The organism is Verrucomicrobiota bacterium (assembly GCA_037139415.1).
GTDB lineage: Bacteria > Verrucomicrobiota > Verrucomicrobiia > Limisphaerales > Fontisphaeraceae > JBAXGN01.
Genome location: JBAXGN010000037.1, coordinates 1 through 47,526, shown reverse-complemented (window position 1 = coordinate 47,526; position 47,526 = coordinate 1). Strand labels below are relative to the sequence as shown.

Annotated in this window: 29 protein-coding genes; 14 read left to right on the top strand and 15 right to left on the bottom strand. The window is 57.8% G+C overall.

What is annotated here, in order from left to right; genetic code table 11:
• The first annotated feature begins 359 nt into the window (after positions 1–359).
• The 8 genes from WCO56_08680 (at position 360) to pap (ending at position 8,748) form a co-directional block, all read left to right on the top strand.
• Positions 360–614, top strand: a complete 255-nt coding sequence (locus WCO56_08680) for a hypothetical protein (GenBank protein ID MEI7729636.1) — start codon at positions 360–362, stop codon at positions 612–614.
• Complete coding sequence (locus WCO56_08675; GenBank protein ID MEI7729635.1) at positions 615–1,055, top strand: type II toxin-antitoxin system VapC family toxin; 441 nt, start codon at positions 615–617, stop codon at positions 1,053–1,055. It begins immediately after the preceding gene.
• 367 nt (positions 1,056–1,422) lie between these two features.
• A complete protein-coding gene (locus tag WCO56_08670) occupies positions 1,423–1,722 on the top strand; it encodes a hypothetical protein (protein MEI7729634.1) in 300 nt (99 codons plus the stop codon).
• A 113-nt stretch (positions 1,723–1,835) separates the two neighbouring features.
• Complete coding sequence (locus WCO56_08665) at positions 1,836–2,675, top strand: sugar phosphate nucleotidyltransferase (GenBank protein MEI7729633.1); 840 nt, start codon at positions 1,836–1,838, stop codon at positions 2,673–2,675.
• A gap of 80 nt (positions 2,676–2,755) precedes the next feature.
• Positions 2,756–3,706, top strand: a complete 951-nt coding sequence (locus tag WCO56_08660) for a MoxR family ATPase (protein MEI7729632.1) — start codon at positions 2,756–2,758, stop codon at positions 3,704–3,706.
• 33 nt (positions 3,707–3,739) lie between these two features.
• Positions 3,740–5,077, top strand: a complete 1,338-nt coding sequence (locus tag WCO56_08655) for a DUF58 domain-containing protein (protein MEI7729631.1) — start codon at positions 3,740–3,742, stop codon at positions 5,075–5,077.
• 2 nt (positions 5,078–5,079) lie between these two features.
• A complete protein-coding gene (locus WCO56_08650) occupies positions 5,080–7,152 on the top strand; it encodes a transglutaminase domain-containing protein (protein ID MEI7729630.1) in 2,073 nt (690 codons plus the stop codon).
• Between the two features lie 114 nt (positions 7,153–7,266).
• Positions 7,267–8,748 carry a polyphosphate:AMP phosphotransferase gene (gene pap / locus WCO56_08645; protein ID MEI7729629.1) on the top strand — a complete coding sequence of 494 codons (1,482 nt, stop codon included), beginning with the start codon at positions 7,267–7,269 and terminating at the stop codon, positions 8,746–8,748.
• A 17-nt stretch (positions 8,749–8,765) separates the two neighbouring features.
• Here the strand turns inward: pap and WCO56_08640 are convergent, their stop codons facing one another.
• The 5 genes from WCO56_08640 to WCO56_08620 form a co-directional block, all read right to left on the bottom strand.
• Positions 8,766–11,048, bottom strand: a complete 2,283-nt coding sequence (locus tag WCO56_08640; protein MEI7729628.1) for a YfhO family protein — start codon at positions 11,046–11,048, stop codon at positions 8,766–8,768.
• The gene (locus WCO56_08635; GenBank protein MEI7729627.1) at positions 11,032–13,353 is read right to left on the bottom strand and encodes a YfhO family protein; all 2,322 of its coding nucleotides are present in this window, start codon (positions 13,351–13,353) and stop codon (positions 11,032–11,034) included. Before WCO56_08635 ends, WCO56_08640 begins: the two co-directional genes overlap by 17 nt.
• 473 nt (positions 13,354–13,826) lie before the next feature.
• Positions 13,827–14,198, bottom strand: coding sequence for a pyridoxamine 5'-phosphate oxidase family protein (locus WCO56_08630; protein MEI7729626.1), 372 nt, complete (start codon positions 14,196–14,198; stop codon positions 13,827–13,829).
• Between the two features lie 222 nt (positions 14,199–14,420).
• Positions 14,421–15,275: a DUF559 domain-containing protein gene (locus WCO56_08625; protein MEI7729625.1), complete on the bottom strand. Its 855-nt coding sequence runs from the start codon at positions 15,273–15,275 to the stop codon at positions 14,421–14,423.
• Between the two features lie 170 nt (positions 15,276–15,445).
• Complete coding sequence (locus WCO56_08620; protein ID MEI7729624.1) at positions 15,446–16,981, bottom strand: hypothetical protein; 1,536 nt, start codon at positions 16,979–16,981, stop codon at positions 15,446–15,448.
• 164 nt (positions 16,982–17,145) lie between these two features.
• On the opposite strand from WCO56_08620, the gene WCO56_08615 reads away from it, so the two are divergent.
• Positions 17,146–18,990, top strand: coding sequence for a serine hydrolase (locus tag WCO56_08615; GenBank protein MEI7729623.1), 1,845 nt, complete (start codon positions 17,146–17,148; stop codon positions 18,988–18,990).
• 211 nt (positions 18,991–19,201) lie between these two features.
• Here WCO56_08615 and WCO56_08610 read toward each other — a convergent pair whose 3' ends face one another.
• From WCO56_08610 to WCO56_08585, 6 genes are all read right to left on the bottom strand, one after another.
• Positions 19,202–21,040, bottom strand: a complete 1,839-nt coding sequence (locus WCO56_08610; protein MEI7729622.1) for an alpha-L-arabinofuranosidase C-terminal domain-containing protein — start codon at positions 21,038–21,040, stop codon at positions 19,202–19,204.
• Between the two features lie 35 nt (positions 21,041–21,075).
• On the bottom strand, positions 21,076–23,394 hold the full coding sequence (locus WCO56_08605; protein ID MEI7729621.1) for a hypothetical protein: 2,319 nt from the start codon (positions 23,392–23,394) through the stop codon (positions 21,076–21,078).
• Between the two features lie 62 nt (positions 23,395–23,456).
• On the bottom strand, positions 23,457–25,556 hold the full coding sequence (locus WCO56_08600) for a hypothetical protein (GenBank protein ID MEI7729620.1): 2,100 nt from the start codon (positions 25,554–25,556) through the stop codon (positions 23,457–23,459).
• A 64-nt stretch (positions 25,557–25,620) separates the two neighbouring features.
• Positions 25,621–27,606: an alpha-L-arabinofuranosidase C-terminal domain-containing protein gene (locus WCO56_08595; protein MEI7729619.1), complete on the bottom strand. Its 1,986-nt coding sequence runs from the start codon at positions 27,604–27,606 to the stop codon at positions 25,621–25,623.
• 230 nt (positions 27,607–27,836) lie between these two features.
• The gene (locus WCO56_08590) at positions 27,837–30,167 is read right to left on the bottom strand and encodes a polysaccharide deacetylase family protein (GenBank protein MEI7729618.1); all 2,331 of its coding nucleotides are present in this window, start codon (positions 30,165–30,167) and stop codon (positions 27,837–27,839) included.
• A gap of 155 nt (positions 30,168–30,322) precedes the next feature.
• Complete coding sequence (locus WCO56_08585; GenBank protein ID MEI7729617.1) at positions 30,323–31,342, bottom strand: galactose oxidase; 1,020 nt, start codon at positions 31,340–31,342, stop codon at positions 30,323–30,325.
• 342 nt (positions 31,343–31,684) lie between these two features.
• Between WCO56_08585 and WCO56_08580 the strand changes: the two genes are divergently transcribed.
• Positions 31,685–32,455, top strand: coding sequence for an RraA family protein (locus WCO56_08580; protein ID MEI7729616.1), 771 nt, complete (start codon positions 31,685–31,687; stop codon positions 32,453–32,455).
• Positions 32,456–32,493: 38 nt separating this feature from the next.
• On the opposite strand, the gene WCO56_08575 is transcribed toward WCO56_08580, so the two are convergent.
• Both WCO56_08575 and WCO56_08570 read right to left on the bottom strand, forming a co-directional pair.
• Positions 32,494–36,411, bottom strand: a complete 3,918-nt coding sequence (locus WCO56_08575) for a glycosyl hydrolase family 28-related protein (protein ID MEI7729615.1) — start codon at positions 36,409–36,411, stop codon at positions 32,494–32,496.
• Positions 36,412–36,994: 583 nt separating this feature from the next.
• Complete coding sequence (locus WCO56_08570) at positions 36,995–38,233, bottom strand: KamA family radical SAM protein (protein ID MEI7729614.1); 1,239 nt, start codon at positions 38,231–38,233, stop codon at positions 36,995–36,997.
• Positions 38,234–38,407: 174 nt separating this feature from the next.
• On the opposite strand from WCO56_08570, the gene WCO56_08565 reads away from it, so the two are divergent.
• Together WCO56_08565 and WCO56_08560 are read left to right on the top strand one after the other, a co-directional pair.
• Entirely contained in the window at positions 38,408–41,245 is a 2,838-nt protein-coding gene (locus tag WCO56_08565; protein MEI7729613.1) for a HEAT repeat domain-containing protein, read from the top strand.
• Between the two features lie 12 nt (positions 41,246–41,257).
• Positions 41,258–42,544: a Gfo/Idh/MocA family oxidoreductase gene (locus WCO56_08560; protein ID MEI7729612.1), complete on the top strand. Its 1,287-nt coding sequence runs from the start codon at positions 41,258–41,260 to the stop codon at positions 42,542–42,544.
• 16 nt (positions 42,545–42,560) lie between these two features.
• Here the strand turns inward: WCO56_08560 and WCO56_08555 are convergent, their stop codons facing one another.
• Complete coding sequence (locus tag WCO56_08555) at positions 42,561–43,520, bottom strand: J domain-containing protein (GenBank protein MEI7729611.1); 960 nt, start codon at positions 43,518–43,520, stop codon at positions 42,561–42,563.
• A 241-nt stretch (positions 43,521–43,761) separates the two neighbouring features.
• A complete protein-coding gene (locus tag WCO56_08550; GenBank protein ID MEI7729610.1) occupies positions 43,762–44,235 on the bottom strand; it encodes an Hsp20/alpha crystallin family protein in 474 nt (157 codons plus the stop codon).
• A 430-nt stretch (positions 44,236–44,665) separates the two neighbouring features.
• Here WCO56_08550 and WCO56_08545 point away from each other — a divergent pair, with 430 nt between their 5' ends.
• Both WCO56_08545 and WCO56_08540 read left to right on the top strand, forming a co-directional pair.
• Positions 44,666–44,932: a hypothetical protein gene (locus tag WCO56_08545; GenBank protein ID MEI7729609.1), complete on the top strand. Its 267-nt coding sequence runs from the start codon at positions 44,666–44,668 to the stop codon at positions 44,930–44,932.
• Positions 44,933–44,997: 65 nt separating this feature from the next.
• Positions 44,998–47,076, top strand: a complete 2,079-nt coding sequence (locus WCO56_08540) for a heparinase II/III family protein (GenBank protein MEI7729608.1) — start codon at positions 44,998–45,000, stop codon at positions 47,074–47,076.
• The last annotated feature ends 450 nt before the right edge of the window (positions 47,077–47,526 follow it).

Sequence of the window (47,526 nt, the reverse complement as noted above, 5' to 3'; positions counted from 1 at the left end):
CTAAAAAAATGCGGTAAAATGCAGTTAATACATTCATCCCTTCAGGATGCATTGGATTTATTGGACGCCTTTCCGGAGGTCAAAAACAGGGTTCGACTATAACAACACACAATCTGTAATTCGCGCCGTCACCGATTTTGGAGTGCGTGCGGCAAGGAGGGGCCAATAATTGCGGAATGCGGAATGCGGAATGCGGAATATCCAAAGCGGTGTCGCCTGTCGCCCCTTTTTCCTCGGCAGTTGCCACCGCACTCCATAATTATCCCCGGTGCCCTTGCCGCAACCACTTTCATGGTTGCCTGGTCAGAGGGCAATTTCTATCGGTTTGACATTTTTCCGTCTGATGATTTAATAAAAGCATGACGGCAACGTTGGAACAAACTCAGGCTGATCTGCTTAAGCTCATCGGCTTGGCTCAGCAAGGCGAAGAGGTGGTTATTATTGACCATGGGCGTCCGCTCGCACGGTTAACGGCTCTTCCCCCGGCCGCTCCCGCTCCAAACCGCCAAGCCTGGCTCGCCAAGCTGGCGCGATTACGTGCGACCACTGCCACCGGCAAGCAGACTCCCACCACCGAACAAATTCTTGACGATCTGCGTTCCGAGCGAGGTTGAATGAGCTATTGGGACACATCCACGCTGGTAAAACTTTACGCGCAGGAGATGGATTCTCCGGCGTTTGAAGCGTACACCCTGAATTCTTCGAGCGGATTGGTTACCTCGCGAATTACCATTTACGAAGCGCTGGCCACCTTTCGTCGCAAGGAAGCCGAAGGCACGCTGCAACCGGGCACCGCGCCAACCCTGTACAGCGAATTGCTGCACGATGTGGCGGCGGGTGAAGTCAGGATCATCGAACTGGGCGCGGATTTGGAAAATGAATACGGGCAGGTTTTGCGGCTCTGTTATCAGCAAATGCCACTCATACCACTCCGCACGCTTGACGCCCTCCACCTGGCATCAGCGCGAGCCGCAGGCGAAACCGAAGTTGTGGCGACCGACAAGCGAATGCGCGCCGCCGCCAAAATGCTCGGGTTTTCCCTTTTCCCCGCTTGAAAGTATTCACGAGATTGCGGGCGAATTCTGCCACTGTATTTCATCGTTAGCGCCGTTACCGATTTTGGAGTACGTGCGACCCATAATTTCGGAATGCGGAACCCTCCATTGCGGAATTCGGAATGCGGAGTGCGGAATTCGGAATTCGGAATTCGGAATATCCAAAGCGGTGTCGTCTGCCGCCCCCTTTTCCCCCGGCAGTTGCCACCGCACTCCATAATTATCCCCGGTGCCCTTGACGCAACCACTTTCAGGGTTGTCCCGTCACGGTGGATGGTCAACCCAAAGTAGAATCGGCCCTTTTATCCCTGACCGATTCAACCGTTGGGCTTCGATGGCGCAATCCTTTCAGGATTGACCGAAGCATATGGCTAGTGTACTATTAACCCAGATGCGATTGTTGCGACAAATGGCCCGGTGGGCGGTGCGCGGGTGGCAATGCCTGGTGGTGGTGCTGATGATTGTTGGCTCCGTGGTTTGCGCCTTTGGCCTGTACACTGTCCTGATCATCAAAGCGCCGTTTCGCTGGATGGACGAAATTTTTCACCGTCCGGCGGATTGGATGTTTCTGGGTTTCATGCTGCTGGCCATGATTTCGTTTGGTATTTTTATGTTCAAGTTAGGCGAGCACATCTTGCATGCCTTAGCGGACGATAAAACCTCTTAACTGCGGATAAGTGGAATCGGCGTGCGGACGAATAACGCACAGTACTCAAAATGTGTTGGGACTGCGGTTGACTTGGCGGCCGGATTGTGACTAAGGTTCCACCCACAACGATTATGGAAATTAAACACGCAATCATCACCGCCGCGAGCAAAACGCAACGCACCCTCCCATTGCACACGCTCGTGGATAGCGATGGCCACTCCAAGACGGCGCTGGCGATCATCATCGAGGAAATCCTCCGGGCTGGGGTTGAGGATATTGGGGTGGTGATTTGTCCGGGGGATCAGGCCGCTTATGCCGCCGCTGCCGGACCGCACGCCAAGCGGTTGCATTTTATCGAGCAATCGCAGCCACTTGGTTATGGTCACGCGGTGCATTGCGCCCAGGCGTTGATCGGTAACGAGTCGTTTCTGCTGCTGGTCGGCGATCATCTCTATGTCAGCGGCACTCAAAAAGGTTGCGCCCAGCAATTGGTGGAAGTAGCCCGATCTGAAAAGTGTGCGGTGTCGGCCGTGCAGGCAACCCATGAAAGCAAACTGCCCTACTATGGCGCAGTCGGTGGTAAACGGGTCCAGGCCCAACAGCGTCTTTACCAGGTGGACAACGTGCTGGAGAAACCCACTCCGACCGAAGCCGAGCAGAAACTCATCATCCCGGGTTTGCGCGCCGGCCATTACTTGTGTTTTTTTGGCATGCATGTGTTGACGCCGGCCGTCATGGAAATTCTCGGAACGGCGGTCAAGAGCCAGTCGGGCGCGGTGCAATTAAGCGCTGCCCTCGCGCAATTGGCCGGGCGTGAACGCTATCTGGCTTATGAAGTGCAGGGGCGACGGTACGACATTGGCGCGAAATACGGTTTATTGACTGGCCAGTTGGCGTTGTCCCTGGAAGGCAAGGACCGTGAGGAAGTGCTGACCAGCATCGTGGAGTTACTGGCGCAAAAAGCGCGGTAACGATCGGAGACTCCCTCAAGTTGCCGATGGGGGAAAGATTCCGAATACTGGGCTACCCATGGCAAACGTATCGTAACTGCATGACAACTCAGGTTTTGGTAAACGCGCGAGGAACACTCCAAAAAATCGCGGACAATATCGGGCACGTGATGCGCGGACAAACCGCTGCCATTCGCAAGTTGCTTGCTTCCATGGCTGGCGGCGGCCATGTCTTGCTGGAGGATTACCCTGGCACTGGCAAAACCACCCTGGCCAAGGCCTTGGCACGCTCCATGGATGCTGACTTCAAACGGGTGCAGTTTACGCCCGACCTGCTGCCTTCGGACATTCTTGGGGTTTCCATCTACAATCAAAAAGACCAGTCATTTCGCTTCCATGAGGGCCCGGTATTCACCCACATCCTGCTGGCGGATGAAATCAACCGGGCCTCGCCCCGCACCCAATCGGCTTTGCTGGAAGCCATGGCGGAGGCGCAGGTGAGCGTGGAAGGGTTGCAGAAGAAATTGCCGGAGATGTTCTTTGTGATTGCCACGCAGAATCCCGTTGAATTTCGCGGCACCTATCCGTTGCCTGAGGCGCAAATGGATCGGTTTGCCACCAAGTTTTCCCTGGGGTACGTGAGCGCCGTGGAAGAGGCGCAGATTTTGTCCGATCAAACCCGCACGCATCCCATGGACTCATTGAAACCGTGCGCGACCCTGGCCGATGTGCTGGCTTTGCGTGAAGCAGTGAAGACGGTGCGGCTCAGCGATGAATTGCGCAAATACATCGTGGATCTGGTGGCGGCCACCCGGAGCGTGTCCGGAGTGCAACTGGGGGCCAGCCCGCGCGCCTCGCTGGCACTGATGAAAGTGACCCAGGCGCTGGCGCTGTTTGATGGCATGGAATTTGTCGGTCCGGAACAAATTCAGGAAATGGCCATACCGGTGATTGCCCATCGGTTGGTGATGGATCCCCAGGCCCGCTTTTCCGGTCAAACCACGCGCGGCGTCGTCGAAGAGGTGCTGAAAAAAATTCCCGTGCCGAAGTAAGCTGGCCGGGCTTGGTCAACGGAATGGAATACCATGTATCGCTTGCTCTACCGAGCCAACCGAGCGTTATCGTCCCTGATGTACTGGGCGCGCCGTCGGTTCACCCTGGCAGGTTGGGCCATGATGGGCTGTTTGGTGGTGACGGCGATCATGGGTATGAACGTCGAGCGTTCAGTGGCGTACCAAGCGTTTACCCTGTTACTCTCCTTGATGGTGCTGGCCATGGCGGCTGCCTTTTGGTTTCGCGTGCGTTTCACCGCTGAGCGGGTCTTGCCGCGGTTTGGGAGTGTGGGACAACCCTTCCCGTATCGGGTGGTGGTGCGCAACGAGTCCGGACAATTGCAGTCGGGACTATGGTTACTGGAGGAACTGGCCGATCCGCGACCGAACTTCGACGAGTTTGTCGCCCAAAGCAAAGCGCGGGATCGGGAAACCAAATCGTTCCGCATTGTGTTCAAGCGCGCTGGCAAACCGCCTGTGCAACTGGCCAAAATCCGCGAGCAGCCTTTGCCGAACGTGCCCCCCAGCGGTGTGGTTGAGGTCGCCATGGAACTGATGCCGTTGCGGCGCGGGGTGATCCGGTTCACGGGGCTCACGCTGGGACGGCCTGATCCCCTTGGTTTGTTTCGTGCCTTGGTCACGCAACCGCTGCCCAACATGGTGCTGATACTTCCCAAACGCTACCTGCTGCCGCCCATTCCCCTGCCGGGTTCGATGAAATATCAGCAGGGGGGAGTGGCGTTGGCCTCGTCGGTGGGGGAATCGGAAGAGTTTATTTCCCTGCGTGATTACCGTCCGGGTGATCCGCTACGGCATATTCATTGGCGCAGTTGGGCCAAAACCGGCGAACCGATTGTGAAGGAGTTTCAAGATGAATTTTTTGTGCGCCACGCGTTGATTCTCGATACGTTTCTGGATCGTCCCAACAGCCTGGCGTTTGAAGAGGCGGTTTCGGTGGCCGCCTCCTTTGCCTGCACGGTGTTAACCCAGGAATCCCTGCTGGACTTGCTCTTTGTGGGAACGGAGGCGTACTGCTTTACGGCCGGCCGTGGCTTGGCGCATACCGAGCAAATTCTGGAAATCCTGGCGGCGGTGCAAGCCTGCCGCACGCAACCGTTCACCGCGCTCGAAACGCTGGTGCTGGAACACGCCCCGGTGGTGAGCGGTTGTATTGCGGTGCTGCTGGTATGGGATGAAGGCCGGCGGCGGCTGTTGGAGCGGTTGCAGAATCTGGGAGTACCAGTGTTGGTGATGCTGGTGATCGAAGCCGGTGGAACCAAGCCGGACAGCGCGGCTTTGGGATCGCTGGTGGGCCACGTTCAAATACTGGAAGCCGGTCACGTCGCAGAAGGTTTGGCGCGAATGAACTGAATATGCTGAACACCCCCCCATTATTACTTAGCGCGACGCTGATCTTCTGGGGGTGGCAAACCGGTCTTTTGTGGGTGGGACTATTGTTGGGGGCGGTGCTGGAAGGTTCGCGGCTGGTGAAGCACCGATGGGAGTTTGCCAACGAGGAATTCAATCAGTTATGGACCTTGACCACTCTGGCGTTCGTTGCGGTGGCGGCGTATGCCTTGGCCACCAATGAGGGTGTCTCCGCGTTTAACACCTTCTTTAACGCCAATTCATTCGCCGAACGTAACACCGCAATAAACAAGGCCGCCAAGGCCGTCCTCAACTTGATCCAATGGATGCCGATGCTTTTTTTTCCGTTCACCGCCGCGCAAGCCTTTAGCCAGCGGGAGAAGATTGATTTCAAAACCTTTTCCTGGGTGCTACGGCGGCGGGCCGCGAAAATAGGAGCTACTGCCAGCGTCAGTCCGGGCGGGCTCAATACGGCCTATCCGTATTTTGGCATCACTCTGGTTTCGGCTAGTACGACCGCCCAAGCCTCACCGGGGTATTACCTGGGCTTGTGCGCGCTGATGGGCTGGGCGCTTTGGCCCATGCGGTCGCGTCGTGCTCCGGTTTGGGCTTGGCTGTTAGCCGTGGTTTTGGCCAGCGGTCTCGGGTTTGCCGGGCACAAGGGAATTTACCAACTGTACTTTATCGTCAACAACCTTCAGGCGCAGTGGCTTCAAGGATTTGGCGCAAAGGGGTTTGATCCCAAGGAAAGCCGCACCGCCATGGGGCAGATTGGCCGCCTAAAAGGCTCAGGGCGCATCGTTCTGAGAGTGGAGGCTCCGGCGGGAGAACGGACCCCCACGCTCTTGCGCCAGGCGATTTATCAGTATTACCAAGCACCGTATTGGCGGGCCTCTTCAAAGAATTTTGACGCGCTCTACGCGGAGACGAACGAGACGTCCTGGGTGTTTCACCGGGCACCCGCGAGCAATACCGTGCAGATTGCCACCTATTTGGACGACGGAAAGGGATTGCTGTCACTTCCCACCGGCACTCACCGGCTCGAACGTCTGCCGGTGTTCCAGATGGAAACCAATTCGCTAGGTACGGTGAGGGTGGGCGCGGGGCCAGGCTTGGTGATTTTTAATGCCAAATACCAAGCCGATGCCACCTTTGATGGCAACCCGACAACCGAGGATTATGGCGTGCCGGAAAAAGAACTGCCAGCCATTCGACAACTGGTCGCCGAATTGAAACTGGCGGAAGGCGATGACACGCAAAAAGTGCGCAAACTGGAGCGTTTCTTTGCCAGGTATTTTGACTACGGATTTTGGGAAGAACGGGATCTGCCAGTCAAAACCAACCAGACCATCCTGACCCGATTTTTACTGGATACCCGCAAAGGACATTGCGAATTCTTTGCCAGCGCCACGGTGCTGCTCTTGCGGCAGGCCGGGGTGGCGGCGCGTTATACCGCTGGTTACAGCGTGCAAGAAGGAGCGGGGGGCAACCGGTTTGTGGTGCGAGATCGTCATGCCCATGCGTGGTGCCTCTATTATGATCGCGCCGCTCATGTTTGGCGTGATCTGGATACCACCCCCGGCACTTGGGTGCAGGCTGAAGCCGAACGGCGTTCCTTATGGGAGCCAATCAAAGATGGCTGGGATCGTTTGGTATTTGAATTCTCCAAAGTCCGCTGGGGACAATCGGCGCTGCAACAATATCTCAGTCTGGCGTTGATCCCGGTGGTTATTCTGCTCGCGGCGCGGTTCTTGCTGAAGAAACGCTGGCGGCGTCAAAAGTCCAACGTCTTACCGGAAGCCGAACTGACACGGCAGGGATTGGATTCCGAGTTTTACCGGGTCGAAGAAAGACTCGCCGCTCGGGGACTCAATCTGCTGCCAGGGGAAACGCTCAGTGCCTGGCTTGGCAGGGTGGATAAGAACTTGCCGCCGGAGGGACACCTTGATGCCGCTCTGCTGCAACTGCATTACCGATTGCGATTCGACCCGGTGGGGTTGTCCACGCGGGAGCGCGATCAGTTGCGGCAAGGCGTGATGGAATGGTTAAAGCGCATGGACCGCAACCCAAAAACATAACCGGAGCAGACCAGGTTTTCGGAGCGCGCGTTTTCGCGGCTGGATTTTGTCTCACTTTTTTATCGCCAATCGGCCTCGCAATTGCTATATTGATGCTCGAAACAAAGGCCACTTATGTTTAAATCTGTCGAACTCGGACTTAAAGTATTCCAAGAGGAGTATCAAAAAGCATTACCTAAACTGCGCGCCGACTTGTTGGCCGCCCAGTTGGCGCTGAAAACCACTCCGGTCTCAGTTATTGTCCTGGTGGCGGGCGTGGAAGGGGCGGGCAAGGCGCAGGTGGTGAATACCCTTACGGAATGGCTGGACCCGCGCGGGGTGGAGACCAACGCGTTCTGGCCAAAGTCTGACGAAGAACGTGCGCGGCCACGGTACTGGCGGTTCTGGCGCACGCTTCCCGGCCGCGGCAAGATCGGCATTTTCTTTGGTTCCTGGTACACCGACCCGATTGTGCTGCGAGTGAGTGGCAAGACGGAGGAAGGCGATTATGAACGCGAACTTCAGCAAATCGCCGCATTTGAGAAGATGCTGGCGGCGGACGGCGCTCTCATTGTGAAATTATGGTATCATTTGTCCAAGAAAGATCAGAAAAAGCGGCTGAAGAAATTGGAGAATGATCCGTTGACCCGTTGGCGGGTAACCAAGCAGGACTGGAAGTTCCACAAAATGTATGACGACTTCGCAGTGGTCAGCGAGCGGGCGATTCAATTGACGGATACCGGTGAGGCCCCGTGGCATGTGATTGACGCCTCGGACCGGCACTATCGGGAACTGGAAACCGGACGGGTTTTACTGGAGGCCATCCAGCAACGGCTGGACAAACTCGCCAGCGCGCCCGCCCGCTCGCGTACCGCACCTCCGGTGCCCAAGCGTTTGGATACAGCGACGGTGCTGGACCGGCTGCCCATGGATCGGGTGTTGAGTGACAAAGAGTACAAAAACAAGCTGGAAAAATATCAAGGCCAGTTGAATCAACTCACGTGGGCCGCCCAAAATAAGGACGTGGCCACAGTGGTGGTTTTTGAGGGTTCCGATGCCGCTGGTAAGGGCGGGGCCATCCGCCGCGTGACCAGCGCGATTGACGCCAAACTTTATCGCGTGGTGCCCATTGCCGCGCCAACCGACGAAGAGCGGGCGCATCATTACCTGTGGCGCTTCTGGCGGCATCTGCCGCACGCGGGCCGCATTGCCATTTTTGACCGTTCCTGGTACGGGCGGGTGCTGGTGGAGCGGGTGGAAGGATTTGCCACCAGCGAAGAGTGGATGCGCGCGTTCAATGAAATTAATGATTTTGAAGCGCAGATGGTGGAGCACGGCATGGTGGTGGTTAAATTCTGGGTACATATCAGCCCGGAGGAGCAACTTAAACGTTTCAAAGAACGCCAGCAAATCGCCTATAAGCAGCACAAGATTACGGATGAAGATTGGCGTAATCGTGAAAAGACCAATGCCTATAAACTGGCCGCGAATGATATGGTCACTCGCACAAGCACAGAATCCGCACCGTGGACACTGGTACCCGGTAATAACAAGCAATACGCGCGCATTGAAATTCTGAAAACCCTCTGCAAACGCTTGGAGGAAGCGGTCGGGTAGGGGATGGGCTGGTTGGCTCAGGTCGTCGCGCCGGGGATGCGCCGTCTGGAGAACTTGGCGTACCAAATGCTGAGGATCAGCAGAGAGACGATGCTCACAACCATGCCTCCAAGGAAGGCTCGATCCACATAGCGTAAGGTAACCCGGTGTTTTCCCGCCGGCACCTCCAGTGCTTGGAACGCGTAATTGGCTTTCCACAGCCGTGTTTCCCGGCCATCCACCCAGGCGTGCCATGCGGGGTAATGGCTTTGCGCGATGGCGACCAGCGCTGGCTGCGCGGCGCTGACTTCAAACTCAATCTGATGATGGGTGTAGGTGATCAGCTTTGCCGTGGCCTTGGTGGCATTGGTCACCGTGATAATTCCTTTGGCCTCCAGAGGCAACACGATTTCCCGGCGTGGATCGAATTGGTTATCGGAAAAGACCTTTTCCGAGGCGTTGGAAGCGGCGAGAAATACCGGTGCTTGTCCCGCCGTAATCAATGGCAGCCAGTTGGTGCGCACCAAGAAACTGTATTGTTTGCCTGGCTCGGGCGCGCTGGCGACGGACAGAAAATCCGCCAGCGGATCAGGCAGACGGCTCTGGGTAAAGTGAGCAGCCAGGATGAGCTGGTAGATTTCCCGTTGGTGCAGCGAGAATGTTCCATTCAGTTTTGCCGTGCCGTCCAAGAGGTTTAGATTCCCGTAATAACCAAGCAATTTGGATGTCACATCACTCACGGGATCGTGACGCACGGATTCCCAGGAATGAAATTCAGTGGTCATCCTGCCAAACAGGCGCGTCAATTCGCGGTCGTATTTTTCCGTGGGCGTGTCCAAGGTGTACACCCAGGGTGCCACCGTCGGGTTCTGGTTGGGAACATGGGTCATGGCATCCGCCCAGACCAGTACCACCAAGCCCAGACCACAGGGAACAGCCCATGCACTTTGACGGCAGAGTTGCCACAACAACAGCAATCCAATGATCAGGATGACTCCCCGTTCGATGCTGTTATGCAAACAGTGGCTGTCCGGCCATGGAAACGCCATCGCAAACCAAGTCAACACGGCGATAAGGGTCAGCAGAAACCCCGCCATTAGGATCATTTGATTGGTGGCTTTGCGCCGCTCGTTCGGCAGTATTTTGAGCAGCGCCCAGGTGCCGATTCCGGCCAGCAATGGCAGCGCGAACATGGCTGGCACAACGAACTTTATCGGGAACCGGAGAAATCCCAGCGCGGGAAAAACGCGGTGTAACTTCGGATACAGCCAGCCATCATCGCCCAGCGCAAGGATCAGAGTGGTAAAAATCAATAGTCCCAACAAACGAAGGTGAATACCCTTCAATCGCAACAAGGCAATCCCGGCCAGCAGCCAGGTCAGAATCCCCAGATAATACGAGGATGTCCAGTATTGGCCGGGTTGAATCATCACGCCGAAATTCCACGGGCTCAGGTAGAATTGCGGCACGAGGAAATTGGCCCAACCCCAGCCCGGCATGGCCCACGAAGTGTCGCCGTAATTCGTACCCCGCTGGGCGTGCTGGAGCAGTTCGAGGAAGGGAAGCAATTGTGCCATCGCCAGGCCGCCTGCCAGACCGCCCGCCAGCGTCAGCCGCACCAGCATGGTTCTGGCTGTCACTTTGCGAGAAAACAGGTCGGCCCCAAATAACGTGCCGATGATCAGCCAGGTAAAGAGAATGAATTCGGGAGCGCCCGTGAGCAGTTGCAGGCCGCCCAGCAGCGCCGCGAGCGGGATGATCCGTCCGCCGTCCCGCCAAGCGCGAACGGTGAGATGAATCACCCAAGGCATCCAGCCCAGGGCGGCAATATTGTTCGGCCACATGAGGCAATTCAAGGAGAGCCCATTAAAGGCGAAGAGCACGCCGGACACCGAGGCGGCCAGGTTCACCGGGAATCCGTCGGCATCGCCATCACCGAAAACCTGAGTGAGCAGATACCGCGTGCATGCGTGCATACCCACTGCCGCCAGCCAGAGATGCAGCAGGCAGAAGAACCCCACGCCCCATTCCGCGGGAATGACATAATAGACCAGGTTGAGCGGGTAGAGCACCATGGTGTTCCATTGTGCCAGATACGGCATGCCGCAATCATTGTAGGGATTCCATAACGGCAGTTCGCCGCGCCAGAAACAAATGCGGTCATAATGCGCCAAGGGATACCCAAACAGGGCGTAATCACGAAAGAAGAACGTATCCCCACTGATCAAAACTTGCGGGAAAGCCGCTAGAATTAAAAGCGCTGCCAGCCCAGCGAAACCGCGTGGAGTCAACCAGAACTCCAGATTACGGACCGGCGTCATGCGGGGATGGTTTCGACGTTTGATTCCGCAGGTTCGCCACGGGTTTGCGGGTGCGCCCCTGGAAAAACAACGCCACGCCAACCAATGCCAGCGTAATCAGGCTGATGGCGAATCCGACATGAAACCAGATATCCACATAGCGCAGTTGGATCTGGTGTTTGCCAATGGGAATCTGGATGGCTTGAAACGCATAGTTGGCGCACAACAGCGGCGTGGTTTTTCCATCCAAGTACGCTTTCCAGCAGGGATACCACGATTGCGCGATCACCAGCAGGCTGGGAGCCGACGCTTCCACCGTGATTTGCCCTTGGTGAAACCCAAGCGTGGCATCGTGGATGATGACGTTGGCCTCGTTGGTGGCCCGAATGTCCGCCCGCAGCGATTCCGGAAAGTAAACCACCCGGCGCGGGTTGAAATTGGTGGCAAACAAAAGGTTGGGGATTTGCTCCTGCGGGGCGAAGACCGCCTTTTGCCCCGCCGTGATCAGTGGCATGGCGTCGTTGTGCCAGGTCCATTCGATGACCGTGTGTTTTTTGGTGAGATACCGCACGGCCAGGAAATCAATCAAGCCATCGGAAGGTGGAATACGCTGCTTGTAAATCAAATCCTCAATCTTCTTCTGTTCGCGAATTTGCAGCGTGCTGGATCCGTTGACCTTCGGCGTCTGTTCCAGCAGGTTGAGATGCGACCAGAGCGATAATCGTTTACCGATCCAGTTTTGGGTCTGATCAGACACCGTGCTGTGATTCAGGGTGTCATCGGCCACCGGCGAAATCATCGCCCGCCCCTCGGGGAATGGCAGCGGCGGCGCTCCAAATGCCTGCGCCCACATTCCGGGATAAAACTTATCCACGGGCAGGGACGGGTTTTGGCGGGGGACATGCACCAACACATCCAGGAACAGCAGCGCCAGCAGCGCAAATTGCGGCAGGAATTTCCGCACGGGATCACTGGCGTATCGCAGCGCGACCAAGATGGCGATGCCGAAGACCAACACCCAGCGCCGGGTGGCGCCATTGGCCTTCATCACATCCGGTTGGTCAAAGGTGAATGGGTGCGCATACGCAAACTGGACGAGGAACACCGACAGGAGGAATACCGTGACCAAGGAGATGCCCGCAATGATCCACGCCTGGCGGTTTTCTTCCGGCGGCAGTTCGGTCCACCACTGAATGGCAAACGCCGCCAGCAGCGGAACGGTAAAGGTGGCCAGCAGCAGGAACTTGACGGGATACCGCGCCAATCCAAGGCTGGGCACCACGTGCTTCAACCAGCCATACACGTAACCATTCTCGCCCATGGCAAACACCAAGGCCAGCACGGTGAGCACTGCTAGCAGGCGCGCCTGCCCGGTGCGCCGAAACAGCCCGCCCCAGATGGCCAGCACCAACGCCAGGATGCCCAGGTAGCACGAGGAGAAGAAGCCCTGGTCGGTTTGGAAGAAAATTCCCTGCGGACTTTGGAGGCAATGAAACAGCGGCACGATCAGGTTGGCCCAACCCCAGCCCGGCAACGCCCATTTCTCGAGGGCAAAGCCGGGATCACGTTGCGAATAACTGAGTAATTCAAAGAACGGCAACAATTGCGCGGCGGTAAGTGCGGTGGCCAGCCCGATGCTCGCGGCCAGGCGGGTGACGGTGCTCCGGATCGTCGCCGTTCGGTTAATCAGGTTGACGGTCGCCAGACCGATCACAACCATCCAGGTCAGCACGGCCAGTTCTGGCACCCCGGCTAACAATTGCAGCGCCGCCACCACCCCGGCCCACAGGATGCGCCGTCCGCCCGTCTTGAGCGCCTCCTCGGCGGTCAGCACCACCCAGGGCATCCAGCCCAACGCCACAAGATAATTCGGCCAGAGCAGGCAGGAAAAGGTGACGCCGTTAAAGACAAACGCGCACCCGGCGAGGCCGGCGGCATACGTGTGCTTGGTCCAACGGCGGGCCAGCAGGAACATGCCAACGCCGCCCAACACCAAGTGCAGGAAACAGAAAAAACTCAACGACCAAGGCAGGGGGAGCAGCAGGTAGATTAGCGATCCGGGATACAGGCTCATGGTGCCCCATTGGGCCAGCAACGGCGCGCCGCAGTTGCTCAGCGGATTCCACAGCGGCCACTCGCCGCGCCAGAAACTCTCATGCTGATGATGGATCAGGGGATACCCCATCACCCCATAATCCCGGAAAAAGAACGACTCCGTCCCGCACATGACGGCCGGGAAGGCAGCGGTCAACCCCGCCCAGAGCAGCAAGGCCATGCGCCAGGGAGTAAGCCACTCCTCGGTCACGTAATGACGACTGGACGACATGTTGCTGAATCGGTTCACGTTCCATGAGAGTTACGCTTTTGCGGCCCGACGGCAATGCAAAAATCACCGCAGGCGCAATCAATGGGATAGGTGAAACTCTTTTATGATCACGTTATCCTTCGCCGAATCGGACATACTTTGAACTCGCTCGCAGCCCACAGTCCGGGCAGACAAGATAGAGGAAGCCGTCGGTTCGTTTAAATCGGGCAGCAGAACCACCGCATTGCGGGCAAATATAGGCGCGGGCCATGATTCGCCGCATAATGAACCATCACAAAATCAGGCTCACGAGCATCCATGCAATAATAATCGGATACGATGGCGAATTCGGAACCGCGAGAACCATGATGGTTGCTGGACCAACCGGCAAGGCAATGAGGAGAATCGCGCATACAGCGACACGAGCCAGCCACTTCCTTGTTTGCTGTGTCGTTGCAGTCATTCGGCATGGATCTCAAACCGTGCAATTGCGCTCACCAAGTTTGCGTAGCCGTTTCGATGGTAACGGCCAAGGTGGCACGAAGCCAACCGAACTTTTCTTTCATAAAATCAAAATCCGGGCCGGACATCACGAACCTCGCCTTGCCCTTGATCAGGAAACCGGCCCCCATCCCATGCAGGCCCTCAACCTTACTGCTCCCCAAGGTAATCAAGACATTCGGATTGTGAGCAATGTTGGCCTCCGTCTTGTGCATATACCCTGCGGGGATAAACAGCCGTCCATCTTGTGCTATTTTGAGATAGCTATTCCAAGTGTTGACCATGTGAGGCCCATCAGGCCCCAGGGTGGCGATTGCAACCACTCCGTCCTGCTTCATGATTTTCTGTAGTTTCTCCGGGATCATTCTGTATTCCTTCTTTGGTTGGTGGTGTGAATGTGGTCTAACAGTATTGTTGAACGAACGTTTCGTTCATGGTTTCCGGTGGCCAGTTGGTTTTCATGGTGCCGACCATCCCTAAAAAGGCCCCTCGGGTCAATGCGAAACGAACTTCATTTGCACCCATTATACCCTCATTTCCCAGCAAAGGAACAATTACTCTAATTGGTACCCCTAAACCTAAACGGGTTAGAGCGGTTGGTCGTCGAAGAGGCTCATTTGTGAGGGAGCGGAAGGATCGGGAGCGATGTCTCGAGGGACCAAGCGGTCTTCGGAGATGCCGCGAAGCTTGTTGATGTTCTGCACGATGGTTGGGAGGCAGTACTGGGTCATCTGCTCATTTAGCTGAAAAGAGTTGAAACGAAGGAGTTTCCAGCCGCTGGTTTCGAGATCGTTGTCACGCAGATTGTCCTGAGATATCTGCTTGGTATCTGAATGCCATGTGTCGCCATCGGCTTCAACGCCAATTTTGCCGTCATTACAGTAAAGAGCAAAATCGAGGGCGTAATCGGAACCATTAGCGGTTATGAATTCCTGACGTTCGGCGGAAATGTTCAGGCGTTTTAATTGAGTCCAGAGTTTGTCTTCCAGCGGGCTTTCATCGTAGAGATCGTTGATTTCGGCGGCCTGGACAAACTTGGCCCAGGTGGTAGAGATAAAGACGATGCGACGCCAGCGTTTGCTTGGGATTGGGGTAGGTAGTTTTTGGAGCTGGCCAAGGATGAGCTGGAGATAGCACTGGCGTGATTTGGGGCCGGGCGGTTCGTTGGGGAAGAGTTGTTTGCGGGAAGCGGTCTGGACGCCAATTACACGGGCATAATAGTTGATTGCGAAGGATTCAGGTCCGAAAACTTTTGTCTGGTAGAACGCCAGCCAACGCGGCGGCCAACGACGGGCCAGCCATTTTTCGGCGCTTTGGACGGGAATCCGATACCAATGTTGCTCACGAGCGATAGCAAGGTCGCCCGGATGATTTACGATGGCGACCAATAGACGGTCATCGCAATGGTCATCCAGCGGAACGGCTTGGGCGCGCTCAAGCATGAAAGCACGGTAACGCCAACGGGAGCGGGCTGGCAATGATAAAACAGGCCATGTGGTTGGGGTGCAGAGTTTGAAAGTGTGAGAACGCAGAGCAAACGGGAGAACGACTGCAAAGACGCCAATGACAACAAGGACTGGGACAGCGCGAGCAGCAAAGCGATCCTTGATGCTCACTTGGTGATTGGGCGTCCATTCCAAGCCCCGAGGTGGGGCGCGGATTTAGCGGAAACGGGATTCCCCCAGTAATCCATGCCGCCGTTGCCGGTGATCGGCACACCGGCGTTGAGCGCGGCGGAACCGATGAGCAACTTGTATCCTGCGACCGAATCCAGCCCCGCCTGTCCACTGCCGGGAGCCACCAAGAGTGGATCGGCGAGGATGCTTTTGACATCGTTGGTGAGCTGGCCGGAACCGAAGTAGAGGTTGCGCTCGAACTGGCAGCCTTTGGGCGCTTTATATTTCCCTGTGCCAGCGTTGATGAAGATGTTGTTTTGAAAAAGGATTGAGCTGCCGCTACTATCTGCGCCCTGTTCGAACATCACGGGGTTGCCGTTTCTGGCATAAATGGTGTTGTTGTAAACCTGATAGCCGTGGTTGCCGTGGCCATGCACGAGAAAGACACGGCTGCCGGCCAGACAGCCGTCGTTCTGGCTGATATTGTAGCGGGCGATGTTTCCGTTGGCGTTGCCGTCGCAACACATGTTCAGAAAGCCGCCCTCGTTATCGTGGCTGTAGTTGTATTGGTAGATACAACGCTGATTGCTGTTGTCGAAGTCGAAGGCCATGCCGTCGTATTTCGTTTTGGTCTCGCACACCTCATTGTATTGGAAAAGCACGTCCTCGCAGAAATACGGCCAGATGGCGGCGTGGCCTTGCTTCACGGAATTGTTGTTCGACTGACGGACAAAATTGCGCTCGATCACCGCGCCTTTCACGCACCAAGGGATAATCCCATCGCCGCCAATGCGTTCGAGGCGGTTACTGGCAATGATGATGTTGCTGGAGGTGGTGTAAACACCGTGACCGCGCCAGCTTGAGTTCGGATCGTTCGTTTTGTTGATCCACTGCGACTGCATCAGGATGCCGTTGCGAGTGACATCGTGAATGGTGTTGTTCTCAATACGAATGTCATCCCACCGGGACGGGACCGACAGGTTTGCGACGTTAATATAGAAGACGATGGCGCCGCTTTCCTTGCCATCGCGATAGTCGGTCAAATCACCCACGACATCGTGGATATGGCAGTTCTTCACCTCGATTCCGGACAGCGTGCCGACCGAGTTGTTGCGGATCAGGATGCCCACCTTTTTGGCAGCCGGAGAGCCCTGATTGGAGACTTCAAGGTTGCGAATGCTCCAGTACTGCTGATTTTGGAGGAAGACAGCTCCGCTGGCGATCCCACCGCCGTGAATGATCGGCTGCGGGCCTTCGCCGTAACTGTCGAGGATGATCCGCTGCGTGGCGCTGCCGGAACCCAACGGGTGAAGTTGCCCGGTCCAGACCGAGCCGCACTTAAGCAACAGCCGATCCCCGGGTTGAAAGGTGGTGGCGTTAGCATTGGTCAGCGAGCGCCAGGCGGCGGCGGGACTGCGGCCATCGTTGGTATCGGTGCCGGAGATGGAATCCACGTGGTAGGTGGCAGCAGACAACACCGCCGCCGAAGCGGGCGCCAGAACACAGAGAATTAGCAGGACAGTTCTTTTCATTCGATGTATTTTACTTTGGTGATAAAGCATAAACGAGTGTCACAGCAAGTTCAACCTGGTAAAGTGTTAAATATACCCTCTCCTTCTGCGCGTCGTCTGCTTATCGTCGCTTGACGGCCCCTGGCTGCTATGAGCATGATCCCACCATGAAATGCTATTTGCGTTTGAATACCGTTAAAGCCGCCACAGTTCCCCTGACTTTGGCCTGGATTCTCCTCCTGTTCATCTCTGTCACGCGCACATTTGCCGAGGAGTGGATGTCCCTCTTCAACGGCAAGGACCTTACCGGCTGGACGGTCCAGTGCCAGCCAAAGGATCGCGGTTCCGTTTTCTGGTCGGTGGAGAGCGGCGCCATTCTCTGTGACAGCATCGGACGCAAGAATCACAACTATGTCTGGCTGGTCAGCGAACAGGAGTTTGCGGATTTCGAGATGCGTCTGAAATTCCAGGCCTACGCGGACTCGCCGGGAAACAGCGGGCTGCAATTCCGCAGCCGCTTCGACGACACGGTCAGCGGTGGCTGGATGAACGGTCCCCAGGTGGACATTCACCCGCCCAAGGCCATGTCCTGGCGTACAGGGCTGATCTACGACGAAACTCGGGAGGAACGCCGCTGGATTTTTCCCAGTCTGCCGGACTCCCGCATGAGGCCTGAACTCGAACCCCAGCGCCACCTCTTCAAATACGCTGACGACGGTTGGAATGAACTCACCCTGATTTGCCGGGGCACCCGGGTCACCACGCTGGTCAACGGCATCGTGCGTACCGACTGGCAGGGCGCGGGCGTGCTCGATAACCTGGCCCATCAGAAACACAACGTCGGACGCTCCGGCCATTTTGCCCTGCAACTACACAGCGGCGATGAACTGAAAATCCGCTTCCAGGACATTCAGGTAAAAAAGCTCCCGTTCGTGGCGACATCGAAAATCCCGGCGGTCTCCGCAGCGATGCAGGCAAGCATTGCGCGCCACGAAATCGCCGGTGCCGTGACGCTCGTCGCCACGCCGGAGGAAATTCTCCACTTTGATGCCGCCGGTCTGGCCGACATCGCCGACGCAAAACCGATGGCGACTGACGCGATATTCTGGATTGCCTCCATGACCAAGCCCCTGACTGCCACCGCGATCCTGATGCTGCAGGACGAGGGCAAGCTGTCCGTGGATGATCCGGTCGCGAAGTATCTTCCCGAACTCGGCACCCTCAAGACCCCCGATGGCCAGTCCGCCCGGATCACCTTGCGCCATCTGCTAACCCACACTTCCGGCCTGCCTGAAGCCACCCGGGACCAATACAAGACGGCGCGCTCGTTGGCGGACGTGATTCCTTTCTACGCGGGCCGCCCGCTCTCGTTTGTACCCGGTTCCAAGTGGCAGTATTGCCAATCCGGCATCAACTCCCTCGGCCGAATCGTGGAAGTCGTCTCCGGCCAATCCTTCCCTGAATTTCTCCAGAAGCGGCTGCTGGATCCGCTGGGGATGAAAGACACCGGCTTCTATCTGACCGAAGCCCAACTCCCGCGCCTGGCCAAATCCTATGCGTTAACCAACGACACGCTTACGGAAGTGCCCGTCGCTTTTCTCAACGGTTATTCGCCGGCTTTCCGCGACCGCTACCCGGCGCCGAATGGCGGGCTGTTCTCCACCGCGTCGGATTACGCCCGGTTTTGCCGGATGCTGTTAAAGCAGGGTACGTTGGACGGTCGCCAACTCCTTAAGCCGGAGACGGTCACGCTGATGTCCAGCATCCACACTGGCGACCTCAAGACCGGTTTCACCGATGGCAATGGCTGGGGCTTGGGTGTCTGCGTGGTGCGGCAACCACAGGGGGTTACGGCGGTGCATTCCCCCGGAACGTTCGGTCACGGCGGTGCGTACGGGACGCAGGCCTGGATTGATCCGGTTAAGCAGACGGTCTATGTGTTGATGATCCAGCGCTCCAATTTGAAGAACTCCGATGCCTCAGACGTGCGCCGGACTTTTCAAGAAGCCGTGCCACCAGCCCGTCAGTGACAGGCTCAGCGCCCATCGTGTACCGCCGGCTTCAACGTATCGTCCGGCGTTGCGGATAACCGCCGTGCGCGCGATTGTTACAGGCCAGCACCACATCGCCCGCGAGATTCAAGAACTCCGCCTCATTCGACTGCCGCCTCGCGATATTCCTCCTTCGTCGTGCCCCAAGTCAGCGGCGAGAGCACCAAGGCGGCGAGGGCGATTGATGTAATCAGTTTAATTTGCTTCTTTCTTTCAGCGTGATGACTCCCGCAGACAATGGCGGCATCGTGAAGCGCACGGTCTGACCATCCAGTTTCACATCGGCGGGTGCGGGATGAATCTGGTTTGGCTCAGTCAATGAGTTGCGGGCTTCGAGGCTGCCCGGATTGACCAGCATGAACTCCGCCTTGCCGATGGTGAAACCGGGTTTGACGATCAGTGCCACTGGCACGGCATTGGTGCCGGGATTGACCGCTTTCAGCGTGAGGCCGTCGCCCTTGGCGGCAATGACGTTGAGCGGCCCGGGGGCGCCTTCGAGCGCGAGCCGGTTCGGCGCGCGGTGGTCATGCCAGAGTTTCACGACGACATAGTTCGGTGCGGGGAACCAACCGCTGGCATCGAAGTTGATAAAGGCGTTGTCCCAATTCGGCGCGCTGACATGCCGGAGCCAGAGGGCCGGGCAGGCCATCGTAATGATTTCGTTGCGTTCGAGGGCGTTCAGGATGCCGCCGGCATAGAGGCCGTTGCGCCAGTCAATACTGCTCCGCGTGTTCCACTCCGAGAAGTAGATTTTCAATTTCGGGTTCTTCGACTGGGTGATGCGCGCGGCCAGCGTCTGCCAGAACTGTTCGGCGGCAGCCGGGCCGTCGGCAAAGTTTTCTGGTTTTTCGTAGTGGTGAACGCTGAGGTAATCCACCAGTTCCGCGCATTGCTCGATCACCGCGATATCGCCCTCGCGCCAATGTCCGCCGAGCTGTCCGCTGCCGCAGGCAATGAGCTGGATCGCCGGGTCTGCTTGCTTCATAGCCGGGGCGAACTGTTTGACGACGCCGACGTACTCCTCGGGCTTCAGACGCCAGACTTCGTTGCCGATCTCCCAGTACTTCACGCGATACGGCGCGGCGTGGCTGTTGGCGGCACGGACGGCACCCCACTTCGAGGTCGTCGGCCCATTGCAGTACTCAATGAAGTCGCACGCATCCTGCACCAGCTCCGGTTTGTCCACGCCCATGTCCACGCAGATGACCGGCTCCGCGCCGAGTTTGCGGCAGAGCGCCATGAACTCATCAACCCCGAAACTGAGCGGATCGAGTTCGTCCCAGCCTTTCTTGCTGACGCGTTGGTGTTGCGGGCCGATGCCGTTCTTCCATTTGTAGCCTCCCACGAAGCTGCCGCCGGGCCAACGAATCGTCGGCGGACGTAATGCCGCAACAGCATCGAGCAAATCGGGACGAAACCCGCCGGTCGCCCGCGCGGCGTCGGGCATGAGGCTCACCTGATCAATGCAGACGCTGCCGCGCGCGCTGATTTGGAGCGTGTCACCGGATTTCGGCGAGAGTGTGAGCGGGTATTCCTTCCATTCGGCGGTCACTGACGGAATGGTTTGTTCCGCATCGCCGAGTTTAACCGTGAGCGCACCATCACCACGCGCCCAGAGCGAGCCGCGAAACGTATCGCCACCACGCAAATTATAGTTTTTCTGGACCACGCCGGCCACTGCGTCGGCAGTGGTAATTCTCACGCTTTTCAAGCCGTTCAACGGCTGGTTCGTGTCGAGCCGTACCTGGCCAGCCCCAATGATCTCCCAATGTCGGGCAAACGCATCCGGACGACGTTTCTCGCCCTTCTTCACCGGTGGCAGTTCCTCGAAGCTACGGTTCCAGACGACCTCGCCCCACAGACCGCCGTTACAGGAATGGTAAATGTGTTCGAGAAACTGACCGTAGAGCCGTTCGTCAATGTGGCCGACGACCCTGTCGGGATCAACGGTCAATGAAACCGGCGCGGCGCAAACACTGCCGGCGACCAAAAGCATCGCGGTGAGGATCAGGGTTTTAATCTGCTTCATTTGTTTTATCCTTCGATTTTTGAAAATGGTTCATCTCAATGCTTGCGTGAAACTTCCCAGCGACCATCACGGAACAACCCAATCCGAACGGGAGCAGCGGCAGCGGTTTGGTTGAGCACAACTTCGACACCATCAGGCGTTGAATTGAAACGGATTGCGCCCGCGAGGGACTTCGCGTTCTGGTCGGGATCGTGCGGAACAACGACAAGGGTGAAAGATGCCTCCTCGCCGGAGGAAACAATGCGTCGGCTACCGGTCGTAAAAAATTTATCTTGCGGACGGTTTTTTGGATTCGGAGCCAGATAGGACTGATTGACCTGCTCGACAAAGGTGTCGGCGTTCGGCCCCATCGCAAACTTCACCAGCATCCGGCGCGTGACGGACTTCGTGCCGCCATGCCCATCCGGCACCGTGAATGCCCCGTCATCGTCTCCGCAGAACCAATCCGCCCCGTGATCCTTCAACGCGTAGAACTGCCAGAGCTGGCCGACGGTCCACTTCGGCTGCGATTTTCCAGAAGACCAGCGGTCGTGGATGATCAGGCAGCCTTCCGCAGTGAGCACGATCCGGCGCGTGAGTTGGGCATCGGCGACGATATAGCGGCTGAAGACCACTTCCCCGAAAGCATCGCGTTCGCGTTGTTCGGTGCGGGCGGAGCCGACGTGATAAGGCAGCGCATGGTCGCCGAGATCAATCTGCTGGCAAAGGTCGCGCAAGTGCAGATAGGGGCGGATGCCATCGTATTTCACATCTATTTTCAGCGTGTTAAACTCACCGGGCTTGAAGGTGAAGCTGCGGGCATCGGCCAACATGCGGGCGTAGGCGCCAGACTTGAGCACACCCCAGTTCAGGCTTTGGGAGGCGGCGCCCTGAGTGTGTTCGGGTGAGGTTACTACCTTGAGCCCTGGAGCCGAGGCGAGGTTGCGATGCCATGTCTTCTCACTTTCAAACCCATCCAGCAACTTCACGCCCACTGTGCCGTCCAGCCGCAGATTATCGAACCAAAGTTGTTTGGTTCCGCGATTCTCGAAATTGCGTAGGGTGACGCGGTCGCCCACTTGCAATGCGCCCGCCGCGTCTTGGAGCATCAATTCTGCCGGAATGGACATCGTAAACCACTCGCCGGGTTTCCAGACCCCGGGAAAAGCGCGAGGCGTTTCAAGCGCCCAGAAGCTATTGCCCGTGATCGCAGAACGGGTGCGATGACGACCGAGATTGTGAAAAAGCGGCACGCCATCCACCTCATAGTAGGCCACTGATGGCCCCTTGGAAGGATGCGCATGACTGCCTGCGGCATAGAGATCCAGCAACACCATGGCACTGCCGGGCTCGGTGCCGGTGCGAAGAATAAGCTTGTCCACCACCGGCTGCGGACTAACCCGGTTGGCCCGGTAGTTGACCAGCGAAGCGGCGGGAAGTGGCTCCGGCAGACGCCGGGAAAGTTCCAGCCCGAGAAGGGAAATAGCGCGGCACCATTCGTCTGGCACCGCTTTTGCAAACGTCACCGGGTCGTAGAGACGGCGCACAACCGTGAGATAAGTGGGGTCGTCGAAAACCTTTGCGGCATATTCACACAAATACACGAAGTCGAAGGCATCGCGGTCCAGGTGGAAAAAACCGTCGCCAAACTCGGGCAATAGCCCGGTGGTCGAGATCGTATCGCGCTGCCTTGCAAACATGCGGCGAAAGCCGGGTGCACGAAGATCCTCCTCATGCCCGAGCATTTGCGCCAACTCAATGCAGTGGACAATTCCTAGGCCAGTATAGTTACTCGCATCTTCATCCAGATCACCGGTTGCCTTGATCTTGCTCCAATAGTGGTCAAGTCGGGTTCGGATGGGCGCTGAGTCCATCGTCTTGTCGTCCTTGAAAAAATTGGCGAATGCCGCGCAGCTTAGGGCTTGGGCGAGACGGATGTTATGGTCAACATCACCTTGCTCGGAACCCTCGGGAGCAGCGAGAAACTCCTTCCAGGTTTTCGATGCGATGATCCGCAGCGTCTGCTCCGTGTCCGGTTTAATCAGGCCCGATTGCCGTAGTGGCAAGAGGGCGAGCGCGATGGTACGTTGGGTATGAAAGTCGCTGGGCTTGCTGACAACCTCCGGCAGAGCTGATTCAAAAAGCGCAGCGGCTTTGGTGCGGTACTCGGTTCGTCCGGTTCGTTGTGCCAGGCGCATCCCGACATTTGCGAGACACAACTTCTCGAAAGCAGAGCGTTTCGCCACCGCCGGTTCATTGCGGGTGAAGATTTGCTCGAAGAGCGGCACATAGGGGTTCGACGACAATGGCGCGTCAGCAGCCAAGAGCGGTGCCACAAGCAGAACGATGAAGGTGACCAAGGTAATTTGCTTCATCTGTTTTTGCCTTCAGTTACGATGCATGGAATTTCATCGCTTTAAATTTGCAGGTGCTGATCTCATTTCTCGTTCGGGAACGCATAGGTGAAGGCTCCGCGTGTTATCGAGGCATGACCAGCTTCGACGCTGAACTTCAGATCATTCGGGGGCGCGGTCGTTCCTTCAGGCAGTGGAACGAACACCGTCAGAAATGCGACCTTCTGGCCGACGGTGACTTTCCCTCGCCACTCAGCGGTAAGGTGCCGCTCTTGCGGTAGTTCGCTGTGTCCATGGCGGGCGGTAAATTTCCAAAACACGGAATTCAACTGGGTACCGGCGGGACCGGCCATGGCAATCCAAACCGGTCGCGGTTTGGTGGCGTCCGTTTTGCCATCTTGCCGGCTTTGGAAGTCTGTCTGGCAAAGGAAGCCCTGGGCGTTCTTTGCCAGCACATGCTGAATATGCCAAACCGGGCCGAACGCAGCCTCAAAATCATCTTTGCTCTCCACGGTATCGAACACGCAGAGCAGGCCGGATTGCTTGTCGAGTGCCAGCTCACGGGTGTGCAGGAAGGCGTGTCCATTAAACGTTTTCTTGGGCTGCCAGGCGGTAAGGTAGTCGCAAACAACCCGGCCATAGGCGACGTTCTGACTATCGCGCACCGCGGCACTGCGCACTTCGCGGTCATCGGAGATGATCTTGGAAGTCAGGCGCTGGCCATCGGGCATGATTTTTCCCAGCAGCGTGCCTTTGGGATCGCCAAAGAAGTTGAGAAATGGCTCGTCGGGCGGACGCAAAATAAAGCTTTGGTGCAGCGGCGTGGCAGTAGCATCATAACCGAGGGTATGCAGCAACACGGCACCGCCCGCACAATAGGCGCTGATGGAGCCCGCATGAGGATGCGAGTGGCCGAGACTCTCCGTGGCCTGCATCATCACGTATGGCTGGGTGGCACTGTCATTCGCCTCGCTGCCGCGCAAAACCACCTTGTCCGGGATACGTTCACCGCGACCGCTCACCCGCTGGAGGAGAACTGAGCTGCGGGAGGCGGGTGAGACGCCTGGAGTACGAGGAACACCGGCGGGGACGCCGGTGCTACGAGGGGTAGGCTCGGGCTTGAGCGTTTCATCCGCGTATTCCACCGCTTCGCTCAAGTCCCCAATCACCAGTCCGCGCTCCTGATGGTAGCGGAAGATGGCATCCGCAGCGGCACGATATTTAGGCTGGCGAAACGTGGTCCCGGCCCATTCAAAAATGCTGATCCACAGAGCGGGCGAGCCATTCCACTCGGCGTCACCATAGGCCGGCAGAATGCCAATCGGCATCAACTGCTGATAAAAGCGATCAATGAAAGCCTCAACGGTCGGCGTCTTGATTTCGGCCTCGCGTCCGATCAACCGCGCGATGCCCATCCAAGACACGATGGTTGACGCCTGATACGCGCTGGAATCCTCGGAGATATCCACGGTCTGAATCTTCTCAAACGCTTTGGTATCCTCCACAAACTTCCAGCGCGTACCCTGTTTTTCCAAAACGCGGCGTTTTGAACCCGGCAGGCCTTCCGCATCAGGAAAGTGCAACAGGTGCAAGAAAGGTATCGCCGCCCACGCCCTCCATTGTGGCACCCGTGGATCGCCGGGAAACATGGTACAAACCGTGGCCAGGCCCAAGGCGTAGCGTTGCGCAATATTCCCGTCGCCCGGTTTGGGCATATACCTCGGCAGAAAATCTGCGGCTTTCTTCAGGGTTTCGTCGGCACGCTGGCCATCGCGTTCCGTCAACAGCTTCAATTCCTTGAGCTGCGGCACCGCCAGGGCCAGTTCGCGCAGGGAAAAACCAATTTGCTCCAGACTGTTCAACTGGGGCGTATCGTAACCATCGAGCGCGGCCTTGTTGCAGGCAAGAACGAGGTCGCGCGCCAGACCAAGCAGTTCCGCATCATTCGTCGGTCGCCCCGCGAGAAGCAGTTGCGAGATCAGCATGATCTCTCCGCGCCCGATAACGGCAATCTTGCCGTCCTTTGTGCTCGTCAGGACCTTTTTGGTCGTACTCTTGGCCCGGCCAAACGACACGGTCTCGCGCATCCCGTTCACCGTGGCAGCACGGTATTCGTCCTTCGTTGCCGCCCAAGTGCGCGGGACGATCAGGCAACATACAAAGATGATAAAAAGACGTTGCATGGTATTGATTTTTACCTCAGCCAACCTGCATCTGCCCGTTAGTCGTTATGATCACGCGCATGGCTTACCGTGTGTTCAGTTCCAGCACCGTGATGGACAACGCAGGAAACGTGTAAACAAAGTCGGACGCGACGTCTTTCAACGGTGCCGTGACCGGCACGATTTTTGTCGGTTCGGTGATGGAATTGGTGTCTTTTGAATCGCTGGCGCTCAGCGTAATGGCTTCACCCTCTTTGCTCACTTTGCCCAGTCCATTGAGCATGATTTTCACGGATTGGGGAGCAGCCCCAGGGTTCACGACCTTCAGGAATACCTTGCCGGTGGCGGTTTGCCGGGTTACCGAGTAGGGCAGAAACACGCTGGCATCGGCCTTCAGTTCGGACTTCGGTGTCGCATCACCGATGTGGCTGGCGAACATTACCTGCGCGTAATAAGCAGGCGAACCGTAACTCTCCAGGTTGTTGTATCCGATCAAGTCGGTCTTCCACTGCATGCCGCCGGGATTGACGTTGACGAAGAGCGGTGCATAACAGTGCATCACGATCAGGTCCGAATTGCGTTCCATGCTGGTCATCCAGGCAGCGTCCCCGAGTGCGCCATTGAAATTCGGCGTGGGATCGCCTTCCCGCGTGGCCCATTCGCCCACAAAAACTTTCGGTCCCTTGCGGTCCATCTTGTCGTAATGGCTAAGGTCTTTGTAAAAGCTCTGGGCGTTGCGATAGTAATGATCGTCATACAGGTCGGGCGTGCGGGTTTTGGCGGCACGATCCGTGGCAATGAGTTGAAGTTGCGGATACTTCGCTTTAAAGGCGTCGTGGAACTGCGTATAGCGCGCGTCATAACTGCCGGATTTATCAAAGTAATCCTCATTGCCAATCTCCACATAGGTGAGCTGGAACGGCTCGGGATGCCCGTCCCGGGCGCGTTGCGCGCCCCAATAGGTGGTTTTGGCGTCGCCAATCAGGTATTCGACTTCCTCCAGGGCCTCTCGCACGTAAGGCTCCAGCAACGGGCCAGGCTCCACGGGTTGCTGACGGAGGGAGTACCCGGCGAATACGGCCAGCACCGGCTGCGCGTTAAGATCCTCGCACCAGTGCATGAATTCCAACAGCCCCATGCCGTCCGTTGAACGGTAATTCCAGCAACTGGGATGTCCCGCACGGAACGGCAATGGCCCCAACGTGGCTTTCCAGTCAAACCGTTCCCATAGGGTATTTCCCTCGACATAATTGCCGCCGGGGAACCGGATGAACTTCGGTTTCATGGCCGCCAGTTTTTCCATGATATCCACCCGGAAACCGTTGGGACGGTTGTGGTACGTGGGCGGAAACAGGGAGACTAGGCTGAGCCAAAACTTGCCCGTGTCTTGGGCGGATATGACCACACGATTGTCTGCCGAAGGCGCCACATCCGCCCCGGTGGTCAGCGTGAGTTCAAACTTCTGCCATTGTTTGTTGACCGCCGGCGTCTGTGCCTGGGCAAACACTTTGGAGCCGTCGGCATTTTCCAGGCTGACCCTCAACGGACCAGTAAAGGGATTCCTTTCCGGTTTGCCGGTTTTTCGATTCTTGCTGATCATGTCGCCTTTGACGTAAAAGGCCGCGCGATAGGTGGTGTTCGGCTTGACAGGTATGCCCCAGTAGCCGTCATTGACCACCCCAAAGCGTTGCTCTGCCGTGGCAGCTTTGATTTCCACCTCCAGGCTGTTGGGCAACGCATGCGTGAGCGGATGTGTGGTCACCACGCGGATGGCCCCATCCGCGCCGGTCTGCTTGATCACGGTCCAATGAGGCGGCTGGTTGGTGGGGAGTGAATCTAAAAATGCACGATTGCGAACCAATTCTGCGTAAAGGCCACCATCATAGGAATAATTGATTTCTTCGGTCATCAGGCCATGAAGGATCGGGCTCACCGGAGTGGTGGGAGCCTTGAAGTCGATCTCCAGCACTGGCGTGGCAGAAGCTGTTGCCTCGGGGGCTGCGGCATTTAGCCGGGCCAGCGGAACCAGTAGCAGGGCCGCAAGAACTGATAGCGTGATTTTCATATTCATAATCTCCGATTATTTCATTTAGCGGGCGCACGTGCAAACCGCGTTAGCCAATATAGTCCGTCGTTACGTTTTCCAGCGTATCACTGTTGGAAGCCATGGACAAAGTCGCATATCCATGCGACCAACGGAACGGACCCCCCCCCCATATTGGCTGTTCTTTGACGTTTCCAGACCGGTGGCGTTTCATATTTTCATGAAGGAAAGCGCTGTATTCCAGGCACTCCACAAAATCACTCACCGGGCTTCCCGCCATACATGCGCTGGTACAACTTTTTGTGAATCTCCGCGTAGCGCTGTACCGTCCGGGCGTATGGGCGTCCGTCCTGCTGAATCAACCCCTGCTTCAGCACCTTCTCGCGGGGCAGGTCAATGTATTCGCAGCGATGAATACCAACCATATACGGACGCCCGAACGCATCATCCAGATATCGGGACCAGACATCCGCCGCTTGGTCTTCCGTCGGCCATGACCCCCACATTCCATTTGGATATTTAGGCGCGGAAAAATTCACCGCGAAATCGCAGAACAATATCGGTTTGCCGGTGATTGCAGCAATCTTATCATACAACTCTGTGTTATACCGGTCCCGGTCGAAGGGCTGAATCGCCACTCCATCGAGATACGGTGCCGCTTCCGTGAGGACTGATTCAAGCAGCAGTAAATCCGTCCCTGCATAGCGGTCGCCAAAAATCAGGTGATGCGGATCAAGCTTGCGAATCTCATCGTGGCAAAGCTGGTAATACTTTCGTGCGACAATCACCACGAAGGCTTTGTCATCTTCCATGACCGTCGGTGCGTCTGGTTTAACATTGGCCCAAGCGGTTTCCGCCAGGAGCCCCGCACGATCCGTTGCACTCGTGCCATACGCCTGGTTGATTGCCGCTATCACCTTGTGCCGCGTCAGCAGAAAATCCACGTACTGCACCTTGCCCGGCGCTGTGGCCGTCAGTTTGCGATAGGCAATTGCCCAATCGTTCTCTTTCTTTCGCGCCGCTTGGTTCCACCACAGGGGCAGGTCCACGTAGAAATACCCGATCAGTTTTTTCGCGTTTTTGACCGGATTAACGTGTTGCGCAATCCGATTGGCAAGTGTCTCGCGCACGGATTCATCAAACAAATCGAGCCGCTCAGGAGTTTTCGAAAACCTTGAAATGCCAAGCAGGTCTTCCAACGAAACCATCAGTGGCAACTCGCTCATCATCGCCTGATCTCTGCTTTTCCAAACCGCCCCATAGCCTGCGCTATTGAATCCCCAACGCCGCAGGTTGTCCGCCACATCCTTCGTCAAGGCGGTTTGATCACTATGATACGCCGCCTCGTAGATCGGAAGCGTAGCGGTAGCCATAATATGCACCACGCCCAAGGAGATCATCCCATGGCCCTCCGGCGTAACCAACCACCAGCGGCCCTTGAGTTGCTGCAAGGCAAACCACTCGGTGGCCTGGCCTGGGATGCTTTTTGAGCCGCCATAGGCATCCAAGTCGAGCCGCACCTTCACGGTCAGCGGGAAGTCGAACAAGGTATCATCCATCTCGTCGGTCAGGGTGAATACAATTTTGTCGGGTGCAACGCTCTTCACTTCCAACCTGGACGTGTCACGTTCCTGACCGTACATGGCGACCTCGCGGAATAGCCCCAACCACAATTCGCCGCTCTGGACTTTCCCTTGAATATAGGTGAACCGCTTTTCACAGCTCGCTATTTGGGCCGCGTCATCAGTCTTGATCCAGTGGAAGAACCCGACCCACCAACCACGCCAATACACGTTCTTAGGCGACTTCTCAAACACGGTCACCAGATTGCCACCGGGAAATTTGGCCTCAGAGATATTGAAAGCGCTCGTGGCATGGACCTGAAGATAGTCGATGGCATTCGCTGGGTTGATCGTTGCGACACCGGTGCGTCCCGCAATATAATACTTCGCCGCCAGAGCCGGATCATTCAGGGCCTGATTTTTACCGCCGGGATAGGCGAGGGTGAGGCATCGGGCACCCGGCACGTTCGCGTTAACGGTCTTTTGCGAATCGGCGTATTCGGTTTCCATGTTCTTCCATGTTGGCGACTCGGTGTGCAAATGGTTAACGGTGTGGGACTGCACGTCGCAGCCTGCCGCCAGGACCTTCTTCCAGGCGTCCCAAGTGCCGCCGTTTGCGTTCTTGCCGTTGACGTTGCCGGTGATAAGCCACCAGGTGGGCCGTAAACCGTATTTTTTGCACATATCCAGCCACCACGGCAGGTTGGCGGCACAGTTGTCATCAACACCCGTGGATGCGGCCGCAACGGCATCGTCTTTCCACAGGCAAATACTGGCATCGCCTACCTTGACCGGCCAGTCCCGGTCTCGCAGTTCAAAGCGCGGCTTGGTGGCTTTCCCAAAAAGATTGCGCCGCTGAAATGGGTTCGGTGCCACCATCGCGATGCCTGAGGCTGCCGGTGTGGATGTGACAGCAAGATTGCCAGCCACGCCCACAACAGCCGGTGTGGTTTCGGCAGCGCGCAGCGCGGGCAGCGGTGCCAGCAGCGAAACAGTAACTGCGAAAATGGTGTAAAATCGGCTCATATTACGCAATATTTTGACGGCAAGGGAGATCGTTCATTCGACGCATCCGCAAGGTGGCGAGCGGACTTTGTGGATCGGGCGCAATTTCTTATCCATTGTACCCCGACGATCAGCCACATGCGTCTTTTGAAATTGCTGGATTTGTTCATGGCAGGTTATGGCTCGGCCCCCAATTTCAATGACCAGACTTCCGGCGACCGGACACCGGGACGAATTTCACCGTTGGGCATGACAAACTGGTTTTGCCAAAACGCCACCGGCAGCACGGCGCGCGGGGCAGGCACTGGTCCCGCCACCTGCCAGGCATCGGTGATCGTGTCGTAAACGAGAATGTCCCTGGCAAACCCGGGATGTTTATCCGGCGGAGTGAACCCCACATGGGAACCATCATCCCCGCCCACCAGGTAAAAGCGGTTACCACAAACGGGCGCCGGGGAAGGTCCGGCCACGCAAGGCCTGGGCAAATCAGCAAGGCGTTTCCAGCCCTTGGCAGGTTGATAGCACCAAGCATCGGTAAGATATACGCGGGTCATTTTGTTGGTGCTATTTTGCAATGTGGCGCCACCGGCAACATAGCACGTCCCCGCCAGCGATGCCGCTACTGGCAGCAGACGTGCTTTGCCAGGACAGGGTTCAAGCTCTTTCCACGCCGCAGGCGCAGAGAGGTCCAAAGCAAACAACCGGTTAAACACCGAAACCTCGCCAGGAACATCTGAGCCGCCAAAAACGTAAAGGACCGAGCCCACCACCGCCCCCGCTCCATTAGCCATGGGTACTGGCAACGACGGGAGTAGCCTGATTTTCACGCTACTACCCGACAGGGTTACCATAAAAGCATCCGCGTAATGGCGCTCTAGGTCGCTGCCCCCAACACAAACCATGCCCTCGGCTGTCGTTACCGAGACACCGTAACCCAAGGGGCGCGGCAGTTTACCCACTTTTTTCCATTCACCGGTGGGAGTGGCAAGGGCAAAAATGCCGTCGTACCAAATCTTTTTGCCACCTTCCCAAGGCTTTTTCCCCGGGAAGTTGGCTCCGCCTGCCACTAGCAGAGACCCTTGACTGACTCCCGCAAAAGCACCGGCAAACCCTTCACGATCCGGGATGGGTGGCAACTGTTTCCACAAGAATGAAGGACTATCTCCAGCGACCTGGGCCATTAAAGCAAGATTCATAATCAACATGGACAGCAACCAACTCTCGGAAAAAACACTTATTCCGCAACCACGGGCATTCCGTGCTCGCTCATCCAAGCTGTTTTTGCTGCCAGACATGGCGGCAGCATAAGCGTTCCGCCGGAATTTTCCATGAGAAACTTGGGAGATGATCTGAAGATCAACGGCATCATTTCCGTAGTCGAGCGGATGGTTTTGCGCTAGTTTAGGGCGCGCATGAGAGATTTGAGTGGCCCACCCATTCGTTTGTTTGCGGCAAAATTTGCCGGGCGGTTGGCTTTTGCGCAGGCGCTCCTCATTCATCAGCGTTCTCATTTTGAACGACGGTAGATTGATAGAATTATGACCAAATCCAAAATCAAACCCCATCCACTAACTCACGCTGACTTACTGCAGCTTAAACGGTGGAATACGCCTACCATTTACAATGGCTGGGAGCAAATTACCAAGCATGACGCCACGACGGACGCCTTTAACCGCGAGGAAACCCGTGATTTCATGCCGCACATGGGACCAATGGTGGGCTATGCGGTGACGGTGATCATCCAGCCTAGCAATCGCAAGTATGCAGTAAAACATCCCAAAGCTTGGAGCGAATACCGCCAGTATATTGCCAGCGTGTCCGGCCCCAAGATCGTAGTGGTGCAAGACCTGGACAAGCCGAACCATGTGGGCGCTTTTTGGGGAGAGGTCAACAGCAACATCCACCGTGCGCTGGGCTGCGTGGGCAGCATCATTGACGGTTGCATCCGTGACGTGGACGAAATGAACAACGCCGGATTCAAAGCGCTGGCGCGCCGTCTCTGCGTAGGCCATGCGTGTGTGGCACCCATGCGCTGGGGGGGCGAAGTCGAAGTATTTGGCCGCAAAATCCGGCCGGGCCAATTGATCCACGCTGATAAGCACGGTTTCCTGGCACTGCCGTTCGGTGAGGAGCGAGATTTACTGGAAGCGGCCCGTTTTATGGATGCCAACGAATGCAACACGCTCATTCCTGCGGCGCGCAGTGCCAGCGGCAAACCGAGCGCCGAAATTCTGCAGGCGATTGATGAGGCAGCGTCGGCGTTTGGCCAGGCAGTGCGTGGCAAGTTTCAGCGGCACGGGGAGTGGTGAGGAGGGTGTATTTCAGGTTGCTATCAGTTCAGTGAACTTCATTGGTCGGGACCCGAATAAATACGCACATTCCTGAATTGACTGCCGCCCCAGGTCCACAAACCGGGGAAAGCAGGCCGCGCAGTCTTGGGATCACTGCGCGCGGTCAACAGTTCCTTGCCATCAATGAGGAGTTGCACCTTGCCGTTGGGCAACACCTGAGCAATGACGTGATACCACTGATTGGGCGCGCCCTTGGCCAGCGACGAATCGGAACTTGCCACTTTGTTTCCAGCGATCAGGATGCGGCTGCCCATATCGCCGGAGGCAAACGCGAAGAGGTAACCGCTTCCCATTTTCGCCGGGTCCGGCAACCAGAAGCAGGATAGATCGGCAGGCGATTCGCTGCGCGCGTCATATTCGATGCGCACGGGTGGGGAAATTTTCTTCGTGAACGCAAGGAAGGAAGGTTCTTTGCCGACCAGCGCACCGTCCTGAATGAACCATTGACCGGAGACGACTTTCCATGAGTTGCCGAGGAGACGACCATCGAAGTCGTCGGCATGGACCTGCCGCCACGCAACCCCGCCGCTCTCTTGCAGCGCGCCGGCGCGCGGCGGTTTCGGAGAAGGTGGAGCGAGCGCCTTCAGCGCCTTCAGCTCAGCCAACGGTACTTGCCGCACATGGGTTTGCTCGTCCAAAGAAAGTTCCTTGAACTCGGCCGTGACTTCCCATGGGCCGCTCTCCACCGACGATTTGCAAAGTAAAATATTGTCACCTTCCTGCAAATCGAGCCGCAGCGTCTTGAAACCGTGGGGTGCCATGCTGACCACGAGACGTTCTTTGAGCCATAGTTGCAAACCGCCCCGGCACGTCACGCTGAGTTCGATGGGAATCGCTTGGTCGGCACGCAGACAAGTCACCGCGAATGCGGTGACGGATTCGGCTGTTCCGAAAAGTTTGCTCAAAGTCAGATACTTGTTGGGCAACTCGACCGGCTGCCATTTGACCTGGCCGGTGAGTCCGGCATACTCTGCGCCCAAGTCGAGCCGTCGTTCCGGAGGATGTATGCTGGTGTCGGGGAGCGCGCCGCTGACTTTGGCAAACGGACCGATGACCATCCAACGAGACAAGTCGCGTCCCGCAATATCCAGGCGATCCACGACGGTCAGCGCGCCGCCGTCCAGGGTCAGGTTGAAACGCACGGGCAGAAACTTCGCATCCGCCTTTTCCAGCACGGTCACGGACGATTTAAAGTTTACAACTTGGAAGGGAGGCATCTGTACCGCCCCGCTGTTGGCGACCTTCCAGCCCGATGGGGGAACCACCTCGAACTGCACGCCGACTTCGGGTGACCACGGTTCGGTGCGAACGTCAACGGCGACATCGGATTTTCCTGCCTTGCCGGAAGCGAACGATTTCATCGGCGAGAAGTCACAGCGCAGGCCGACCAATAACGCCGCCATCTCGGGCGTGGTGCCCTGCGGCTGACAACGCGCAACTTCGTCCCACAGTTGCTTGCGCAGCCGCGCGCATTGATCGGCCAGCTCTGGCGACGCTGCGGGGCGGTTCGCGAGTTCGGTAACAGCACGTTCGATGGTGCTGATGCCGGCTTTTTCACCGAGCAGGAACTTCACGCCCTGGACTTGGTAGCCGAGCCGTTCGGCGGGATGAATCCAGGTGTTGGTTCCGTCGTCACGCAACGGCCGCAACGCCCGCTCAATGCGGTTATTTCGCAGCAGCGTGTCGCGATGAAAGGGATACACGTCCAGCGCCAGCGGCGTATCGGCGATGATATTGCCCTCGATGAGGGTATCGCGGCAAACATACCCCGTGCCGTCAGCAGGCGGGGCGAGCTTGAAAGGATGCGGGCGCCCGGCCATCGAACCGAAAATCTGATTGTCGCGGGCAGTGTTGTTGCGAACGACGTTGCCAATGCCGATGATGGCGGGCGGCTGGTTCACAGTGCCTTCGACGCAAGGGCCCACAACCCCGCTCATGGACTGGCCTTGTTGATAAACAAAGCCTTGCGACAGATCGTTGTTCAGGAACTGGTTGAAACAACAAATCGTGAGATGAAACAGTTGTTTCTTCTCACTCCAACCGTTGCCCCCACCGAAGCCATGCATCCCCCCGGTGCGTTCGGAGCGGTTGCCATCCACGATCAAACCATAACATTGGCAGTAGAGTTGGATCGCCACGCTGGCATCAGAACAGGTATTGTTGGCCACCACCGTTTCGGTTTTTGCCGTGACGAACGCAAGGTGGCTGGTCTCGTCAGGCGGCACGGCGAACGGACGCGCCAGGGTGACGGTCGTCTCCGAATTATCCACGACCGGAATATATTGGCCGAGACCTTTGCCGAACGCAACGTAACAGGCCTGGCCTTTGAGCACGCCGGGGGTCCACGTTTTCGCCGCGCCGGAGTAATCGCGAACGGTCAACGAGTTGCCGTCCACCTTGACAGCCTGGCCCCGCCACGCAGCGAAATAGGGCGAGTCAAACGAGAGCGCCTCGCGATCAATGCCATACATGTGGCGGAAGGTGTTGCCCGCAAAATGCACGCGGTAAGCCTGGCCTTGGAAACCGCCACCGGTCCCTTCGCTGTCACGCGGCTCGATGAGGTTATTTTCGAAGACCATTTCGCGGGCATCCCAAGTCAGGTAGGCGCCGCCGCGACCGTTGCCGAGACGATTCCCGACGATACGACAGCGATGCGCGCCGAAAAGCGCGAACGGGCCGCCGGCACTGACCACTTCGCAGTCGGAGATTTCCATGTCCGGCCCGGCCAGCATGATGGTGGTCATGCCTTCGGTCTCGGTCGTCTTGATCGGATCGCCGTCTGGGAACCGGGACCGATGCGAATAGCGGACGTGTTGCAACATCAGACGGCGCAGATGCGCGTTGTGACCGAACTTTTGCGCCGGCACATAACCCCGCGCGTGAGAATAGGCCGAAGGTATGTCCGGGCAGACAACCAGGCGCCGCGCGGTTTGCGCGACGATGGAGAGTTCCTCGACAACAAAATCACCGTTGCCAGCCAACACCGTGTCGAACTCCGGCAATTCCTTCGGCGCATACAACCAGACCCACTCGCGCTTCTCACCGCGCAAAACCGTCTTCGCGGGGATGACCAGTTTGCCGGTAATTTTGTAATTGCCGCGCGGCACAAAGACCACGCCGCCGCCGTTGGCCGCCGCTTTGGCCAACGCCGCCTCGAACGACGGCGTGTCATCTTGCAAATTTTCGCCCTTCCCGCCCACCCGGTCGCCGCGCGCGCCAAAATCACGGACGTTAAACTGCGTCGTCGGCCACGGTTCGCGCTTGGCAACGCGGACCGCGAGTGGTTCGCCGAAACCCGCATCACCGCCAAAACCGTTGTGGACCCAGAGCGCATATTCGCCCGGCGAAAGGGTCGGCGGCAGATTGAAACTGGCCGCGTATTTCTCCGCCTTCACCCCGGGCAGTTCCACGTTCGCACCATGGCCGATGAGCCAGGCGCGCGTCTTGTCGCCAAAATTATTTCCAAACACGCGGATCGTTTCGCCAACAAATGCGTTTTCATTTTCGCCACCGAGCCACCACCAAGGCTTTGTGCGGTTCAGAAAAATCGTCGCCGACGTGCCGCCGGTACCCGTGAGTTTGACGGCGAACAAGCCGGTCTTCCAATCCGCCAGCAGCCGCACCTTCGCCGAGAGGTCCGAGGCCTGGAGCACTTCGAGCGGCACGGCACCTGCTTCCGCGAATGCCGTTTTCAGCGGCGGAGCGACGATGGCGGCATCCGGCACCCGCCAGCCGACCGCCTTCACATTCGGCCCGATGCTGTCGCCAAAGAGCAGCGCCGTCTCTCCGGGCAAGATCGGTTCCGAGGCCCAAAACACTACCGGCACGCCGCCTTGGCGGGAAGTATCGGCAGCGGGCAACGCGACCAGCGGTGCCAGCAGCAGGGCAGTGAGGAGTGGGAAGGTGTATTTCATGGCGGGAACGCTAAATCCCGCTCTTGGAGCCGTCAACCCTGTTTTTTTACATTTCCCCCCTGCTTTGGCGAGCTTTGACGTTGCTGGATGGGGGGGCGGTTCTGGAACAAATAGTCCGGTTAAGCGGGCAATCGGTTCGCCACGGGCGTGACTGCGGTTGGGGACCGGGAAATTCGCCAATCGCCGTGTGCTTACGCTGCAATTGGGTCTCCTTTAGGGCGTTATTAGCGTCGAAACCATTTTTTAGGCCACTTCCAATTTAGGAAGTACCTTTCGGAACCTTTGGAAGGCCATTGTAACTTTCCACGCCAGTTTCCTCCGCTGATGCAGTTCATGTTCCACTTCTGCGTCGGTCGCTTGAGGATGAACAGCACGGATGCCGACCCGGGCCATCTGGCTGGCCAGTTCATGTAAACGCAAAGAAATTGCAATGCGCTCTTCACACGTCATCTCACGATAACGTTCGATCTGTTTTTCAATGCCAGTTCAGGTGTCATCTTGCCACTTTCTCTGCGGCCTTATCCAAGGTTCAACCCCAATCTTATGGGATTTTACACGGTGCGTATTTCAACGGACACTGGCACTAAAACATCGCTGGCTCCGGCTTGGCTGCCGGCACTGAAATCAGCGGCGCACCATCCGGTCCCTCGGGATACTCAAACGTTTTGCCCTCGAAATTACGCAACACCAACCGGTCTTTATCGCGACCCAACACATATTCCGGATTCACCGGAATTTTGCCACCGCCACCGGGCGCATCAATGACGTATTGGGGCACCGCGTAGCCCGAGGTGTAACCGCGCAGTTGGGACATGATCTCCAAACCACGCCGTACGCTGGCCCGCAAATGCGCCGAGCCGGTGATCAAATCACATTGGTACAGGTAATACGGGCGCACCCGGCACATCAGCAGTTTTTGCACCAGCGCCTTCATGATGTCGGGATGATCATTCACGTGCCGCAGCAGCACGGATTGGTTGCCCAGCGGGATTCCTGCGTCGGCCAGGCGGCCCAGCGCCTCGCGCACTTCCAGCGTCAATTCCCGGGGATGATTCACATGCACGCTGACGAACAGCGGATGGAATTTGCGCAGCATGGCCACCAACTCCGGCGTGATGCGTTGCGGCAGGAAAATGGGAATTCGGGAACCGATCCGCAAAAATTCGACATGCGGAATCGCCCGCAGGCGCGTCAGCAAGTACTCCAGTTTTTCATCATTGAGCAGCAACGGATCACCGCCGCTGAGCAGGACATCCCGAATCTCCTCATGCTTTTGAATGTACGCAATCTGGCGCTCGAACTCGGGATGGAAATCGTAGCCCGAGGCATTACTGACCAGCCGGGAGCGGGTGCAGTACCGGCAATAGGAGGCGCAACGATCCGTCACCAGGAACAGAACCCGGTCTGGGTACCGGTGAACCAAACCGGGCACCGGCGAATGCGCTTCTTCACCACAGGGATCGCTCAGCTCCCAAGGGGAGGTGTGGCTTTCCTCGACGCGCGGGATCACCTGGCGTCGGATGGGGCAGAATTCATCAGCCGGATCAATCAGGTTGAAATAATAGGGAGTGATGGCCAACGAGAGCTTGGCGGAGGCGAGCTGGATGCCGGCACGTTCCTCAGGAGTGAGGGTGGGCATCAGCCGCTCCAATTGCGGAAGGCTGACAATGCGATGCTTAAGCTGCCAGCGGTAATCACACCAATCGGACTCCGGCACCTGCGACCAAAACCCCTGGCCAGCAGATCGGAATTCTTTAAGTAATCGTGGGCTGGGCGGCTCTTTTCCCGCTTCCCCTTCAACCGTGGCAGACTCATCAAACATGATGGGGTAAATATATGGGGGATGGCGCGACTGTCAAGGGGGGCGAAAAATGTTCAATATTCTCCATTGGCAAAAACTGGACGACGCGTCGACGGCAAACCGTTACGGTAAGCCATTATGTTATTCGGAATAGATCATCGGATCATAACGCGCCTGTCTGGTAAAACGCCGGTCTTGGCAACCGTACTGGCGGCGATGCTGTTGCCGGTGTGCTTGCCAGCCGCGCAACCGCCGGTGCGCGTATTGATCCTCACCGGCCAAAATAATCACGATTGGAAACAGACGACGCCCAAGCTCAAAGGCATCCTGGTTGCCTGCGGGCGGTTTGAGGTGGATATTACGGAGACCCCCGAGGCCACCGATGGAGCAACCTTTTCCAAGTACGACGTGTTGCTCAGCAATTGGAATGCGTTTGGCACCGGGCAGAAGACGGATTGGCCGCCCAAAATGCGCGAGGATTTGTTGAACTTCGTGCGCCGGGGCGGCGGGTTTTTGGTGGTTCATGCCGGCGGCAGCAGCTATGAGGAGTGGACGGAATTCCAAACGCTCATCGGCGGCACTTGGGGCAAAGGCACCGGGCACGGTCCGCAGCATGAATTTGAAGTCAAGTTTACCGATTCGGAGCATCCCATCACGCGCGGATTGCAACCGTTCCGCACCACCGATGAGCTATGGCATCGCATAGCCACCCAGCCCAACAAACATGTGTTGGCCACCGCATTTTCCGCCCTGGACAAAAAAGGCTCCGGTGCCGACGAAATAATGGCGATGGTGATGGATTTTGGCCAGGGTCGCTGTTTCAACCTGGTGCTGGGGCATAACGTCACCGCCATGGAAGCCCCCGGATTCCAAGCGCTGCTCCAGCGCGGCACGGAATGGGCCGCCACGGGCAAGGTCACCATTCGTGGCGGGCCTGAACCGCTCAGTGACGAGGGATTGGCCGCCTTGCTGAAAACGGTGGCTAACTACCATTTTGGTGACAGCCGTGCGCCGTTAGCCGCGCTGGCCAAACAGGTGGACCTGGCTGCCGAAAACGAGGATGCGCGCGGCAAGATCGCGGCGGCGTTGGCGCGGCGCCTATCCGGCGAGGCTTCCTCGGAAGCCAAACCGTTCATCTGCGAACAGCTTTCTTTGGTGGGAACAGCGGCGGAGGTGCCAGTGCTGGCCGGATTGATTAAGGATACCAACCTGAATTACCATGCGCGCTTCGCTTTGGAGCGTATTCCCGCCCCGGCTGCCACCGAGGCGCTGATCAAAGCGCTGGCCGCCGCAAACGACACGGTCCGCATCGGTTTGATTCATTCCCTGGCTGCCCGCCGCGCTGCCAGCGCGATTGCGGTGATTGAACCCTTCTGCGCCAATCCGGACTCTACCACCGCCCGTGCTGCCATGGCGGCGCTCGGCAAAATCGGCACGGTGGAAGGTGCACGCGCTTTGCAACGCCTGATCAAGACTGTGCAGCCCGGTCTGAAACAAGATCTGGCTGCTGCCATGCTGCAGTGCGGGCAGAATCTGGCTGCCATCGGTAATGTTCACGAAGCCGCAGTCCTTTTTGAACAATTGACCGCGCCCGATCAACCGGCGCAGACGCGCTTGACGGCCTTTCCGCTCTATGTCGGTTTTTCCGGGGAAGCAGGCACTGCTAAAATCATGCCGACCCTCTTGGGGCAGGATGCGGTGCTGCAAAAAGCCGCGTTACGCGCCCTGCAAGCCATGCGCAGCCCGGCGCTGCTGAAGTCCGCCATGGCGGCGCTGGAAAAACTGCCCGCGCCTGTGCAGGAGCAACTCATCATTGTGTGCGGCATCGCTGGCGACGCCTCGCTGGTCGAGGTGGTGAGCCAAGCCACCGGAAACAGTGATCCCGGTGTGCGCCAGGCCGCCATCCAAACCTTGGGCCTGATCGGCAACGCTTCCGCGCTGCCGTGCCTGACAAAAATCGCGGTGGATACCACCGGCGATGAGCAAAAGACAGCCATGGAAGCCATGTCGCGTTTGCGCGGTGCCGGAGTGGATGACGGTTTGGCCAAGACTCTCCGGGAAGCCCAACAGCCCGCCGTACGCAGCTTGTTGATTCGGGTCATGGCCGTGCGCGGCACGCAGTCGGCTGTACCGGTGTTGTTGGCATTGGCCGCGACGCCCGATAAACCGGTGCGGCGGGAAGCCATCACCGCCATCGGGAAGATCGGCGATACCAGTGCGTTCAATTCTTTGGTGGCATTGTTGGAAAAGGTGGATGCCGGCGAACGCGCCACCGTGGAGAATGCGCTGGCCAGCCTGGCTACCCGCTTGGGCGGTGTCCCGCTGGTTTCCGGCGCGTTGGACAAAGCCTCCGCCGCCACCGGGAGTTCGCTCATCCAAGTGCTCGGCCAGATTGGAACCGCGCCGGCCTTGGATGCCATTCGCGGCCATCTGCTTTCCAAATCGCCCGAAATCCAACTGGCCGTCGTCCGCACCATGGCGGATTGGCCGGATGCCGCGCCCTTGAAGGATTTGCAATCCATGACCAACAGCCCGGATGAAAAGATTTGCGCGCTGGCCCAACGGGCGATTGCCCGAATGGCACCCCAACCGGTCGGCACGCCTTCCGCCGCCCCGGGCAAAACCATCCCGTCCCTGAATCTTGCGCTGGGTGCCACGGCGACCAGTCCCGATGGGTTGCAGGCCGACGGCGCGTCGGGAGGGGATAAAGCCGCCATTGATGGCGATCCGAAAACCTATTGGGATAAGACCGACAATCAGAAGCTTTACCGTCTGCGGGTGGAACTCAAGCAACCGGCACCGGTGGGTTATCTGCGCATCATGGGCTACCGACAGCACAATTACGCACCTAAAGATTTTGAAGTGCTCTGCGATGACAAGATCGTGAAAACGATCACCAACGCGCAATATCTCAACAACTGGTACACCGTCGAATTCCCTTCGGTCACCTGCCGGGTCGTGGAACTGAAAATCACCGGCAGTCACGGTCTTAGTCCAGCCGTCCGGGAACTGGAAATTTACAGCAAACCTTAATCGGCCAATCTCATGAAACCAATGCTTCTTTCACGTCGGGTATTTTTTCAACGCACCCTGGCCACTGCCGGAGCCGCCACGCTGGCCCCCCAACTGATTCATTCCTCGCTGCTCGGCGCGGATGCGCCCAGCAACCTCACCAACGTCGCGCACATCGGCGTGGGCGGACGCGGTAGCGCCTTGCATGGCGGCTTTCTCGGTATCAAATCCTGCCGGGTGGTCGCGGTGTGCGATTGTTTCAAGGAGCGCCGCGAGAAAACCGTGTCCAAGACCAACCAGGCTTATGGCGGCGACTATTGCAAGCCGTACCATGATCTGCGGGAAATGCTGGCCCGTGATGATCTGGATGCCGTGGTCATCGCGACTCCCGACCATTGGCATGTGCCTGCTGCCTTGCTCGCGGTGCGTTCCGGGCGCAGTGTGTACGTGGAAAAGCCATTGGGTTTGACCTTGGCCCAGGATCAGGCCCTGCGCGCCGCCTGCAAACGCCATGGCGCGGTGTTCCAATACGGCACCCAGCAACGCTCTTCCAATCACATTCGCTATGGTTGCGAGCTGGTGCGCAATGGGCGCATTGGCAAATTACTTTCTGTGGAAGTCGTCAGCCCGGCCAGCAGCCAGGGCGGTTCCACCACACCCATCCCGGTGCCGGAAGGTTTTGAGTACGACCTGTGGCTCGGGCCGGCGCCAGCAGCGCCTTACACCAAGGACCGGTGTACCAGTTCTGGGGCCTGGTTTGTCTCTGATTATGCGCTGGGATTCATCGCTGGCTGGGGGGCGCATCCGCTGGACGTGGCCGTATGGGGATTGGGTGATCGCCCGGAGGCGGTGCCGACCGAATACGCGGGCACCGGTGTATTCCCGACCGAAGGTTTGTTCAACACCGCCACCTCGTGGGATGTCCGTGGCCGCTACGCGAATGGCGTGACGTTCCATTTCCGCGGGCCGGGTGAAAACCTGACCGTCTTCACCGGGGATAAAGGCAAGGTGAGCATCAGCCGGGGCTGGCTCCGCACCGAACCCGAATCCCTCGCGAGCGAAATCATTCAGCCCGGCGAAATTCATCTACTGCACAGCGACAATCATTACAAAAACTTTGTGGATGGCGTGCGCACTCGGCAGAAAACGATTAACCCCGTGGAGACCGCCGTCTGGTCTGATTCCATCAGCCATTTAAGTGACATTGCCATCCGCACCGGACGCACCATCAAATGGGATTCCGTGAAAGAGCAAATCCTCGGCGATGATCAGGCTGCGCGGATGCTTTCCCGTTCCATGCGGGAACCGTGGACAATTTGAGTGGGCTTGGGGCGGCCTATTTGGCCAGGCGTGCCAGTTGTTCCCATAGGGCCTTTTCTTCGCGGCTGACCTGCTTGGGAATCAGAATGCTGATGGTCACCAACAGATCGCCGCGTTTGCCATTGGCCTCCGGCAGACCGCGTCCGCGCACGCGTAATTTCCCGCCCTGTTCCGTGCCCGGCGGTACCCGCACGGAAACGCGTCCCTCCAAGGTGAGCACTTCTACCGTTGCGCCCAGCACTGCCTGCCAGGGTTGAAGTTCCAGTTCATGATATAAATCAGCACCATGCACGGTAAAATCCGGATGCCGCGCCAGCCGCACCCGCAATAGCAGGTCGCCAGCCTCGGCTCCGTTCCAACCGGGATCGCCTTTGCCCGCCACGCGGATCAGTTGTCCCTCGCACACGCCTGCGGGAATACGCACCCGGAAAGTGTGCGTTTCCGTGGTTCCGCTTTGGGGATTCACTCGTTCGAGGGAAATGGAGCGCACCGATCCGTGCAGCGCCTCATCCAGCGTCACCATCAACGCGCCCTCCACATCACCGCCCCGTTGCGGTTGCTCCTGCTCCGTATCGGTTTCAAAATCAAACGGGTCCCGCCCGCGTCGCGTGAATCCCGCCCGTTGTCCGCCAAAGAACTGTTCAAAGAAATCGCTGTAACCCGTGCCGCCAAAGCGGAACTCGTGCATCGAGTCGCCATTGGCTCCCCGCTGATTCCATCCCGGGGGCGGGGTAAAGTTCTGCGCATTGCCCCCATCCGCTCCCAGCGCGTCATATTTGCGGCGCTTATCCGCATCACCCAGGACTTCGTATGCCTCGTTGATCTCCTTGAATTTTTCCTCCGCCACCGCCTTGTTGCGTGCGACATCGGGATGATACTCGCGGGCCAGCTTGCGGAAGGCGCTCCGGATTTCATCCTCCGTCGCGCCGCGTTCCACTCCCAGCACGCGATAATAATCTTTGTACCCGGCATTCATGGCAGATTCGCTCCCGTCTGGCATTCCCGGCCAAACGATGTCCCATCTTTACAATATCCGAATCCGACTCGTTTTTCAAATCGGATGCCCCTTTGTATCCCAAAAAAGACTGAGGACCGGCAGAGCCTTTTCCTTGCATAAGGCCCCCAACACTGCCGGTCCTTCAGATTGTTCACGTTCCACCTCCTCGCCGGTGGCGCAGGTGTTGCCACGCTGCGCCACCGTTTTTTGGCGGCCCGCGTTATGCCACTTTGACTTCGATGGCCTTTGGCAGCGCTTTCTCGCTCTTGGCCAAGTGTACTTTCAGCACCCCATCCTTGTACTCGGCCCCCACTTTGGTGCCATCCGCATCTTCCGGCAGCGTAAAGCTGCGTTCAAACCGGCCATAGAACCGCTCGATGCGATGATACCGTTTGCTCTTTTCCTCCTGTTCCGATTTCCGCTCGCCCTTGATGCTCAGCACCCCGTTCTCGACTGTCACCGCGATGTCCTCCTTCTTGATCCCTGGCAGTTCGGCCTTGATGGTGTATCCCTTGTCATCCTCGGCAATGTCCACCAGCGGCGCCCATTCCGTCACCCGCAAGGTTTCTTCTTTGTTATCCCCCGGAACTGTCCCGGTCCGATTAAAAATCGTGGATAACCGATTTTCCAACTCAACCATCTCTTTGAGAGGGTTCCAGGCTTTCATCGGAGTCCAATATGTCAATGCGCTCATAACTTCATCTCTTTCCGGGCGGACTTGGTTTCATGACTGGCTTGGTGTCCGCCCTGATTCCCAAACCAGATCCAACGTTTGTTCATTGCTTACCAACGCCCATCGCTGGCAAGTTTCATGGTTCTATAATAATCATTTTCCATGCCAGTGTTTTGTTGGTCAAATTGAATTTCGTAATGCATTAAATATTAGCATATTAGACATTTTATTCGTCCTTTATCATACATAAAAAAGAGCCAATATGACACATTAAAAATGTGTCATATTGACCCTGTTAAGGGTCTTGAAAGGCAGGTCCTTTGCCTTGCCTTCGGCGGTTGCTTTGGCAGCATCAAGGTCCGCGAACGCTTTGAGTTGTCGCTTGCGGTCGCCGTGGGGGCGAGGAGAGTGACAATAACAAGCATCTGACGCTGGAAGAGAAAAGAAAGGCGTGGGGAACGTGATCCGCAGAGAGCGCAGATCTTTCGCAGATGCCAAAATGCGGGAAACGGAATTGGTGTCCTTCTGCGAAATCTGCGGACAAAAGTTTACTTTAGATTTCGCGTCTTATAATAAAGTCATGTTTGACCGTTGGTATGCCGAATTATTGAAGGAAAAACTGGCCGGGAAGGGATCGAAGGTGAAAGCTAGCGTGCCGGTAGCAGAAATCGGGGCTTCGAGTCACGAAAAGGCTTGCTGGTATGGCAGAGTGGAATAAAACTTCGGTCAACGTGACCGATTGGCCCACGATGGGCGCAGGCCAAGGGTCGTCACAGCAAGATCATGAAACTATTCCTCACCATGTTGGGTGTGTTGTTGCTCGCCGGCACAGCGGCCGGAGCCGAAGCCTTGCCGCCGCATCCTCGACTGTTGTTCGACGACGCCGGCATCGCGCAGCTCAAACAGCGCGTGCAGCAGGAACCGTGGGCCTCGCAATGGACGGCGTTCCGCAAGAGTTTCGATAAGACGATGAATGCGCCCATCGAGCTGCCGCCGCGCGGCGGCAACTGGTTCCACTGGTATGTGTGCCCGACACACGGCGCGCGCCTGACGCAGGGCAAGCAGCTCGGCCCGTGGCATTGGGAGCACATCTGCCCGGTGGATAAGGAAGTTCTGCCCGGTGATCCGACCAAGCCTGACCGCGATTTTGATGGCGTTGCGATCAACCATCCGCACAGCAGCTACGCGACGGCGATTCGCAACGCCGGTATTTTGTTCCAGATCACCGGCGATGCGCGCTATGCCAAACGCGGCCGCGACATCCTGCTCGCCTACGCCGCGCGCTATCTCTCCTATCCGCTGCACACCACGCGCGGGCAGGCAAAGATCGGCGGCGGGCGCGTCGGACCGCAGACGCTCGACGAGGCGATGTGGCTGATTCCCGTCGCGCAGGGCGCGGACCTGATCTGGAACACACTCGCCGAGGCCGACCGCCGCACGCTGGCCGACAAACTCTTCCTGCCCGCCGCGCGCGATGTGATCCTTGCGCACAAGATGGGCGTACACAACATCCAGTGCTGGAAGAACAGCGCCGTCGGCATCACCGGCTATCTGCTCGGCGACACCGCGCTCATCAGCGCGGCGATCGATGACCCCGTCCGTGGCTACCGCACGCAGATGGCCAAGGGCGTGCAGCCCGACGGTGTCTGGTACGAGGGCGCGTGGGGTTACCACTTCTTCACCTTGGGCGCGCTCTGGCCGCTGACGGAGGCTGCGCGCAACTGCCACCTCAATCTCTACGGTGAGCCGCTGAAGAAAATGTTCGAGGCGCCGGTCAACCTCGCGATGCCGAACCTGAGCCTGCCGGCGTTTAACGACAGCGGCGAGGTCAACATCCGCAGCAGCGTGTTCGAGCTGGCCTATGCGCGCTATCGCGATCCGGTCTACCTCGTCGCGCTGGCCGACTCCAAGCGCCGCGATGAGATGGCGCTCTGGTTCGGCGTGCCGCAGTTGCCCTCGGCGCAGCACGCGGCGCTGCCCAGCCGCAACGCGCAGGACTCCGGCTACGCGATCCTCCAGCGCGGCGCTGGCGAGCAGGCCACGTGGCTTTGCCTGAAGTACGGCCCGCACGGCGGTGGGCACGGGCATCCCGACAAAAATAATTTCGTGCTCTACGCCCGCGGCAAGGTGCTCTGTCCCGATCCCGGCACACGCCCCTACGGCTCGCCGCTGCACGGCCAGTGGGACAAGGTCACGCTCGCCCACAACACGCTCGTCGTGGACGAAGGCAACCAGGCCGAGGCCACCGGCCAGTGCCTCGCTTTCGGCAATGATCACGGCTGCGACTTTGCGATGACCGACGCCGGACCGATCGCCAAGGGCGTCCGCTTCATCCGCACCGCTGTGATGCTCAACCAAAACCTGATCATCTTCTCCGACCAGATCACTGCCGATAAACCCCACACGTTCGATCTTGCAACGCACTGCAACGGCACGTGGCAAACTCCGCCGCCCGGCGGCGCGTTCACGCTCCCCGCGCAGAACGGCTACCAGCATCTCAAGAACGCCACGCTCTGCCGTACCAACGCCGCCATTGCGCAAACGTGCAACCTCGCGCCGGACTGGCGCGGCGTCATCGCTCTTGCCGCCGGCGAGCCCACCGATGTCATCACAACCACCGGCGTCGGCAAAAGCACGGCCGACCGGATTCCCATGACGATCTTCCGGCGCACCACCGCGCAGACCACGTTCGTCTGGGCGCTCGCACTCGATGGCACCGCGCCGACCTTGCAAGCGGTGCCACCAAAAAAAACGCAGCTCGATCCGACCGTCGCGATACGCGTCACCAGCGTCGCCAACTCGTGGAACCTCGCCATCAACACTGCCAAGGCCACCGTCCGCATCACGCCACTCGCAGATTAATTCGCACGGAGTTTACCTAATCCGCAATGCCGGCGAAGAACCAGACGGCCCTTATACAAAATCTGAGGTGCTGGAAATGTGGTACGCCGGGCAGCTTGGCAAGCAAACCGTGTTTGCGGCGGAAGGGTCGGACGCCTGGCACAGTGTTTCGGCCATCGTGCCGCCGGCCCACATGCAGCCCCGGAGAGGGGGACAAACGCAGCCTGTGGCGGCGAACCGCGAGTCAGTAGCCATGATGCAGATGAGATGATGCCGGGAGAGGGATCGTTGCGGTGGGTGTTGAACATTGACCGACCTGTGACATCAGCGTTCCCCCGTTCAGCAATGGGAAACCTGTGCGCCATCAATTCAATCCCTGCCTCCGTTCATTCCGGCAAGCCATCATCTCGTGTTCAGCATCAATTACCGAGGCGGGACTTGCACCCGCTGGCCTGTCAAAGATCGAAGGCT

Coding starts and splice junctions, on each gene's coding strand:
- WCO56_08600 (MEI7729620.1), bottom strand. CDS start 25,556: ATGCAACGTCTTTTTATCATCTTTGTATGTTGCCTGATCGTCCCGCGC.
- WCO56_08675 (MEI7729635.1), top strand. CDS start 615: ATGAGCTATTGGGACACATCCACGCTGGTAAAACTTTACGCGCAGGAG.
- WCO56_08655 (MEI7729631.1), top strand. CDS start 3,740: ATGTATCGCTTGCTCTACCGAGCCAACCGAGCGTTATCGTCCCTGATG.
- WCO56_08570 (MEI7729614.1), bottom strand. CDS start 38,233: ATGTTTGATGAGTCTGCCACGGTTGAAGGGGAAGCGGGAAAAGAGCCG.
- WCO56_08575 (MEI7729615.1), bottom strand. CDS start 36,411: ATGAAATACACCTTCCCACTCCTCACTGCCCTGCTGCTGGCACCGCTG.
- WCO56_08650 (MEI7729630.1), top strand. CDS start 5,080: ATGCTGAACACCCCCCCATTATTACTTAGCGCGACGCTGATCTTCTGG.
- WCO56_08580 (MEI7729616.1), top strand. CDS start 31,685: ATGACCAAATCCAAAATCAAACCCCATCCACTAACTCACGCTGACTTA.
- WCO56_08630 (MEI7729626.1), bottom strand. CDS start 14,198: ATGATCCCGGAGAAACTACAGAAAATCATGAAGCAGGACGGAGTGGTT.
- WCO56_08660 (MEI7729632.1), top strand. CDS start 2,756: ATGACAACTCAGGTTTTGGTAAACGCGCGAGGAACACTCCAAAAAATC.
- WCO56_08605 (MEI7729621.1), bottom strand. CDS start 23,394: ATGAAGCAAATTACCTTGGTCACCTTCATCGTTCTGCTTGTGGCACCG.
- WCO56_08620 (MEI7729624.1), bottom strand. CDS start 16,981: ATGAAAAGAACTGTCCTGCTAATTCTCTGTGTTCTGGCGCCCGCTTCG.
- WCO56_08665 (MEI7729633.1), top strand. CDS start 1,836: ATGGAAATTAAACACGCAATCATCACCGCCGCGAGCAAAACGCAACGC.
- WCO56_08670 (MEI7729634.1), top strand. CDS start 1,423: ATGGCTAGTGTACTATTAACCCAGATGCGATTGTTGCGACAAATGGCC.
- pap (MEI7729629.1), top strand. CDS start 7,267: ATGTTTAAATCTGTCGAACTCGGACTTAAAGTATTCCAAGAGGAGTAT.
- WCO56_08610 (MEI7729622.1), bottom strand. CDS start 21,040: ATGAAGCAGATTAAAACCCTGATCCTCACCGCGATGCTTTTGGTCGCC.
- WCO56_08585 (MEI7729617.1), bottom strand. CDS start 31,342: ATGAATCTTGCTTTAATGGCCCAGGTCGCTGGAGATAGTCCTTCATTC.
- WCO56_08550 (MEI7729610.1), bottom strand. CDS start 44,235: ATGAGCGCATTGACATATTGGACTCCGATGAAAGCCTGGAACCCTCTC.
- WCO56_08640 (MEI7729628.1), bottom strand. CDS start 11,048: ATGACGCCGGTCCGTAATCTGGAGTTCTGGTTGACTCCACGCGGTTTC.
- WCO56_08540 (MEI7729608.1), top strand. CDS start 44,998: ATGAAACTATTCCTCACCATGTTGGGTGTGTTGTTGCTCGCCGGCACA.
- WCO56_08635 (MEI7729627.1), bottom strand. CDS start 13,353: ATGTCGTCCAGTCGTCATTACGTGACCGAGGAGTGGCTTACTCCCTGG.
- WCO56_08680 (MEI7729636.1), top strand. CDS start 360: ATGACGGCAACGTTGGAACAAACTCAGGCTGATCTGCTTAAGCTCATC.
- WCO56_08560 (MEI7729612.1), top strand. CDS start 41,258: ATGAAACCAATGCTTCTTTCACGTCGGGTATTTTTTCAACGCACCCTG.
- WCO56_08595 (MEI7729619.1), bottom strand. CDS start 27,606: ATGAATATGAAAATCACGCTATCAGTTCTTGCGGCCCTGCTACTGGTT.
- WCO56_08625 (MEI7729625.1), bottom strand. CDS start 15,275: ATGCTTGAGCGCGCCCAAGCCGTTCCGCTGGATGACCATTGCGATGAC.
- WCO56_08590 (MEI7729618.1), bottom strand. CDS start 30,167: ATGAGCCGATTTTACACCATTTTCGCAGTTACTGTTTCGCTGCTGGCA.
- WCO56_08555 (MEI7729611.1), bottom strand. CDS start 43,520: ATGAATGCCGGGTACAAAGATTATTATCGCGTGCTGGGAGTGGAACGC.